The 57,671-nt window shown below is 43.7% G+C and carries 55 protein-coding genes, 5 pseudogenes and 2 CRISPR repeat arrays (2 of these 62 running past the window's edge); of the genes and pseudogenes, 40 read left to right on the top strand and 20 right to left on the bottom strand.

Annotated features, from left to right (window positions below):
- The 7 genes from MBEAL2_RS13385 to MBEAL2_RS13355 all read left to right on the top strand — a co-directional run.
- Positions 1–440 carry the 3' portion of a GntR family transcriptional regulator gene (locus tag MBEAL2_RS13385; protein ID WP_047152790.1) on the top strand. It extends 199 nt beyond the left edge of the window, so the window shows 440 of its 639 coding nt (coding positions 200–639); the start codon falls outside the window, past its left edge; the stop codon is at positions 438–440.
- Between the two features lie 26 nt (positions 441–466).
- Positions 467–1,756, top strand: coding sequence for an MFS transporter (locus MBEAL2_RS13380; protein ID WP_047152789.1), 1,290 nt, complete (start codon positions 467–469; stop codon positions 1,754–1,756).
- Positions 1,756–2,859, top strand: a complete 1,104-nt coding sequence (locus MBEAL2_RS13375; RefSeq protein ID WP_047152788.1) for an Ldh family oxidoreductase — start codon at positions 1,756–1,758, stop codon at positions 2,857–2,859. The genes MBEAL2_RS13380 and MBEAL2_RS13375 overlap by 1 nt, the downstream gene beginning before the upstream one ends.
- A gap of 27 nt (positions 2,860–2,886) precedes the next feature.
- On the top strand, positions 2,887–3,774 hold the full coding sequence (locus tag MBEAL2_RS13370; RefSeq protein WP_047152787.1) for a fumarylacetoacetate hydrolase family protein: 888 nt from the start codon (positions 2,887–2,889) through the stop codon (positions 3,772–3,774).
- A 71-nt stretch (positions 3,775–3,845) separates the two neighbouring features.
- Positions 3,846–4,601 (top strand): HpcH/HpaI aldolase family protein, encoded by a 756-nt coding sequence (locus tag MBEAL2_RS13365; RefSeq protein ID WP_047152786.1) that lies wholly within the window; start codon positions 3,846–3,848, stop codon positions 4,599–4,601.
- A gap of 168 nt (positions 4,602–4,769) precedes the next feature.
- Positions 4,770–5,693 carry a DMT family transporter gene (locus MBEAL2_RS13360; RefSeq protein ID WP_047152785.1) on the top strand — a complete coding sequence of 308 codons (924 nt, stop codon included), beginning with the start codon at positions 4,770–4,772 and terminating at the stop codon, positions 5,691–5,693.
- Positions 5,694–5,789: 96 nt separating this feature from the next.
- Positions 5,790–6,242: a hypothetical protein gene (locus MBEAL2_RS13355; RefSeq protein WP_047152784.1), complete on the top strand. Its 453-nt coding sequence runs from the start codon at positions 5,790–5,792 to the stop codon at positions 6,240–6,242.
- Positions 6,243–6,334: 92 nt separating this feature from the next.
- On the opposite strand, the gene MBEAL2_RS13350 is transcribed toward MBEAL2_RS13355, so the two are convergent.
- The 6 genes and pseudogenes from MBEAL2_RS13350 to MBEAL2_RS13325 form a co-directional block, all read right to left on the bottom strand.
- The gene (locus MBEAL2_RS13350; RefSeq protein WP_047152783.1) at positions 6,335–6,841 is read right to left on the bottom strand and encodes a DUF309 domain-containing protein; all 507 of its coding nucleotides are present in this window, start codon (positions 6,839–6,841) and stop codon (positions 6,335–6,337) included.
- Positions 6,842–6,922: 81 nt separating this feature from the next.
- Positions 6,923–7,477 (bottom strand): DUF3231 family protein, encoded by a 555-nt coding sequence (locus MBEAL2_RS13345; RefSeq protein WP_047152782.1) that lies wholly within the window; start codon positions 7,475–7,477, stop codon positions 6,923–6,925.
- 146 nt (positions 7,478–7,623) lie between these two features.
- Positions 7,624–8,413: pseudogene (locus MBEAL2_RS13340) on the bottom strand (SDR family NAD(P)-dependent oxidoreductase).
- A 55-nt stretch (positions 8,414–8,468) separates the two neighbouring features.
- Positions 8,469–9,422, bottom strand: coding sequence for a magnesium/cobalt transporter CorA (gene corA, locus MBEAL2_RS13335; RefSeq protein WP_047152781.1), 954 nt, complete (start codon positions 9,420–9,422; stop codon positions 8,469–8,471).
- Between the two features lie 101 nt (positions 9,423–9,523).
- Complete coding sequence (locus MBEAL2_RS13330; protein ID WP_047152780.1) at positions 9,524–10,105, bottom strand: TetR/AcrR family transcriptional regulator; 582 nt, start codon at positions 10,103–10,105, stop codon at positions 9,524–9,526.
- Between the two features lie 5 nt (positions 10,106–10,110).
- Positions 10,111–10,902 (bottom strand): alpha/beta fold hydrolase, encoded by a 792-nt coding sequence (locus tag MBEAL2_RS13325; protein WP_047152779.1) that lies wholly within the window; start codon positions 10,900–10,902, stop codon positions 10,111–10,113.
- A gap of 200 nt (positions 10,903–11,102) precedes the next feature.
- Between MBEAL2_RS13325 and MBEAL2_RS13320 the strand changes: the two genes are divergently transcribed.
- Together MBEAL2_RS13320 and MBEAL2_RS13315 are read left to right on the top strand one after the other, a co-directional pair.
- Entirely contained in the window at positions 11,103–12,044 is a 942-nt protein-coding gene (locus MBEAL2_RS13320; protein ID WP_047152778.1) for a PD-(D/E)XK nuclease family protein, read from the top strand.
- Positions 12,045–12,060: 16 nt separating this feature from the next.
- On the top strand, positions 12,061–12,834 hold the full coding sequence (locus tag MBEAL2_RS13315; protein WP_047152777.1) for an NRDE family protein: 774 nt from the start codon (positions 12,061–12,063) through the stop codon (positions 12,832–12,834).
- Here the strand turns inward: MBEAL2_RS13315 and mug are convergent.
- Entirely contained in the window at positions 12,831–13,349 is a 519-nt protein-coding gene (gene mug, locus MBEAL2_RS13310; protein WP_047152776.1) for a G/U mismatch-specific DNA glycosylase, read from the bottom strand. The two genes, MBEAL2_RS13315 and mug, sit on opposite strands and share 4 nt — an antisense overlap.
- Before the next feature lie 245 nt (positions 13,350–13,594).
- Here mug and MBEAL2_RS13305 point away from each other — a divergent pair, with 245 nt between their 5' ends.
- Positions 13,595–14,809 carry a serine-tRNA(Ala) deacylase AlaX gene (locus tag MBEAL2_RS13305; protein ID WP_047152775.1) on the top strand — a complete coding sequence of 405 codons (1,215 nt, stop codon included), beginning with the start codon at positions 13,595–13,597 and terminating at the stop codon, positions 14,807–14,809.
- Positions 14,810–14,923: 114 nt separating this feature from the next.
- Positions 14,924–15,793, top strand: coding sequence for a gamma-glutamylcyclotransferase family protein (locus MBEAL2_RS13300; RefSeq protein ID WP_047152774.1), 870 nt, complete (start codon positions 14,924–14,926; stop codon positions 15,791–15,793).
- On the opposite strand, the gene MBEAL2_RS30220 is transcribed toward MBEAL2_RS13300, so the two are convergent.
- The 4 genes and pseudogenes from MBEAL2_RS30220 to MBEAL2_RS13290 form a co-directional block, all read right to left on the bottom strand.
- Positions 15,771–15,926 carry an Mpo1-like protein gene (locus MBEAL2_RS30220; RefSeq protein WP_236692829.1) on the bottom strand — a complete coding sequence of 52 codons (156 nt, stop codon included), beginning with the start codon at positions 15,924–15,926 and terminating at the stop codon, positions 15,771–15,773. The genes MBEAL2_RS13300 and MBEAL2_RS30220 overlap by 23 nt on opposite strands.
- A pseudogene (locus tag MBEAL2_RS13295) lies at positions 15,923–16,360 on the bottom strand (glycosyl hydrolase family 18 protein); the annotation flags it as partial. The gene MBEAL2_RS30220 and the pseudogene MBEAL2_RS13295, both read right to left, overlap by 4 nt.
- Before the next feature lie 19 nt (positions 16,361–16,379).
- Positions 16,380–16,580 (bottom strand): hypothetical protein, encoded by a 201-nt coding sequence (locus MBEAL2_RS29270; RefSeq protein WP_052947708.1) that lies wholly within the window; start codon positions 16,578–16,580, stop codon positions 16,380–16,382.
- 44 nt (positions 16,581–16,624) lie between these two features.
- Entirely contained in the window at positions 16,625–17,848 is a 1,224-nt protein-coding gene (locus MBEAL2_RS13290) for a recombinase family protein (protein WP_052947707.1), read from the bottom strand.
- 248 nt (positions 17,849–18,096) lie between these two features.
- Here MBEAL2_RS13290 and MBEAL2_RS13285 point away from each other — a divergent pair, with 248 nt between their 5' ends.
- A complete protein-coding gene (locus MBEAL2_RS13285; protein ID WP_047152772.1) occupies positions 18,097–19,689 on the top strand; it encodes an S-layer homology domain-containing protein in 1,593 nt (530 codons plus the stop codon).
- Between the two features lie 129 nt (positions 19,690–19,818).
- Complete coding sequence (locus MBEAL2_RS31790; protein ID WP_161798212.1) at positions 19,819–19,965, top strand: hypothetical protein; 147 nt, start codon at positions 19,819–19,821, stop codon at positions 19,963–19,965.
- Positions 19,966–20,139: 174 nt separating this feature from the next.
- On the opposite strand, the pseudogene MBEAL2_RS13280 reads toward MBEAL2_RS31790, so the two are convergent.
- Positions 20,140–21,024: pseudogene (locus tag MBEAL2_RS13280) on the bottom strand (LysM peptidoglycan-binding domain-containing protein); the annotation flags it as partial.
- 199 nt (positions 21,025–21,223) lie between these two features.
- Here MBEAL2_RS13280 and MBEAL2_RS13275 point away from each other — a divergent pair.
- A complete protein-coding gene (locus MBEAL2_RS13275) occupies positions 21,224–21,499 on the top strand; it encodes a hypothetical protein (protein WP_047152771.1) in 276 nt (91 codons plus the stop codon).
- A 56-nt stretch (positions 21,500–21,555) separates the two neighbouring features.
- Here MBEAL2_RS13275 and MBEAL2_RS13270 read toward each other — a convergent pair whose 3' ends face one another.
- The gene (locus tag MBEAL2_RS13270; protein WP_047152770.1) at positions 21,556–22,215 is read right to left on the bottom strand and encodes a DNA-3-methyladenine glycosylase; all 660 of its coding nucleotides are present in this window, start codon (positions 22,213–22,215) and stop codon (positions 21,556–21,558) included.
- A 153-nt stretch (positions 22,216–22,368) separates the two neighbouring features.
- Between MBEAL2_RS13270 and MBEAL2_RS13265 the strand changes: the two genes are divergently transcribed.
- The 6 genes and pseudogenes from MBEAL2_RS13265 to MBEAL2_RS13240 all read left to right on the top strand — a co-directional run bounded on the left by MBEAL2_RS13265 (position 22,369) and on the right by MBEAL2_RS13240 (position 28,779).
- Positions 22,369–22,563: a hypothetical protein gene (locus MBEAL2_RS13265; RefSeq protein ID WP_047152769.1), complete on the top strand. Its 195-nt coding sequence runs from the start codon at positions 22,369–22,371 to the stop codon at positions 22,561–22,563.
- Positions 22,564–22,723: 160 nt separating this feature from the next.
- Positions 22,724–23,983, top strand: a complete 1,260-nt coding sequence (locus tag MBEAL2_RS13260; RefSeq protein ID WP_047152768.1) for an MFS transporter — start codon at positions 22,724–22,726, stop codon at positions 23,981–23,983.
- A gap of 116 nt (positions 23,984–24,099) precedes the next feature.
- Positions 24,100–24,798: a PAS domain-containing protein gene (locus tag MBEAL2_RS13255; protein WP_047152767.1), complete on the top strand. Its 699-nt coding sequence runs from the start codon at positions 24,100–24,102 to the stop codon at positions 24,796–24,798.
- A gap of 26 nt (positions 24,799–24,824) precedes the next feature.
- Entirely contained in the window at positions 24,825–26,186 is a 1,362-nt protein-coding gene (locus MBEAL2_RS13250) for a PAS domain-containing sensor histidine kinase (RefSeq protein ID WP_052947705.1), read from the top strand.
- A 251-nt stretch (positions 26,187–26,437) separates the two neighbouring features.
- A pseudogene (locus MBEAL2_RS13245) lies at positions 26,438–27,608 on the top strand (conserved virulence factor C family protein).
- Between the two features lie 175 nt (positions 27,609–27,783).
- A complete protein-coding gene (locus tag MBEAL2_RS13240; protein WP_047152766.1) occupies positions 27,784–28,779 on the top strand; it encodes a ketoacyl-ACP synthase III in 996 nt (331 codons plus the stop codon).
- 127 nt (positions 28,780–28,906) lie between these two features.
- Here MBEAL2_RS13240 and pdxR read toward each other — a convergent pair whose 3' ends face one another.
- The gene (gene pdxR, locus MBEAL2_RS13235) at positions 28,907–30,421 is read right to left on the bottom strand and encodes a MocR-like pyridoxine biosynthesis transcription factor PdxR (RefSeq protein ID WP_047152765.1); all 1,515 of its coding nucleotides are present in this window, start codon (positions 30,419–30,421) and stop codon (positions 28,907–28,909) included.
- 434 nt (positions 30,422–30,855) lie between these two features.
- On the opposite strand from pdxR, the gene MBEAL2_RS31785 reads away from it, so the two are divergent.
- The 3 genes from MBEAL2_RS31785 to MBEAL2_RS13230 are packed head-to-tail and all read left to right on the top strand — an operon-like array spanning position 30,856 to position 32,038.
- Complete coding sequence (locus tag MBEAL2_RS31785) at positions 30,856–30,996, top strand: hypothetical protein (protein WP_161798211.1); 141 nt, start codon at positions 30,856–30,858, stop codon at positions 30,994–30,996.
- Positions 30,997–31,028: 32 nt separating this feature from the next.
- A complete protein-coding gene (locus MBEAL2_RS33625) occupies positions 31,029–31,160 on the top strand; it encodes a hypothetical protein (protein ID WP_269082475.1) in 132 nt (43 codons plus the stop codon).
- Complete coding sequence (locus tag MBEAL2_RS13230; RefSeq protein WP_047152764.1) at positions 31,151–32,038, top strand: NAD(P)-dependent oxidoreductase; 888 nt, start codon at positions 31,151–31,153, stop codon at positions 32,036–32,038. Before MBEAL2_RS33625 ends, MBEAL2_RS13230 begins: the two co-directional genes overlap by 10 nt.
- A gap of 58 nt (positions 32,039–32,096) precedes the next feature.
- On the opposite strand, the gene pdxK is transcribed toward MBEAL2_RS13230, so the two are convergent.
- The gene (gene pdxK, locus MBEAL2_RS13225; protein ID WP_047152763.1) at positions 32,097–32,936 is read right to left on the bottom strand and encodes a pyridoxine/pyridoxal/pyridoxamine kinase; all 840 of its coding nucleotides are present in this window, start codon (positions 32,934–32,936) and stop codon (positions 32,097–32,099) included.
- A gap of 248 nt (positions 32,937–33,184) precedes the next feature.
- On the opposite strand from pdxK, the gene MBEAL2_RS13220 reads away from it, so the two are divergent.
- The 16 genes and pseudogenes from MBEAL2_RS13220 (at position 33,185) to MBEAL2_RS13150 (ending at position 53,748) form a co-directional block, all read left to right on the top strand.
- The gene (locus MBEAL2_RS13220) at positions 33,185–34,048 is read left to right on the top strand and encodes a DUF72 domain-containing protein (protein ID WP_047152762.1); all 864 of its coding nucleotides are present in this window, start codon (positions 33,185–33,187) and stop codon (positions 34,046–34,048) included.
- A 203-nt stretch (positions 34,049–34,251) separates the two neighbouring features.
- A pseudogene (locus MBEAL2_RS13215) lies at positions 34,252–35,609 on the top strand (IS4 family transposase).
- Positions 35,610–36,132: 523 nt separating this feature from the next.
- Positions 36,133–38,326: direct repeats of the CRISPR family, unit length 29 nt; unit sequence GTTTTATCTGAACGTAGTGGGATATAAAG.
- A gap of 662 nt (positions 38,327–38,988) precedes the next feature.
- Entirely contained in the window at positions 38,989–39,906 is a 918-nt protein-coding gene (locus MBEAL2_RS13210) for a COX15/CtaA family protein (protein WP_047152761.1), read from the top strand.
- 285 nt (positions 39,907–40,191) lie between these two features.
- Positions 40,192–40,650 (top strand): hypothetical protein, encoded by a 459-nt coding sequence (locus MBEAL2_RS13205; protein ID WP_052947704.1) that lies wholly within the window; start codon positions 40,192–40,194, stop codon positions 40,648–40,650.
- Between the two features lie 376 nt (positions 40,651–41,026).
- On the top strand, positions 41,027–41,758 hold the full coding sequence (gene cas6, locus MBEAL2_RS13200) for a CRISPR-associated endoribonuclease Cas6 (RefSeq protein ID WP_047152760.1): 732 nt from the start codon (positions 41,027–41,029) through the stop codon (positions 41,756–41,758).
- An 11-nt stretch (positions 41,759–41,769) separates the two neighbouring features.
- On the top strand, positions 41,770–43,446 hold the full coding sequence (cas8a1, locus tag MBEAL2_RS13195; protein WP_047152806.1) for a type I-B CRISPR-associated protein Cas8b1/Cst1: 1,677 nt from the start codon (positions 41,770–41,772) through the stop codon (positions 43,444–43,446).
- Positions 43,433–44,329 (top strand): type I-B CRISPR-associated protein Cas7/Cst2/DevR, encoded by an 897-nt coding sequence (gene cas7i / locus MBEAL2_RS13190; RefSeq protein ID WP_047152759.1) that lies wholly within the window; start codon positions 43,433–43,435, stop codon positions 44,327–44,329. Before cas8a1 ends, cas7i begins: the two co-directional genes overlap by 14 nt.
- Positions 44,326–45,030, top strand: coding sequence for a type I-B CRISPR-associated protein Cas5b (gene cas5b, locus MBEAL2_RS13185; RefSeq protein ID WP_047152758.1), 705 nt, complete (start codon positions 44,326–44,328; stop codon positions 45,028–45,030). Before cas7i ends, cas5b begins: the two co-directional genes overlap by 4 nt.
- Positions 45,031–45,095: 65 nt before the next feature.
- Positions 45,096–47,336 (top strand): CRISPR-associated helicase/endonuclease Cas3, encoded by a 2,241-nt coding sequence (locus tag MBEAL2_RS13180; RefSeq protein WP_047152757.1) that lies wholly within the window; start codon positions 45,096–45,098, stop codon positions 47,334–47,336.
- 18 nt (positions 47,337–47,354) lie between these two features.
- On the top strand, positions 47,355–47,861 hold the full coding sequence (gene cas4, locus MBEAL2_RS13175; RefSeq protein WP_047152756.1) for a CRISPR-associated protein Cas4: 507 nt from the start codon (positions 47,355–47,357) through the stop codon (positions 47,859–47,861).
- Positions 47,855–48,838, top strand: a complete 984-nt coding sequence (cas1b, locus tag MBEAL2_RS13170; RefSeq protein WP_047152755.1) for a type I-B CRISPR-associated endonuclease Cas1b — start codon at positions 47,855–47,857, stop codon at positions 48,836–48,838. Before cas4 ends, cas1b begins: the two co-directional genes overlap by 7 nt.
- Before the next feature lie 2 nt (positions 48,839–48,840).
- Positions 48,841–49,104, top strand: a complete 264-nt coding sequence (gene cas2 / locus MBEAL2_RS13165; protein ID WP_047152754.1) for a CRISPR-associated endonuclease Cas2 — start codon at positions 48,841–48,843, stop codon at positions 49,102–49,104.
- Between the two features lie 191 nt (positions 49,105–49,295).
- Positions 49,296–50,956: a CRISPR direct-repeat array (repeat unit 29 nt; unit sequence GTTTTATTTGAACGTAGTGGGATATAAAG).
- A 226-nt stretch (positions 50,957–51,182) separates the two neighbouring features.
- Positions 51,183–52,214: a hypothetical protein gene (locus MBEAL2_RS13160; protein WP_047152753.1), complete on the top strand. Its 1,032-nt coding sequence runs from the start codon at positions 51,183–51,185 to the stop codon at positions 52,212–52,214.
- A gap of 141 nt (positions 52,215–52,355) precedes the next feature.
- Positions 52,356–52,607: a hypothetical protein gene (locus MBEAL2_RS13155; RefSeq protein WP_047152752.1), complete on the top strand. Its 252-nt coding sequence runs from the start codon at positions 52,356–52,358 to the stop codon at positions 52,605–52,607.
- Between the two features lie 156 nt (positions 52,608–52,763).
- On the top strand, positions 52,764–52,940 hold the full coding sequence (locus tag MBEAL2_RS31780) for a hypothetical protein (protein WP_161798210.1): 177 nt from the start codon (positions 52,764–52,766) through the stop codon (positions 52,938–52,940).
- Between the two features lie 568 nt (positions 52,941–53,508).
- On the top strand, positions 53,509–53,748 hold the full coding sequence (locus MBEAL2_RS13150) for a DUF3951 domain-containing protein (RefSeq protein WP_047152751.1): 240 nt from the start codon (positions 53,509–53,511) through the stop codon (positions 53,746–53,748).
- 48 nt (positions 53,749–53,796) lie between these two features.
- Here MBEAL2_RS13150 and MBEAL2_RS13145 read toward each other — a convergent pair whose 3' ends face one another.
- The 5 genes from MBEAL2_RS13145 to MBEAL2_RS13125 form a co-directional block, all read right to left on the bottom strand.
- A complete protein-coding gene (locus MBEAL2_RS13145) occupies positions 53,797–54,414 on the bottom strand; it encodes a hypothetical protein (protein ID WP_047152750.1) in 618 nt (205 codons plus the stop codon).
- A gap of 14 nt (positions 54,415–54,428) precedes the next feature.
- Positions 54,429–54,962 carry a hypothetical protein gene (locus MBEAL2_RS13140; RefSeq protein WP_047152749.1) on the bottom strand — a complete coding sequence of 178 codons (534 nt, stop codon included), beginning with the start codon at positions 54,960–54,962 and terminating at the stop codon, positions 54,429–54,431.
- A 255-nt stretch (positions 54,963–55,217) separates the two neighbouring features.
- The gene (locus MBEAL2_RS32270) at positions 55,218–55,655 is read right to left on the bottom strand and encodes a hypothetical protein (RefSeq protein ID WP_047152748.1); all 438 of its coding nucleotides are present in this window, start codon (positions 55,653–55,655) and stop codon (positions 55,218–55,220) included.
- Between the two features lie 13 nt (positions 55,656–55,668).
- Positions 55,669–55,917 carry a hypothetical protein gene (locus MBEAL2_RS13130; RefSeq protein WP_047152747.1) on the bottom strand — a complete coding sequence of 83 codons (249 nt, stop codon included), beginning with the start codon at positions 55,915–55,917 and terminating at the stop codon, positions 55,669–55,671.
- A gap of 46 nt (positions 55,918–55,963) precedes the next feature.
- Positions 55,964–56,293, bottom strand: a complete 330-nt coding sequence (locus MBEAL2_RS13125) for a DUF2958 domain-containing protein (RefSeq protein ID WP_047152746.1) — start codon at positions 56,291–56,293, stop codon at positions 55,964–55,966.
- 916 nt (positions 56,294–57,209) lie between these two features.
- On the opposite strand from MBEAL2_RS13125, the gene MBEAL2_RS13120 reads away from it, so the two are divergent.
- A protein-coding gene (locus MBEAL2_RS13120; RefSeq protein ID WP_047152745.1) for a DedA family protein crosses the window boundary here: on the top strand, positions 57,210–57,671 show its 5' portion. 129 nt of this gene lie beyond the right edge of the window; the window shows 462 of its 591 coding nt (coding positions 1–462); it begins with the start codon at positions 57,210–57,212; its stop codon lies beyond the right edge, outside the window.

The following is a 57,671-nucleotide window of genomic DNA, read 5'->3' as shown; positions in this document are numbered from 1 at the left end:
CTTATAAAGGGACATACATAAGCCCAATTACTGCCCGTGATATGGAAGAGGTTTTCGAGTTGCGCGTAATGCTGGAGACATCAATTGTGGAGAAGATTTTATTAAACGTCAGTGAGGATAGCTTAAAAAGACTGGAACAGTTAATTTCGATTATGAAAACAAATCCTGCAGAACAGGATGACTATGAATTTATGGCGATTGATCATGATTTTCATAAAGTCATTTATGAATTAACAAACAACAAGAGAATTATTGGTGTATTTGAACAAACGTCAGATACCATTCGGCGGATTGGTGTACGGGTATTACACCGCAAAAATAGAAGGGAAGAAGTTATTTCAGAACATATGGAAATTGTGAAAGGTTTAAGAGACGGTACAGCTGGAAAGGCCTTACTTGAGCACTTAATGAAAACAAAATCATCTTTTAGTGATCTATAAACCATGTGAAAAAAGAGGTGAATTGCATGAAAAAAACAAATGGCAGATGGGGTGTCGTCATTTTGATTTTTTTGGCCACATCCATCAATTATTTGGACCGTTCGAATCTTGGCGTTGCCGGCCCGGCAATGATGAAAGAGCTTTCATTTTCAAAAGTTGAATTTGGCATTCTAGGCTCCGCTTTCTTCTGGACGTATACATTAATGCAAATTCCTGTAGGAGCTATCGTCGATAAACTGGGAGCACGAGTCACCTATGCAGTGGCGATTTTATGGTGGTCTATATTCGGAGCCTTAACGGCCACCGGACGCTCTCTTGGAGCGCTTATCGGAATCCGTGCTCTCATGGGAATTGGGGAGTCACCGGCTTTTCCAACCAACACCCGCGTTATCTCCGATTGGCTGCCAACTCATGAGCGCGGATTTGCAAACGGCTTATTTACAACGGGGATTGCTGTAGGAGCCGGGCTTACCACCCCACTCGTAGCATGGGTAGTTGAAAACTTCGGCTGGCGCGTATCCTTTATCATCACGGGTTCACTTGGTGTTATCTGGGTTTTCCTCTGGCTTTATTATTTTAAAAATCGTCCGAGTGAAAGCCGCATCGCTAATGAAGCAGAAGTTGCGTATATTGAAGCGGGGCAAACAGCGCCTGAAAAAACAGAAGAATCTAAAGTTAAGTGGTACCAGTTATTAAAACAACGAAATGTTTGGTGTATTTTATACGGGCTGTTTGCCCAGGACTACTTGCTTTATCTCATGCTCACCTGGCTGCCAACCTATTTGGTTGTTGAAAAACACATGACATTGATTAAAGCCGGTTTTAACTCAATTCTCCCATGGGTTGCCGCATCTGCAGGTGCTTTGCTCGGAGGCTATCTTTCAGACAGGCTCGTTAAGAGAGGTTGGGAACCAATCAAGGCTCGCAAAACAATTATGACGATAGGCATGCTCCTTTCCCTGTTTATCATTCCGGGGGCCTTTGTTGAAAGCGCTTCATCCGCTATCCTCCTCATTTCGCTCTCGATGGGGGGAATGATGTTTGCGAATGGCTCTTCCTGGGCGATCATTGCTGACATTGCACCTAAGGGCACAGAAGGGACCCTCGCTGGTATGCAGAACTTCATTGGTAATATAGCTGGATGGATTGCCCCAATTCTGACAGGTTTTCTGGCCGATCGTCTCCATAACTTCGTTGCAGCCCTTGTCATTGCTGGTGTTATTGGAGGAGTGGCAGCGCTCATTTATGGATTGTTTTTGAAAAAAGATAACAAGCCGCTTACACAAGAAAAAATAGCAACGGAGGTCGTTTCCTAATGAGTTCTTTCTATCGTATAAACCCGCAACCGCTTTCAGAGATTTGTTCACTCATTTTGCAGAACAATGGAGTGCCGGTTGAAGATGCAAAAACGGTGTCTGATTCCCTTGTCGATGCCGATTTAAGAGGTGTCAGCAGCCATGGCGTAATACGGATGTCGATCTATCTTAACCGGTTAGAGAAGGGAGTTATGGCTAAGCAAACAGAGGTTGTAACTATGAATGAAACGGAAAGCACAGCTGTCCTCGACGGCGGATACGGAATCGGCCAGGTTGTTTCACAGCGAGCGATTGACTTATTGCTGGAGAAGGCGAAAAACGCGAATCTCGCTGCCATTTCCGTGCGTAGAAGCAATCATTTCGGTGCGGCCGCCTATTGGGCTTCCCAATTGCTAGAACATAACATGATTGGTTTTGTTGTTAGCAATGTAGAGCCATTAATGCCACCTCCAGGAGGAGCCGCAGCAAAGGTAGGAAACAATCCGATTGCGATGGCCATCCCTGCCGGAGACGAGAAGCCGATCGTAGTAGATATGGCCACAAGCGTTGTTCCGCTCGGGAAAATCCTGGCTGCAAAAAGCAAAGGACAGGAAATCCCACTGGGCTGGGCAGTAGACCGGTCTGGCGAACCGACAACAAATCCCGATGACGTTGTTCAAGGCGGATTTTTATTCCCGGTAGGCGGACCGAAAGGATATGGCCTTGCCGTTCTCGTTGATATTCTTTCCGCAGTGCTAAGTAATGGAGCGATTGGCCCGGATATTCATTCCATGTATCAGGATTTTGAAAACCCGAATGACATTAGCCATTTCTTCATGGCTTTAAGGGTAGACGCATTTATGGATCCGACGCTGTTTAAAGCTTCCGTAGATCGGTACATCCAATATATGAAAGATACTCCTTTAACGGCAGGCGCAAAGGAAATTTATCTTCCAGGGGAGATCGAGGCAAACAACAAGGAGAAAAATTTAATAGAAGGAATTGTTCTGCCTAAATCAGTAGTGGAAGAATTGGAGAACTTCGCACGGGCGGCAGGGATTCAAGCTTCTTTAATAGAAGAATTAACAAACAATCCATATGAAGAAACAGTATCTAACATTTAGGGGAAATAAGAAAGGGGAAAAGAAGATATGAAATTGCTCCATTTTAAAAAAGGCGACCGACTCGGATTAGGAATTCAAACGGAACAGGGAATTATAGATGTAGAACAAGCAGGTGAGCAGCTAAATATAAGCCTGCCGAACACTGTGGATGCTCTTATCGCCAGTAGGGACGAGGGGATTCAAGCTCTTAAACAACTAGTAGACAATGCTCTATCGAGTGAAAATCCACAACAATTCCTCGTCAGCGAAGAGAATGTTGAATATGGCCCGTGCGTACAATCCCCGGAAAAAATTATTTGCGTAGGGCTTAACTATATTAACCATGCGGAAGAATCAAAAATGGCGGTTCCTACTTCACCTATTTTATTCAGCAAGTTTAACAATGCCCTGGCGGGCCATAAAGAGGTTGTGTATCTTCCAGAAGACGCGGAAAAATTCGATTATGAAGCGGAACTGCTCATTGTTATCGGGAAAACGGCAAAAAATGTGAGTGAAGAAGAAGCTCTCTCTTATGTGTTCGGATACAGTATTGGAAATGACTTATCCGCCCGGGACCTCCAATTCCGAACGGGGCAGTGGCTGCTTGGAAAAACGAGTGATGGGTTTGCCCCTGTTGGCCCTTACCTTGTGACAGCCGATGAAATTCCTAACCCAGGCAATCTCGAAGTGAAATGTGAGGTCAACGGAGAGCTGCGGCAGTCTGCAAATACAAAAGATATGATATTCTCCTGCGCAACCATTATTAGCTACGCCTCCCGCTATATGACGTTAAAGCCAGGAGACATCATTTTCTCGGGAACACCTGATGGGGTGATTCTGGGCTATCCGGAATCCGAGCAGCATTGGTTAAAGTCCGGAGATGAGATTACTGTTTCGATAGAGAAAATCGGTACACTGACAAATACACTTGAATAACTCTTGATAGAGGTCCTGCAGATTACTGCAGGCCTTCTTTTCAGTACACGAATGACTAGAGGAGGCATACAATGTTTAAATCTATAATTAAAAACGGAAAAGATGTCGTGGGGATTTGGCAAAGAATTCCTTCTCCCATTGTTTCTGAAGTTCTATCCCTAACCGGAGTCGATTTTGTTACGGTTGATATGGAACACGGTCCGGTGGATCTCTCTGATTTACGAGCCATCGTTCCGGTGTATAAAAAAGCCGGCATCCCTGTTATACTTCGCGTAGCTTCCGGCACCTCTATGTTCATTTCAAAGGTACTCGATTTAGGCGTGGATGGCGTGATGCTGCCGCAGGTAAATAACGTGCAAGAGGCAAGAGCTATCGTGGAAGCTTCAAAGTTCGGACCTCTTGGCAAACGGGGAGTGGGCGGAGCGTGTGCTGCCGATCATTATGGGGATATGAATATAAAGGACTTCGTCCAGAGTGAAAATGATAGAGTCATAACCATTGTACAAATTGAAACGGAACAAGCCATTAGAAATTTGGATGAAATCATCGGCGTGGAAGGGGTAGATTTATTTTACATAGGGCCGATGGATTTGTCCCAATCGCTTGGTTTAACAGGAATGCTCGATCATCCGGTTGTAATAGAAACGATTCAGAAAATCATAGATAAAGTAAAAGAGAGAGGCAAATCCATCGGCATGCATGGCACCAGCGTGGACTTTATCAACTTCTGGAGAGAGCGGGGCGTCCATTACTTTACGCACGGCATAGATAGCGTTTTTCTTAAACAGGGCGTACGTGACGCATACAAATCGGTCCGCTTACCTTAATTGTTTAACAAAACAAAGAGAAGGAGCATACCTTCGAATTCCTAAGGTTTTTGCCAGTGAAACCCTTTTCTTGTTCGGATATTGAACTTTATTAGCATTGCTTCTCCTGCGGGTAACGCAGTATACTGATGCATGCATCTACATTACAGAACGGTAGGGATACTGCATATGTTATCCAGTTATTTAGTACTTCTCATCCCCGTTATCATTTGGGGGAGCAATTTTGTTGTCGGCAGCTGGTTAGTCGGACAGTTCCATCCTCTTATCCTGGCAGCCATTCGTATTATCTTTACTTCATGCTTTCTTCTTGGCTTTGCATTTTTTACCCATCGATTCATTCGCATCAAAAAACGCCAATGGGTTTATCTGCTCGCTATCGCCTTTATAGGAACGCTGCTGAATCAGACCTTTTTCTTCCAGGCTTTAGGCTATACAAGCGCAACGGAAGCGGCGTTGATTATGTCCCTGGCTCCGATAGCAACAAGCATTATGGCATATTTCTTTCTTCGGGAGCCCTTGACTGTCCGGATGATTCTTGGCTCTTTAATTGCTGTATTCGGTGTTTACATGCTCGTTGCGGTTGGCAAACAGCACGTTGCCATTGGGTTAGGCGACTTGCTGGCCGGGGGAGCGATGCTTACCTTCTCCATTAGCCTGATACTCATCCGTAAGCTGACACAGACGTTTGAGTCCACTTCAGCGACCGTATATTCCACCATTTTAGGCGCTTGCATGTTCGTTCCTTTCGTCTATGTGAACGACCAGCACCCGATTGTCGCTCATTCTGTTTGGCCTTGGGTTCTTGCTGCTTTATCCGGTATTTTGTCCCAGGGAGTAGGCGGTTTAATATGGAACCGGGGAATTACCAAAGTAGGCGCTTCGAAGGCGTCCATCTTGCTCAATCTGCAGCCATTTGTCGCGATGATTGTGGGATATATTGCCTTAGGTTCACCCATTACGAAATCGCAGGTAATCGGCGGCACACTTATTGTGCTGGGAGTCGTTTTTGCGACAGTCAGGTTTCGGGCAATCAAGTGGCAAACGAAGAAAAACCCCGCTATATCTAATGAGATGTGCGCGGTGGAAAAGTAAACAAAAGACTAGGCTGCCTTTATTCCGGGGCAGCCTATTTATATGTCTAATTTTGATGGTATACTATGGTTAAATTTATGGAAGGGGCGCCCAGCAATGAAAAAACCCGCCTTTATCACCTTATTTTTTATTATCTTCTTTTTGTTATCCGGGTGTATGGAATCGAAATCCAAACAGGCCACCTATGGCTCCGCGCCGGAGTCATCACGCCCCGGACAAACCGGATATCTTACTGTATCACCGGTAAATTTGTTTGATGGCGATGCCGCAAAGTTTAGAGCCTTTCTTGGTTCTATGTCCGGTGCTGTTAAACTGAAATACAAAGGAAATAAACCAAGCAGCGAATTTGAGATTGAGAAAAATCCAAAGATGAATTCATCGGTCACGCTTCAGTTGAACGACGACCTCCAGGTTCCGGATTCTCGCGAAATCGCTATATGGGGAATGCAGGCGACAGACGAAAATAGCATTTCGGCAAGCGGTTCCATTGATGAAGCGTCAAAAAAAGCAAAGTGGGCTCTTATTTGTAGGGTTTCATTAGTAGAATAAAGGCTGCGTCTTTTTTAGGGTATGGACAGAAAAACCATCGTCTCTACAATAGGAAACGGTGGTTTTGGCGTTAAAAGGAGCGATAGTCCGCTTTATTTTCGCTCCTGTATTGCTTTTTCTCTTTCTGCGATTACATCCGTCCGGTCCCGCAGCTTATGCTTGTGAATAAGGTACTCATCCTGGGGATCCGTTGCTGACATCCAGGATACGCCGCGCCTTTCGCATACTTCCTCGCATGCCTGCAGCAAGGCAGCACTGCTTATCGGCAGCGATAGATCTGTGTACGGAGCCTGCTTTTGGACTTCCTCTTTTCTTGCTTCTATCTCTTTAAGCAGCCGGGGTCCATCTAAGCCAACTCCATTTAATTCCTCAGAAGTTAAACGCTGCAGCGCTCCACCAAGCATCTTGGCAGCACCCGCAAAATTTCCTCTCCGCTGGTGATACAAACCAACCGCGATTTGAATCAGGCCGACCCATAACCTGCTTCGTTCGGAAGGAGGAAGGCTTTTCCAATATTCTTCCAGCACTTCATGGCATTCGAAGTAATCCCTGTCTGCATGAAAATATACGAGATAGTCAATAAGTGCCTGTGGGTACATCCGCGATTCCTCACTTTATACTTTTCAGCAAGTATAGCACGGATTTGGCAGACAGCAGAGTAGGGAGAGCAGAAAATCTATCTACTCATTCTCGCGGGGGCGGCCAGGCGGATAGTAGTAGGGGGGAACTTTCAGCCAGCCTCTTTCTCTCATAAGAGACTTAAATACGGCTCCATACTTCATTAAGTGAACCTGGAATTGAAAAAAGAGGATACCTATATCATTTCGAACAGACTGAGCCATGGCTGAACCGCAAATTGTTATTACGGAAGCAATTTTGGCTGAAACCGCGTTAGCAAGCTCGTCATTGGTCAGCTTCACGCCAAGCGGAACAGCATCCGGGTTCGATTTCGGCTTATCCTCCGGTGCGGGCGGAAGAGGAACGCCTTCCTCTGTCATAAATTTCTTTAACCTATCAGTGTCTTGCCTGGAACCTATTTCTGCTTTTTCGAGCGCGTGCCGCAGCTCGCTGTCTGTTGTCGTATTTAAACCGGATATATACATCGTGTGGGCCTCCTGGAAAATCGCCAGCAGTATCCAGCAATTCATCACTTCTCCCACATGAAGAGGCGGCTTTGGTTCTTCATCTATCAAAGAATTAACAACGGTTGTTACGGCCTCGACTATACTGGTCATTACATACCCTCCTTTTTCCTTAGTTTGCTGCCGATTCCCCTCATTATTCCAATTCGCCAAGAAAAATCGAATCGGGCGGAACATCAAATTTTAGGAGAGGAGAAGACTGATACCGAATCTTCTCCAACATAAGAGTTTCTCAAATCTTAAAAAGCCCGGAGAGAGCCGCCGTTCACCGTATACTCGGCACCCGTTACGAAAGCCGCCTGATCCGATGCCAGGAAGAGGACAACCGATGCTACTTCTTCCGGGCGGCCAATCCTGCCGAGCGGCAGCTGCCGCACCTCTTTCGCGAAATGCTCGATCGCCTGCTCCTTCTCCATGCCGAATTGCTCGGCCAGACTGTCCGCAAATCCACCTGGATTATCCCAGAGCGGGGTTCGTGTCGGTCCCGGCGATACGGCATTGACTCGGATGCTGCGGGCCGAATTCATTTGACAGCGCTTTGGATACGCTGAGCATCGCCGCTTTTAGCGCACTGTAATCAATCAAAATCGTATCCGGCTGCCTTCCGCTTTCCGACGCAATGTTGATAATGGAGCCATTCTGCTGCTTAATCATATAGGGGAGTGCAGCGCGGCTGGCGCGAACCATACTCATCAAGTTCGTTTCAAACATTTGCGTCCAATCCTCGTCGCCCGTTTGCAAAAAACCTTCTCTCGCCGGTGCAATGCCTACGTTATTGACCAGTACGTCAATTTTACCGAACGCATCGACAGCCTTTTGAATGAGAGTATCCGGACCTTTCGGCTGGCTCAAATCGACAGCTACCGGCACGAGCTGTTTATCGTATCCAAGTTCACGCAGTGTATCCGTCGTGCGGCTGCCGCCCACGACTCTGGCGCCTTCTTCTAAAAAGCTGCGAGTAATCGCCAGACCAATTCCTGCGCTTGCTCCTGTAACAACAACGACCTTATTTTCCAAACCCAGATTCATAAGTGTTTCCTCCTCTTGTCATATAAGTTGTAAGGTAGTCTACCGCTAACACGCTTTAAGAGTTAAACCAGCCTTTTCTCCGGAACCAGAGAAACATCCCAAAGCCAATGACAAACATGCCGCCCAGCACATCGTAATAACCGTAACGCCACTTTAGTTCCGGCATGTATTCGAAATTCATCCCATAAATGCCTGCAATAAACGTAAGCGGGATGAAGATGGAAGAAATAATGGTGAGTGTCATCATGATTGAATTCATACGATTGGAGTTTAGAGAAATATAGTTATCCCTCATATCCGCAGTCATTTCACGGCTTGAGTCTACGATTTCCGAGAGCCGAAGCAGGTGGTCATAAATATCCGCAAAATAAATCCGGTGTTCTTTAAACCCTTCCAATCGTTCCGAATTTAATACCCTGTAAAATAAATCCCTCATTGAGACGATCGTGCGCCGAAGCTTAAGCAGGTCAGCCCGCAGCTCAAACATTTGGTCCATGAGAACACGCCCGGGAAGACCTTTTGTATTCTCGTCCAAATCTTCCAGATCGTCCTCCATCTTATAGGCAGCCGGAAAATAGTTATCGACGAGCTTATCCATAATCAGGTAAGCGATATAGACAGGCCCATTCTTCCAGGCCTTTCCTTTCTCACACACTTTCCCCCATGCTTCTTCCATTTCCTTCGGCTCGGTTTGGTGAAAAGAAACGATATAATTGCTTCCGACAAAGAGGTCTACTTCGTCAGGAATAAGTGTTTCCTGGTTCAGTGCGTGCAGGACAAAGAAGCTGTATCCGTCGTAATAATCCAATTTCGGCCGCTGTAGAAAATGCAGGCAATCTTCAATCGCCAGCGGATGGAAATGGAAGTGTGTTTCAAGCAGTGTAACTTCATCAATATCAGGGGCACTAAAATCGACCCAATACCAGGCAATATTCGGCAAAGCAAGCTGTTCAAGGGATAAATTATGTATAAGTTCTGATTCATTTGTTACGGCCAGCGTCCGGATCAACGAAATCCTCCTTACTAAACATAATGGGTAGATTCTTCTTCTTCATTATTATACCTAAAGGCAAGGGAAAGGATAAAGTATGACGAAAAATCCCGGCGGCATTACGTACCAACCCCATGCCATAGGAGGGAAACGAGGTACCTGGCTTCTTTACCCGGGTCAACGTACTCGTCCTTCATCAACAGCTCACCCGCTCTTTGCCCAACGATGGCTTGAAAGAGAAAGCCGGCGTCCATAGGCCGAATCCCGGGTCGAAGTTCACCGGAAGCTATGCCTTCCTCCGCAATGACGAGAACCTGGTGGAAAAATTTCTCCCTCCATTCGAGTAGTCTCTTCGACACTTCCCCGGAGAACACAGGAGCCTCCTGGAAAAGGATTCGATACAAGGAAGAATGATGTTGAATCCTTTCCAGGTAATCGGCTGCGAGATTTTCAAATCGCTGGCAGGCTGTCCTGCCGGAGGGCTGAACGGCGCGGGCTTCATCCGCGATTTGCTCTGCGAGCGTCAGTAAAATCCCTTCTTTATTAGAGAAGTATTCGTATAGAGTAGTTCGCGCTATCCCGCATTTTTGTGCGATATGGTCCATTGTCACATTCCGATATCCATCCTGCTTAAACAATGCGAGAGCGTTCGTTACGATTTCCTGTTTTCGTTCAGCCGCCGTTTTACGATTTCGCGCCATTCATTTCACCATCCAATTTCTTTGAGAAAGTCCGCCACCAGCCGATCATAAATTTCCCGCTGGCACAGATTTGTGGGGTCAAACGAGTTTGGAACGATTTCCAATTTAGAATTCGGAATGGCATCCATTGCCCTCTGCATGTAGCGCACGCCTACCTTTGTGAAGTTACCAACAAGGCCCAATGCAGGACAATGTACTTGCCCCAGGTTACGGGTATGATTGGCGGCATTAATGGCAAGGCGCTGTAAAACATGCTCATGGTTTCGCATATGTGAAACAATCCGCACCAGGTGTTTCTGTGCCAGCGGCCAATGCCGGTACTGGTGTTTAACGGCCGGGATGAGCCAACTTCTAGGAAGATATATCGACCATAAAGCTCCGTATTGGGAAAGCATAAGCAGCGCTTCCGTAATCCCGACAATCTGAGTATCCCCAAAGGAATCTGTGATAACCAGGGCTTTTACACGTTCCGGATAGCGTAGAACGAAATGAAAGCAAAAAACACCACCATACGACGTACCCGCAAATACAGCTTTTTCAATTCCGAGCTTATCGAGCAGCAGGGCGATATCGTCGCATTGCCGGTCCAATACAGTACGAATCGGTCCCGTCAGCTTGCCCGATTGGCCGTTTCCGCGTATATCAGGGCAAATGACACGGTGTGATTTCGAAAAGGTTTCAACCTGCGGTTCAAACATTTCGTGGGTAGCCCCTAAACCGTGTATAAACACGATCGGATTTCCTTTCCCTTCGTCCAAATAGAAGATTTCAGTACCATTAAGGAGTGCAGTCGGCATAAAGATTCCCCTCTTTAATATGTTTCCGACAATGCGTCGGTTTATACTTATCATAACCGACACAACGTCGGTAATCAAGAGAAACTGCAGCCTTAAAGAAAAACTGAGACAAAAGAACGTTTTCCTTCCTGCTATAAAGGAAATACATAGAAAAAAGTAGAAATAATACATAAACCTTATCTAGCGAAAGGGGAAGGCATATGACCTACCTGGCACCGCCTTATCCTGAATGGTCCTGGTCTCTGTCACGTGACCAGATGTTTCATGCGTGCAAACGCCAATATTATTTTCACTATTATGCTTCTCACGGCGGTTGGCTTCTGACTTCAAATGAAGAGGCGAAGACCGCCTACCGGCTTAAGCAGCTTAAAAATCTTTACCTCGCATTCGGCGAAGCGGTTCACCAGGCCGCACAGGATTTGCTTCAGCTGCGAGAACAGCAAGGTTCTTATCCTGAACCAGGGTCCATTGCCGCCTACTTGCGCAGGATGATGAATGATACATATAAAAGCTCCAAAAATCTGGATGAATGGTGGGTACGCCCCAGACAATCCGGGATGCTGCATGAGATATACTACGAGGGCGGGCTTCCCCCCACGCGAACCGCCACAATAAGCGAGCGCATTGCCGCGTGTGCGGAAAACCTTCTGCAAAGTGAAAGCTGGAAAGAGCTTTGCAATGAACCGGAGGCAAAGCTGCTTGAAGTGGAGAAGCTCAGTTATTTTACGTTGCACGAAGACAAGCTGTATGTAAAACTCGATGCCTTATACCGCCGCGATGACGGAATGTGGGTCATTGTCGACTGGAAAACGGGGCGCAAAGATGAAAAAAACAAAGAACAGATGGCATTATATGCCCTCTACGTACATGAATGCTACGGGGTGCCGCTCGACCACATTGAGGTGAGAACCGAATATTTGCTGGCCGGCCGCTGTGAGCGGGTCGTGCTGCCGGAAGAGGAACTCATTCACTTAAAAAGGAAAATTGCATACAGCCTGGACAGTATGAAGACGTACCTGGCCGATGATTATTATAACCGGCCGCTCCCTGTGGAGAAGTTCCTGCCAGCAGCAGATCGTACGGTATGCCGCTGGTGCAGCTTCCAGCAGCTGTGCCCGGAAAAACAGCTTGAAGAGGTGTAACGAAGGAGGAGTTCTTTTGTGTTTGATTCTTTTCGCCTATAAGGCCCACCCGGACTACCCGCTCATTGTCGCGGCCAACCGGGACGAGTTCTACAACCGCCCGACTGCGCCCGCCGCATTCTGGGAGGATTATCCTTTCATTCTTGCCGGAAGGGATCTGGAGAAGATGGGGACGTGGATGGGGGTTACAAAAACCGGCCGTTTTGCGGCCATTACGAATTACCGGGATCCGCTGGATGTACGTGATGATGTGAAATCTCGCGGGGAATTGGTAAGTGACTATCTTTCTTCAGATATTGCTCCGGAGCAATACTTATGTAAAGTGAAAGAGCACCACAGGGATTACAATAGGTTTAACCTGCTCGTCGGCGACACAACATCCCTGTTCTATTACTCTACTCTGGAAAACATTGTGAGTGAAATTGAGCCGGGTATACATGGGCTGAGCAATCATGTACTCGATACTTCATGGCCAAAGGTCTCGATTGGCAAAGAGAGGCTGGCGCATTTGCTTAAGGAAAAAGGAAGGCTGGATACAAAGCCGCTATTTGACATTCTTTCCGATGAGAAGAGGGCGCCTGATACGGATCTGCCGAATACAGGGGTTGGAATCGAGTGGGAAAGAATGCTGTCTCCGCTGTTTATTAGAAGCGGTGGGTATGGCACCCGCTCATCGACGGTCGTCCTATTCAATAATAAAAACCGCATCCTGTTTGAGGAGCGGTTTTACCAGCCGGATTCGCTAGTTCAGGAGCAGTCTGTATATGAATTTGATGCCACTTACGCTTAATCATCCTTGACCTGATCAAGCAACTCCTTCAATTCCCGGTATATAGCCACCACATCCTCCAGCTTCATGCGAACGAGGCCGCTGGAGGAAGGGGCAACAAACTCGATGACATTTTTCACAACCGATTCCGCCTGGACGCCCCAGTCTGCTTTTCGGCGTCCGCTGTATTCCTGATATACGTCTTTGCCGACAAAGCAGACAACCTTGGGAAGATAGCGGGCGATTTTTTTTCTAAGGATTTCTCTGCCTTCTCTATATTCTTCCTTCGTAATTTCAGCGGCAGTGCGGGTCGGCCTGGCTACAATATTCGTAAACCCGTATCCGTATTCAAGTAATTGGTCGCCTTCTTCTGACTGGTATTTTCGCGGAGTTAAACCTGAACGGTAGAGAATGGTCCAGAAACGGTTATTCGGGTTTGCATAATGGTGCCCGACTTTACTTGAACGCAGGCTGGGATTGTAGCCGACAAACAAAAGATCCAGGTTTTCTTGAATATGATCCGGGATAGGGTCCATACTGACATCCTCCGCTCCATTGAATGATTCTATTCCTTTTATATACCTGTAAAGGGACAAATAAACAGGAACAAAACAAAAAAAAGTCCTTCTGCACGCAGCAGAAGGCAAGTAGGGAGTAAAAAGGGAATTACTAAATGCTATTAGGTTAGTCGTGTTGAAAAGGGAGTATGCTTATTTATTCCCCCTCCGGCTGACATTGAAACAATCGTGAGAAGAAAATTTACACGCAAAGGGGAAAAACGATGAAAGATAAACTTTATTATGAAGATCCGTATAAGAAAGAGTTTACTGCATCCATCCTTCGCCAGGGGACAGAAAGGGATGGCACTCCGTTTGTTGTGCTTACGCAAACCGCCTTCTATCCGACCGGGGGCGGGCAGCCATGCGATCTGGGAACCCTTAGTGGAATTGACGTGATAGATGTAGAAGAAATAGAAGGAGAAATCCGCCATCGCCTCCGAGGGGCGCTCCCAGAAGACAAAAGTGAAATTGCAGGGAAAATAGACTGGCAGCGCAGATTCGATCATATGCAGCAGCACACAGGACAGCACATTCTGTCTGCAGCTTTTGAACAATTGTACGATGCGGCCACCGTCGGTTTTCACCTGGGCCGGGAAACGGTGACCGTCGATATTGCACTGCCGGAACTGAGCCGGGAGCAGGCAGAAGCTGTGGAACAGCTCGCCAATTCTATCGTATTTGAAAATCGGGACATCATTGCCCGCTTCGTTGAACCGCAGGAGCTGGCTCAGCTTCCTCTGCGCAAGCCGCCGTCTGTCAGCGAAAATGTCCGGATTGTTATGATTGCGGATTTTGATTACAGCCCCTGCGGCGGAACGCACCCCTCACGGACAGGGGAGGTCGGCCCCATTAAAATCCTTACCTGGGAACGGTACAAAAATAACAACCGTATCGAGTTTGTGTGCGGAGCGCGTACCATACGGGAAATGAACAAAAAACAAATGATTCTCCGCGATGCAAGCCGCCTGCTCACGAGCGGAGAGGCGGAGCTGGCGGACAATGTTACACGCCTGTTAACTGAACGCAAAGAGCTGGAACGTTCGCTGCTGGAAGCGAGGGGAAAGCTGTTTGAATACGAGGCGGGGGAACTGGTGGAAGCGGCGCCGCTGAACGCCGGCATTCATCTGGTAACGAAAACCTTTACCGACCGAACCATGCAGGATTTACAAAAGCTTGCAAATCACGTAACGTCGATAAAGCCAAATACAGTCGCCCTATTTGCTGGTTACGGGGACAAGACACAGCTTGTTTTTGCACGCGGTTCTGCGGTTCCTATTGCCATGAACAACCTGCTAAAGGAAACACTTCCGCTTATTGACGGAAAAGGCGGAGGGAACCCCAATGTTGCCCAGGGCGGCGGAAATATGAGCGTTTCGGCGGGGGATGTAGTTGCCTATGCAGAAAGGATACTCAAAGAGAGCCTTTCTAGTAATTAAAAGAACCGGACGAAAATACCGCATACAAAATAGCAGGCACTACTAAGATAAGAATAGCACCATCTTAACTATCTTCTTTTTGTATATAACAACTTAACAAAAGGGGGAACTCCAGTGCCAGAACAGAAAGTATACGTGTTTGTTTACGGGACCTTAAGAAAAAACGAACCAAACCATTCATTGCTGTCGTCAGCCAAGATGATTTCAAGACAGTGCTGGATGTATGGCGCTTTGTACGATACTGGTTTAGGGTACCCGGTCATGCTTCGGAGCAGCGATGAAAAGGTGTACGGGGAATGCTACCAGATACCCAAAAAGCAGCTTCATACACTTGATGAGTTAGAAGGCTACAAAGGAGAAGATGAAGAAAACCTCTATACCAGGGAAATACACCTGGTCCACATGGATTCAGGCATTGTTGAAGCCTATGTTTATATCAATCCGTCGTTTAACATACATTCCTTGAAAAAAATTCCCCATGGAGATTGGAAAATTTACCGCCTTGTTTCCCAGCTTTCTTTGTCTTATTTCGCTTACGGTTCCTGTATGGACGACGAAAGATTTAAAAAATCGAAAGTTGAGCATTTGTTTCAAGACTTGATAGGGCGGGGTGTTTTATCGAATTATTCGTTAAGGTATACGCGGGTTGCGCCGGATGGGGGAAGAGCCGATATTGTTGAAGGCGGCAGCCATGTTGAAGGAAAAGTATACCGGATTGGCCACCAGGCGGTTACTTATTTGTACCGGCGGGAAGGAGTGGACAACCGTATGTACAGGCCAACCGTCGTAGATATCAAAACAGAATCAGGAACACTCTCTGATGTGCTCACCTTTGTTGTAGTAGATAAACAAAAAGAAACCGCGCCGCCCGAGTGGTATGCACGCGAAATCATACGAGGGGGCAGCGGGACACTAAACAAGGCCTATATTTCCCGGCTTTGTGCCGAATTGCAGACGAAATTCAATATGATGATACGGCCATGACGAATGAAGTGCCGATAAAATGCCAAACCCGCGTCGCCGCTTTGCTGTGCTGCCGGACATAAAACGGCCAGAATTCTTCATAATATAAGGCAGCAAAAGCCGGGAAGAAGAAATTCCTCCCGGCTTTTCTCATTGTCCACGCTTGACGACATCGAAATTATCGCTGATCAGAAGCCAGTTTTGGGGGAAAGAAAGCCCTAGCTTCCAGTAGCTAATCCCGCGGATCTCCAGTTCTTTTATCAGATTAAATTTTGCCTGAATGGAACGGGCATCCTCAAACCAAACAGTATGGTTTTTCCCCTGATCATCTACATAATCAAAGTGGGGAGCCTGAGCCGTCTCGTCGTAAAGAATCGAAACCTCATTCACTCTCGCCAGTTCAATCGCTTCCTGCGGACTCACCGCTTTCGCGTACTTCCCGCCGGGTACGTAGGGGAGTGTCCAATCGTATCCATATAAATTCTGGCCCATCATAATTTTAGAAGCCGGCATCTCGCTTATCGCATATTCCAGCACCCGCCTCACCGGGGTGATCGGCGATACGGGCATTGGCGGACCTCCACCGTATACGATACGCACTCTTTCATTAGTGAAATTCAAGTTCACGCACAATAATTTCTTTTCTTACTCTATTTTTTCTCTGTTCGTCAGGTAAATCGACAACCATTTTTTTTACTAGAATATAGACCATCTGCTTTTTTTCTTCTATACTCGCCTGATGCCAGATTTTTCTTGTCTCCAGCAGGGTGCGAAAGAGATCCTCCCCGGATAAAGCCTCGCCTTTCAAAGCGTTCCTTTGTGCATTTTCCCTGGCATCTTTCTCCTGCCCGCTCAGTTCAGCCAGCCGTTCCCGCAGTTCTTCAAGCTCAATAACCCTTCGGCAAATGCCAGCTGAAAACGCATGCGCTTTTTCTGTATTTTTTCGAGTTCCCTTGCCGGGGAAGGGTGTTCGCCTGGATTCTCTCTTTTTCCTTTCTTCCGAACCGCCTTCGCAATATCGCTGTACATGTGGATAATCCGGGCAAGCTCTCCAACAAACGCTTCTTCTACCAGCCGATCCGTAAGGGAAGGGGCATCGCACGTTTTCAACCGGGCGTTACTGCAAATGTAACGCTGAAGCCGGTATTCGCTCTCTTTTTTCGTCATGGTATGGCCGGTCATCGCTCCGCCGCAGCGGTTGCAGCGCAGGAGCCCGGAAAAAATGTAGACAGATGCCAGCTGGCGCGGGTGTTTGCCGCTTCTGCGTTCCATAGCTTGCCGGGCAAGCTCAAACGTCTCCTTGTCAACGATAGCAGGGTACACGTTTTCAATAACAATCCACTGCTCCGGCTCATTTACTTTTCCATTCGCGGCATCGCGGTAGTTCCAGCGCAGAGCACCGTAATAGCATGGATTCTTTAAAATGCTATGAATGGTCGCACGCGTGAACCCAGCACCTTTCTTAGAACGGTAACCGAGCCGGTTGCACTCGATCGCAATTTTGTTCATGCCAGCGCCATTTATGTAACGATCGAAAATATGGCGGACAACAGTTTCTTCTTCCCTATTAATTACGAGCATTTGATTTTCGAGGTTATAGCCGAAGGGGGGAGGGGCACCGGGCCGCTGTTTCTGATACACCATTTGTTCCATACCGAAGCGTACCCGTTCAGCAAGGTTTTCCCGCTCCCACTGGGCAAGCGCAGCCACCAGCGTTAGAAATAAGCGGCCAATTGCACTCGTCGTATCGTACACTTCAGTAGCTGACTTAAATTTCACATTGTATCTTTCAAACTCATCCAGCAATTGGTAGAGATCCACAACCGAACGAGTCAGGCGGTCCAGGCGGTAAACAAGCACAACGTCAACTTTCCCGCTGCGAACAGCCTCCATCATGCGCCTGAGTTCGGGCCGGTTCATATCTTTTGCTGAAAAGCCTTCTTCAAGATAATAGTCATAAATGCTCCAATCCTGGGAGCGGACAAACTGTTTTAGCCTTTCTTTCTGCGCTGGGATGGAGTAGCCTTCTTTCGCCTGTTCATCGGTAGAGACTCGAATATAGATAGCCGCCCTCATCTTATACCAGCCTCCTGTTTCTACTACCTGGGGACCAGAGAAATAACATTATATTTCTATTCATTCTCCTCGCTATATACAACTGGAAAAAATAAGAGTATGGACAAAGATCTATCAACTATGTTTTCCTATAGTTACTTTGTGGTATTACCGCAGTAGAAATGTGGAGCAGATTTACATACTAATTTCCCCTCTGGAAAGGGGTTCTTTTTGCTCCGCTATTTTAGGAAAACAAGGAGGAAAACTACATGAAAAAAGAAAATAAGAATCGTTTCATCAAAGGATTGGCAACGACAACGGCGCTCTCTATGATTCTTGCATCCGCTCCTGTATTTGCCGAAACAACAACGGGTACAGCAGGTTCTACTTCGAGCACTGCCGGAACGACGGCTGCTACCGGTACAACCGGAACAGATTCCTTCCGGGATATTGATACAGCCGGACCTTGGGCAAAAGAAGCAATCACGCAGGCCAGCGCTCAGGGATTGATGAACGGGGATACCCATGGAAACTTCAATCCGCTTGATACAATTACCCGCGAACAAATGGCTGCAGCCCTTGTAAAAATTATGCGTCTCAACGAAACAAAAGGAAGCACCTCATCCTACAGTGACGTGCCTGCCGGCTGGAGCCGTGACGCTATCGAAGCGGTAACCATGGCTGGTTATATGCACGGTGTAGGCAAGGATGTTGCAGGTAAAAACAAATTTAATCCAACAGCTAACATTACACGCGAAGAATTAGCCGGAATTATCACAAATGTATTAAGCATTGAATTAAAAGGCAAAGGTGATAAAATCCAGGCAGCAGATAAAAACACTGTTAGTGACTGGGCGAGGCCTGCTGTCCAGGCTGTAATGGAGAAAGGACTTCTTAATGGGGATGGAACAAACTTCTTCCCGAAAAAGACAGCCCAGCGCCAGGAAATTGCAGCGATGGCGCTCAGAATTAACAGCAGCCTCAGCACGCCAACACTCAAAGCCGATGATATTACCGTTACAAACAATCCAACAACTCCGGATACCGTTGCTGTGAAAAACTTAAGAGCCGGTGATACCGTTAAAGTGTACAGCGCTCTAACAGGCGGAAATCAACTTGGGTCCGCTACCGCTACTAATAATGGTACGGCAACAGTTAACATACCTCAATTAGGCGAAACAACAGGCAACGTATATGTAACAGTAACCTACGCGGGCAGAAAAGAAAGCACACCGCGCATCGAAAAAGCATACACAGCAGAACAGCCGCTGACAACAACAGCTGCACCGTCCGCCAGCAATATTACTGTAACAAACAACGCTACGACATCCGATACGATTACGGTTACAGGACTCAAAGCAGACGACATTGTAAAAGTATATGACGCGGCAAAAGACGGAAAACTGCTTGGTGAAATCGCCAAAGCCCAGCCTGACGGCTCCGGTAGCTATTCAGCGACGGTTACAGTAGAGCAGTTGAGCAATACATTAGGCGGCACGATTTATGTGACAGTAACGAGTGCCGGCAGTGCAGAAAGTACACGCGTTGCAAAAGGATATCCTGCAGAACCTACAGCTTCAAATGCACCTGCCGTTGGGGATATTTCCATCACAAACAATGACGCAACAACGGCCGATACAATCACAGTAAACAACCTGGCATCCGGTGATGTAGTTAAAGTATATGATGCGGCTGCAGGTGGAAATTTGCTGGGATCGGCTACCGCTACTGCACCTGCCGGATCAACCAGCTACTCAGCAACAGTGAATGTAGGCCAGTTAAGCACAGTTTCCAACCGTGTCTTTGTTACAGTAACAAGCAATAGCAGAGTAGAAAGCACCCGCGTAGAAAAAACATACTAAAATAACGTGAATCAAAAAATAAAGAGCTAACCCCATTATTTGTGGTTAGCTCTTTTTATTATATCAACAAAATGATAGGGCAGTCCGCATGATTTCTTCCCATACGCTATAACGAGGGAGGAGGATGTGATGAAAGATAAGACGCCTATTACTAAAATGCCGAGTGATGAGGCAATGCGGCGGTATTTTGAATTTATTATTAACGCCGGTATCCCGGAACGAGTCGCTCAAAACGAACAAGGGGAAGAACAAGCGAATGGGCAGGATGGCGATTGAGCTTTCTTCTGCGGAGCCATATTGCTGGAAGTATGTAAAAAGCGGCTACGTATCAAACATAGCCTGAAAAGAAAATCTCAACCGAAACCAAATTATAGCATTATTGCTTATTGATGACAAGCCTTATGAAGCAACGGGAAGCGAATATTGTCCATAGTCTGGCTTCTTTTTTATGCTTACTGTAAATAATGGCCCCCCGCTGTAGCCCCACTCATACGTCATAATAACTACAAAATCCACAATCGCGCCAATCGCAGCGTAATCGTGCGCCTCATACCATTTCCCTTTCTGCGTGGCACTCGTTTTTGGAGCCAACGCCGCTGACATCAGGAAACCGGCATCGCTGATTCGGCTTTTCGCTCTGCGAAGGAAACGCGCATAAGCTTCCCGATCCTCAGGGCGCAGGAACTCCATATCGAAGTGGATATCGCGGAAATTCAATCGCCGCGCCGTTGCCATAATGGTATCCAGCAACTGATTCTGAATCTGCTGATCATTGAGCACAATCCGTCCCAGTTCCGCGCTGAACTGTCCTTCTTCCAAATTCGTGACAACCATCATGAGTGTTACATTATTTCTTCTCGCAATATCAGGCAAATTCCCCAATGGCGGCTCTTTTAATGAACCGTCCCTTTGAATTTGAAAACTGAACGGAGCCAAATAGGTAAGATAAGGCGCGGCTTCTCTCGCGGAGCTTTCTAACGCCGGGCTTACCTGGGTGCCCCTTGGTTCGATGTACGCGTTCACTTCCGTCCTCCGCTTTGGAGCCGGCGGAATGTAAAGCCGCGTTCCGACAGCGAGGGCTGCGGTTGGTGAAATCCGGTTCACCCGTGCAATGGTCTGGTAGGGAATACCATACATCTGACCGATTGAGTACAAACTTTCACCAGGCTGGACCCAGTGAAAACGGCCTGCGATAGGAATGACCAGTGTCTGCCCAACAACCAGATTGGCCGGGTCGGGCGGCTCGTTCGTACGGATAATCGCTTCTACCGTTGTATCGTATGCGGCAGCGATTCCCCCTAACGTTTGCCCCCTTTGTACGACGTGTATTTGCATGTGTGCCTCCTTATAGAAAATAAATTTACTCTAACAGCCTATGAAACGAAGAGGGAATAGGTACGTATGTTTAAAATCATTTGCCCGGGTCATTTTGTGTGAGAATTGTTTAAAAATTCCTGTTAAAAAACGGGAAGCTGCTTCATATGTTAAATGAAAAGGGCTGATTTTCACTATGAGGCGGAGGGGGTAACGGATTATGTGTTTAAATACAGAAGATCAAATTTTACTGGAGATTTATGATGATTATGAGCGGGGCATTCCGAATTTACGACGCATTTACCACAGGTACAGTCGTGCCGGAAAAGCAAAGACGCTGTATTCATTCGTTGTTCGTTTAGAGAAAGAAGGGCTGCTCGATGCCACAGCGGGAGCGATTGTGTATGAATACAAGGACTTAGTGGCCGATGAGATTAAAGTGAACCGATACGGCATCGATCGTGCAAGGGGATTACTTGCATTACGAGGCGAATAAAGTTTTAAACGATCGTTTAAAACTTAACGCTTATGATGCAAAAAGGCCAGAAAAGCTTACAAGCGCTCCTGGCCCCTCTTTGGTTTTACCGCATTGATTTTTTTCACAAACGGATTCCCCGCAATGTAGAATCGCCACGGGTAATGAATGGCTTCTTCCGCATAATGAATGTTTATGCGCGGTCCCGCTTCAATCTGAAACGCCTCTTCGTTCGCGGTGCCCGGAGAGAAATCGGATGTAATAAACAGTTCATCGCCGCATAAATCCATTCCATTATGCTTCCGGTCAATCGCAAGCCCGCGGCATATTTTACCCGGCCCATTCAATAAATTGATGTATTCACGACGGCTTACCGGCCCGGTCTTTCCGTAGCGCGCTTCCACGATTTGTTCGATGCCATCTGTCGGTTCCAGGGCGCGGAGCAACACAGCCTCCGGTTTGCCTTCCGCGTTCGTCACGACATTCACACAGTGATACATTCCGTATATAAAGTACACATAGACATGTCCGGGCGGTCCGTACATCGCTTCATTGCGCTCGGTTCGCCGTCCGTTATATGTATGGGATGCTTTATCCTCAGGTCCGATATACGCCTCCACTTCCACGATTTTTCCGCCCCGTTCCACGCCGTCAATGACATGGACGAGCCGCTTGCCTAACAGTTCGCGCGCCACCGTTAGCGTATCGCGGTTATAAAATTCTCTTGTAAGCTTCAATTGCGTCGGCTCCTTCGTTTCGATATGGTTATCTTATTCATACCACTTCCTTGCTAAACGTATTCCTATCATGGTAATCCTGCTATTTTCTGTTTTTTCCTTTAAATGAAAGGGTAGTAAGTACATAAGCTATTTTATTAGGAGGGATGAAGAATGAAAGAGAACAACAAGATAGATGAACTCCTGCAAGCAAAAAAGGAAGCCGAAAAAAGAAACGAGCAGTTTACGAACTACGCAAAGAATGTTCAGGAACATACCGAGAGCAGCGGCACCGATGAGATAGAAACAAATAGCAGGCTGGCAGATCAGCAAAACAGGCTAAAAGATAAAGAGAATTTAAGAAAATAAAAAATACACGCGTAACGGCAAAAGCCACTTCTTTATATGAGAGATAAAGAAGTGGTTTTTTATGTTTGACAAAAGTCAAACGCCGATATAAAGTGTCTATGTAGAAAACAAACACATAGACATGTTGTCCAATGTGTAAGGGAAACAGGGAGTGAAAAAGATGTCAGCAGCACCGCCTGCAAAAGCAAGTTTTTTTCGCAACAGATTCGTTCAAGCGATTATGTTGTCAGGGATCCTTCTGCAAATCGGGATCTGGGTTCGTAATTTTGCGATTCTTTTATTTGTCATGGACAAAACGAACAATGATCCATTTTCTGTTTCATTAATCTCGGTTGTCGAATTCGCCCCCATCTTTCTGTTTTCATTTATCGGCGGAACGTTTGCCGATAGATGGCGTCCGAAACAAACGATGGTGTGGTGCGATGTATTAAGTGCGCTTTCCGTATTTGCCGTGCTTTTAACCTTAATTTATGGCACGTGGGAGGCTGTTTTCTTTGTTACCCTTGTTTCGGCCATTCTTTCGCAGTTTTCCCAGCCTTCAGCTATGAAGCTTTTTAAAATCCACGTTCCAGCCGAGCAGCTGCAGATGGGAATGGCGATGTTTCAAACCTTGATGGCTATTTTTATGATTATTGGCCCGATTATCGGCACCTTCGTTTATCAAACGTTTGGCATTTACACTGCCATTGGCGTAATGGGCGTCTCTTTTCTTCTTTCAGCCGCTGTTCTTGTCTTTCTGCCTGCGGATCGCAAGGCGGAAGAAGAGAATGGAGAAACAGGCCTCTGGCAGGAGATGAAAGACGGTTTCAGCTATGTGCTTTCGAAAACAGTATTAAAATCGCTTGGGGGCGCCTTCGTTTTCGCCGGTCTTGCAGTAGGGATTATTCAGCCGCTTGGTGTTTTCATCGTGATGGAGCGGCTCGGGCTGCCGAAAGAGAGCGTACAGTGGCTGCTGATGATTAACGGAGCGGCCATGCTTATCGGCGGAGGACTTGTAATGGGAGTAGCGAAGAAAGTCGCCCCACAGAAGCTGGTTGCTGCCGGGTTTCTTGTCAGCGCCATTTCGATTATCGCGGTTGGTTTATCAACCAACCTGCCATTAACATTGACGGTGCAGTTTTTCAACGGCCTTTTCTTCCCCTGCATTCATATCGGGATTAGCACCATGATTTTGCAAGCGACAGAAGAGGCGTTTGTCGGCCGGGTAAACGGGGTGTTAAACCCGCTGTTTATGGGGATGATGGTACTCACCATGAGCCTTGCCGGCTGGCTGAAAGCACAATTTTCACTCGTTGTCGTCTATGAGGCGGCAGGCGTTCTTTTCCTGATTGGTATGGTGATTATCCTGCCGCTCTTTAAAATCAACCTTACACCTAAAGAAGAGCAGGGAGCAGCCGAACTAAACGAGGGAGCGCAATAAATCGAGCCCCCAACCAAATAGAAAGATATCAACCCGCTATATTAGTATGGCGGGTTTTTCTTATAAATGTTACGATTTGATTGTTATTATTACTTAATTAGCCATGAGGTGGTTCCATGAAGCATCAAACAGAGAGAAGTCATCCTGAAATAAAATGGAGCTCTTCGAAACTTCCGTTTCTGTTTGCTTTTTTTTCGTCAATTTATGTTCTCCTATCTGACAACTATTTGGCTTCCGCTTTTAAATATCCAACAGTTGTGTTATACGCGAATATAGGAAAAGCGATTATCTTTATTATCCTGTCAGCGTTCCTGCTCGATTTCGTTATCCGGCGGGACCGGAAACAAATTATAGATTCTCAACGGCAGCTACAGGAGAATGAAAGGGCTCTCCATACGTTAATTAACAGTTTGCCGGATGCAATCTATTTAAAGGATGGGGAAGGGCGGTGGATGCAGGCCAACCAGGCAGCCCTACAATTCTTCGGAATCAAAGATTTCTCCTATCGCGGGAAAAATGACGCTGAATTATATAAAGAAAACGGAACAGGTGATAGTTTATCTATTTGTCACGTCTCGGATGAATACGCCTGGAGCACAGGGAAAGTATTCCGGCATGAAGAATCCTTCGAAAAAGAGGACGGGTCCGTCTGCACGTATGATGTAATCAAAACCCCAGTTTTCGATTCAAAGGGAAATCCTAAATTCCTTGCGGTTACGGCACGCAATATTACAGAGCGAAAGAAAATTGAAACAGAACTCATGAAAAGCAAACAGAGGTACCAGGGACTTTATAACGCCATATCCGGGGGGTAGTTCTGCAGGATAGCGATGGCACCGTCGTGCACGCGAACGACGTGGCATGCAAAATTATGGGGATTTCTGAGCATGAGATTGTCGGTCCTTCTTCCCTGGAAATGGAATGGGAGTTCGTTAATGAGGACGGATCTCCGCTTCCCTGGGAAGAGCAGTCCTTTATGCTCACACTGCAGACAGGCAAGCCTGTCCGAAATAAAGTGATCGGTATACAGCATGACAGCTTGCCGGCACGCCGCTGGGTACTCGGTAACTCCGAGCCTGTTTTCGATTTGAATGGGGAAAAACTGACTCAGGTTGTTTCCACTTTTGTCGACATTACCCAGCTCAAGCAAACAGAAGAATGTTTGAGGGAAAGCGAAGAAAGGTACCGGCTGCTGGTTGAACATTTTCCTGATATGATTGCCGCCGGGCATGACGGATTTTGCTCCTATATGAATAGAGGTGGTGCAAGACTCCTGGGTTCCGATGATGCATCCGGTTTTATTGGAGAGGATATTTTCCGTTACATCCCAAAAGAAGAACATAAATTAATACTAGATATGATTGACAGCGTTCAAAATAAAGGGGGTATCATTAAACCAATTGAACACAAAATGGTGAAAATTAACGGGGATACAGTAGATGTTGAAACGACGGTCATGCCCATTCATTACAATGGAAAACCAGCGACGATGAACGTTACGCGGGAAATAACAGAAAGAAAAAGAACAGAGGAAGCCCTCCGCAAAGCCGATACGCTTTCCATCGCTGGAAAGCTGGCAGCCGGCGTGGCGCATGAAGTACGCAATCCGCTGACTGTTCTTAAAGGATTTCTCCAGCTGTATAAAGAGAAAGAAAAGGATGGAGCGGCTTATTTGGATATTATGTTATCCGAGGTGGACCGCATTGAATTCATTATTACTGAATTTTTAATGCTGGCAAAACCGCATTTGATTACATTTAAACAGAATTCCATTCAGGAAATTGTCCAGCGCACAATTACATTATTTGAAACGCAGGCGATTATGGAGAGGGTAGAAATTGTCTCCCATTTTGCTTCGGATTTGCCTCTCATCGAATGCGAGGAAAATCAATTAAAGCAAGTGTTTATTAATATTTTGAAAAACGCTTTAGAGTCGATGAAGGAGGGTGGAAGAATCCTCGTCGAAGTAGAAAAACCGGATGCAAGCAGCGTCCTCATACGCTTTACGGATGAGGGGTGCGGCATACCGGAAGAGAAACTGGTGAAACTGGGGGAACCTTTCTATACAACGAAGGAAAAAGGAACGGGACTTGGTTTGATGGTCAGCTACAACATTATTAAAAATCACAAGGGAAAAATAAATGTGAAAAGCAAAATGGAGAAGGGAACATGCTTCGAGGTTATTCTGCCGGTTGTAAATTAATAAAAAAAGCAAACGATAATCGCGCACCGTGTTTACATAATTATAATTATGTAAACACGGTGCGCTTTATTGTATATTATGAAACAACCGCATCTATAAAGTGTTAACTAATGGTCACGACTAGTTATTACTATAAACAAATATGTTATAGTTATATTCGAAAAAGAAACGGCAAGACTTCACTCCCCCTCGTTGTGTTAGCGGGGAATAGAAGATGGATAAACTGCATAATAGGAAAGGAGACAGTACTCATGAAAATTGTTTCAATTGAACCTACACCAAGCCCAAATTCAATGAAGCTGAATTTGGATGAGAGCCTTCCGGCTGGTGTAAGCAGAAATTATACAAAAGAGAATGTGGAAAACGCTCCGGACTACATAAAAAAAAATGCTGGAAGTGCCCGGGGTAAAAGGGGTTTTTCATGTTGTGGATTTCATAGCCGTAGAACGCATTGCCAGCGTTGACTGGCAAAGCATTCTTTCAAAGGTGCGCGAAATTTTTGGTAATGCATCCTCTGCCTCTCATTCCTTGAATGAGGAAACAGAAAACACAGCGCAGCCCGCTTTAGATACGTTTGGCGAGGTTCAGGTCCAGGTGCAGATGTTCCGAGGAATTCCAATGCAAATTAAACTCCTGGCCGGGGAGCAGCAGGTACGTGTCGGCCTCCCGGAACGATTTGCTAAGGCGGCCCTTCAAGCACAAGCTTCTTCTTCCAACCTTGTCATGGAGCGAAAATGGGAGGAGCGGGGCGTCCGCTATGGGGAGATGAGTGAAATCGGGAAGCAAGTGGCAGATGAGCTTGCTGCGGCTTACGACCAGGAGCGGCTCGACACGCTGGTTAAGCAGGCGTTTGAGGTGAACGAAAACGGAAAACCCCCGGTTAAGAAAAGCCTCTCATCAGAAGAAATAGCCGCCATGTTTCAAGAGCCTGACTGGGAAACACGGTATGCGGCACTTGAACAAATGAATCCCACGAAAGCGGATATCAAACTTCTCGGCAGGGCGCTGGAGGATCCGAAAACATCGATTCGCCGGCTGGCCGTCGTGTACCTGGGGATGATTGAAGGAAAAGAAGTATTACCGTACCTGTTCAAAGCGCTGCGTGATAAATCGGCTGTTGTGCGGCGGACGGCGGGCGATACGCTGTCTGATCTCGGCGACACGGATGCTATGGGCCCGATGATGGAGGCGCTAAGGGACAAAAACAAGCTCGTTCGCTGGCGTGCCGCCCGTTTTCTTTATGAAGTGGGGGATGAAACGGCAATCCCGGCCCTGCGCGCAGCACAGGATGACCCGGAATTTGAGGTTAGCCTGCAGATTCGCCTTGCGCTCGAACGGATTGAAGGCGGGGAAGAGGCAGCCGGGACGGTATGGCAGCAAATGACCCGCAGCCGTACGAAAGAAGGAGACTCTGAGCAATAAATACAATAATAAGAGAGAAGCAGCCTGTCCCGCCAGCCGGGACGGGTTGCTTTTTTATATACTAATATTTCAACACAAAAAATAGCTGAATAAAATTCATCTCGCTTAAATTTAGTACCTGGTATTAGTAGTTAGTGATATAATGAGGATACTATTTAATTGTGGAGGGATTTAGATGCAAAGTACTTTATCTAAAGCAAGAATCACAGCCCTCGGAACTTATGTTCCTGAGCGTGTCCTGACGAATTTTGATTTAGAAAAAATGGTGGATACGAATGATGAATGGATTTTTAGCCGAACCGGCATTAGAGAAAGACGTATAGCTGGCCCTGAGGAATTCACGACAGATTTGTGCGTAGCAGCCGTTGAAAATTTAATAAAACGATATGGGAAGCCCATACAAGACGTGGATTTAGTTCTCGTCGCAACAACAACATCAGATTATGCTTTCCCAAGTACAGCCAGCCAAATTCAAGCAAGACTGGGGTTGGAGAATGCCGGTGCACTCGATTTAAACGCAACATGCGCTGGTTTTGTGTACGGGTTACACATGGCAAATGGTTTAATCACTTCGGGCTTGCACAAAAAGATACTCGTTATCGGTGCCGAAACGTTATCGAAGGTTACAGATTACAGCGACCGGGCTACCTGTATCTTATTTGGAGACGGAGCCGGTGCTGTGCTTGTTGAGTATGATGAAGAAAACCCAAGTTTCTTATCTTCCTACATGACCTCAAAAGGTGAAGGCGGGGTTCATTTATACCGGACAGGATTATCTAAACAAATGAATAAACAGGAGCTGCAAAACCCTGGCTTTATGGTGCAAAACGGACGGGAAGTCTACAAGTGGGCCGTCACGACTGTTCCTCTAGGAATGAAACGGCTAATGGAAAACAGTGATTTTACATTAGAAGAGGTTGACTGGTTTGTGCCCCATAGCGCAAATCTTAGAATGATTGAATCCATATGTGAAAAGAGCGGGTTTCCTCTCGAAAAAACGTTATGGAGCCTGGAGCACTTTGGCAATACATCATCCGCTACCATTCCTTTAGCCTTAGAGAAGGGACTTAGAGAAGGCAAGCTGAAGTCAGGAGACAAAGTAATGCTCTATGGATTTGGCGGGGGGCTTGTTCAAGCAGGGTTATTAATGAACTGGACTCTGGCAGGATAACGATAAAGAAAAAGCCTTGTTTTGCGACAAGGCTTTTTCTGCTGGATAAGAAAGGAGTATATGTTGCTTTAAAGTAGTCTTCCTCACGGAAGGGAAAGGCAAGTGGAATGAACTTCCTTTTTTCTTGTTAAAGGTTACGCATAGAGGAGCCTGGAAAATAAGAACGGGAATGCAAAGCAGACGCAAGCAGTTTACAAAGCGTTTTAATTCCGCGCTCCAATTCGTCTTTGGGCACATGCGAAAAGCTAATCCGAAGGTGATGGTACTCCGGCTCAGCAGGATAACAGGTAGAGCCGGGCAGAAACGTAACGCCATGGCGCTGTCCCTCCATCAGCAGCATATCCGTATTCATCCATGGCGGCAGGGTTAGCCATATATTGAAACCGCCGTTTGGTACGATCCAGCGTACACCGGACGGAGCATTCTTCCTTAGTAGATCGATCGCCATATCTCTTCGCTCACGCAGCACTAAATTAAGTTTGCTTTTATGCTTGGTGAAGCGGCCAGACTTAAAAAACGACAGGACGGCTTTCTGCATTAGAATCGGACTGCCGGGATCGGCAATCGCTTTTGTGCCGGCGAGGCGGCTTAAAAACGTACCCGAAGCAAGTATCGCAGTCATTTTGCAAGCGGAAGGAAGCATTTCACTAAAGTCTTTCAAATAAATAACACGCCCGTCTTCATCACTATTTTTTAGCGCAGGGAAAGAGGAATCACCCAAATAATTATTTCCCAGCGTATCATCTTCAACTGTTATACTGTTATAATCACAAGCGATACGCAGCAATTGAGCCCTGCGTTCGGAACTCATGGTGACCCCGGTTGGATTATGGCAGGAGGGCATTGTGTAAATGACTTTTGGGGGGCGTGTATGGCAGAATGATGCCAGTACATCCACCCGCATTCCATCTTCATCTACCGGAATTGGGATAATCACAGCTCCTCTGGCGCGAAAAATATCGATCGCACCTGCATATGTAGGAGATTCCATGGCCACAACGTCTCCCGGACCGACAAAAGTGCGGGCAACAAGGTCGATCGCCTGCTGAATTCCGCTTGTAATAAGCACCTCCCCGGAAGAAACTGCTGGCTTCTTTTCTTCCTCAAGAAGATAGTCAGCAATGACGTCCCGCAGTTCCTCATCCCCCTGGATTCCGCCGCTCTCTGCCAATATCGCGGGCTCTCTGCGGATAAGTTCCTGAATTCCTTTTGCAAGTTCCTCTACAGGCAGGAGGGTCTGATCGATAGCGGAAACAGACAGGCCGACGCCATGAAGAGGAAGGGAGGACCGGTGCTGATGCTGGCGCCAAAATGCAGTCCCTGGTACATAATCAACAACGGACTGCTGCCATTCGGTTGCACCGTCTGTTTCTGATTCAGGAAACTCTTGCTCCTCTATGAACACCTCTTCCTTTACATACGTTCCTTTCCCTTGGATCCGCGTAATAAGACCTTCTTTTTCTAACAATTCATACGCCTGAACAGCGGTTACAAAGCTGACGCTTGCCATATCAGAAAGCTTTCGGACAGAAGGAAGTTTGCTTCCTTTAGTAATGGCACCTGAGCGAATTTGTGCGGCGATAGCCTGGCTAACCTGTTCGGCAAGGGGGATGCCGGAATTTCTTTCTATATCAATATCCATAACAGTTCTCCTTGGTGTTATAAATGATATTTTATGTTTATGTGTTATTAACCACTGTTATAAAATCCATGTGTACTGTTATTATAAAAGAGATAACAGTTGGGAGTTCAATAACACCATTGTATCACCCATTCCGGCGTATCATAACACTAATTCCTTTTGTTATTCCTTTTGATTTTTAAAATTACGTATAGTTCTTCTTCCTGTTAGGAAAATGGATAGGCTGGGGAGGGGAGCCGCTGAAATGGAATTCTCTTTCATCCACACTGGTTAACGTTGGATATTTTGGGCTCGCTGTTATACAATTTGCAGTAGGAGAAAAAGCCGTCCCATATGCTGCCGCGGTTGCACTCGCTTTTAATCTGTACATGGCTGTGTTCGGTTTTTCCCAGACGGGCACAAGTAAAAATGTGAGGGAGTGCTAGCGTTTACTTGTGGGGAATCCTTACCAGTATGCCATCCTCGTAAGCCTGTTCTGGAAATGGGCGGGTATTCAGATGCCTGAGATGATTAATGGTTTTATCGATTTGGCCGTAAAAACCAGGCTGCCCATTACGCTTTTTGGATTTATGTAATTACTGTCCGTTACATAAGGAGTGCCTGGTCAATGGAGTCGATGGAATTATTGCAAACTTTACAATCTTTCGGCTTAACCCAGTACGAAGCAAAGACGTTTTTGAAGCAGCAAAGACAAAGCACAAGAAACAAGCAAAAAGGAGAGTGGACACGATGGCGTTAACAAAGGATAACACAACAATCGGTTTTATCGGTACAGGGGTTATGGGCAAAAGCATGGCAGGGCATCTGTTGAAGGCCGGCTATCCGGTTCTTGTGTATAACCGCACAAAATCAAGGGCAGAAGAACTTATCCAGCAGGGGGCGCAGTGGAAGGATACGGTAGCCGAGCTGGCGGCAGAGGCAAACATAATTATCACAATGGTCGGCTATCCAAAAGATGTTGAAGAAGTCTACTTAGGGGAAAGCGGCATTCTGCCGCACGCCAAACAAGGTACATATGTTATTGATATGACGACGTCAACACCTTCACTCGCGCGCACGATTTATGAAGAGGCGAAGGGAAGAGGAATGCATTCACTTGACGCACCGGTTTCCGGCGGGGATATTGGAGCGCGGGAAGCAAGGTTGGCTATTATGGTCGGCGGAGATCAGGAAGTGTTTGATGTGCTGCTGCCTATCTTTAACCTAATAGGGCAAAACATTATCCTTCAGGGAGGCGCAGGAGCCGGACAACATACGAAGATGTGCAATCAAATTGCAATTGCTTCCAATATGATTGGTGTTTGCGAAGCGATGGTATACGCGAAAAGAGCAGGCCTTGATCCGGAGCGCGTTCTAAAGAGCATCGCAACCGGGGCCGCCGGCAGCTTCTCGCTGAGCAACCTGGCGCCGCGCATGATTTCAGGCGACTTCGAACCCGGATTTTATATTAAGCATTTTATAAAGGATATGGGTATCGCTCTCGGTGCGGCAAAGGAAATGGGCTTGATGACGCCAGGCCTTGAGCTGGCCAAATCATTATACGAGGAACTGGCGGATAAAGGGGAAGAAAATAGCGGGACACAGGCTCTGTACAAATTAATCGATCAGCAGTTATAAGAAGTATGAAAAAGCAGCCGATGTCACATCCGGCTGCTTTTATGGTTCATTGTATTAATTATGCCTGGCTCGTGCTGGGAGCTTTTCCGGCACCGGAGTTTCGGTATGCCGCATGGTTTGTAGGACCAACATACTCGTTTAACGGGAAGGAATGGCGAATCGCTTCCGTAATAAACGCCTTGGCCGTTTGGATGGCTTCTTTTACCGGCTTGCCTTTGGCTAGCTCGGCGGTAATGGCCGCCGAATATGTGCAGCCTGCACCGTGTGTGTACGTTGTGCTGATTCTTTCGGACTCGAGAATATCGAATGTTTCCCCATCATACAGCAAGTCGATCGCTTTTTCGTGCTCCAGCTTTCCGCCGCCCTTAATGAGCACATATTTTGCTCCAAGGGAATGGATTTTTACCGCAGCTTCCTTCATTTGTTCTACTGTTTTGATAGGGGGCAATCCGCTAAGCTGCGATGCTTCAAACAGATTCGGTGTGACAACGAGCGCTTTTGGAACGAGCACATCGCGCAGGCTTTCATTCGTTTCCGGGTGAAGGGCTTCGTCGGCGCCTTTGCAAACCATAACCGGATCGATTACAACGTTTTTCAAGCCGTGCGCTTCGATTTTGCGAGCTGTAAGTTCAATAATTTCGATCGAACCGAGCATGCCTGTTTTTAAAGCGTCAACACCAATGCCGGTGATTATTGTTTCCAGTGATGCTTCTACTGTTTCGATGGGCTGGGGAAACACGTTGTGTGCCCAGTTGTTGTGCGGGTCCATCGCAACGATCGTTGTAATAGCGGTCATTCCATACACACCAAGCTCCTGGAATGTTTTCAGGTCAGCCTGCAGGCCGGCGCCGCCGCTGCTGTCGGAACCTGCGATTGTTAATGCTTTATAGATAGCCATAATGATGTCCTCCTTGCAACCGTATGAAATCTGATAAAACAACTTTCTATCAATTATAGCAATCCTAGCAGAGTACAATTAAAATCACAAGATACCGCTTGTTCCAAAAAAGCTTCTTTCGGGAACATTTAAATAACACTTGTGTAGTTTCAAAAAAGCAATATTGTGAAAGAATAGAGAGCGAGCTTAAATGATTATCTGCCTTCTAACCTAGTAAAATAATAGAAATGTATTGTGAGGGACAAGCGATGATTAAAATCGGGCTTACTGGCTGGGGTGATCATGACTTGTATCGATTACCTAACAGTGCAAAAAATAAACTGCAAACTTATAGCAAATACTTCTCAATCGTAGAGGTTGATAGCAACTTCTATGCGATTCCATCAGCTAAAACTTTTTCTAAGTGGGTTAGTGACACCCCAAATGACTTTGGATTTGTTGTGAAAGCGTTTCAGGCAATGACGGGGCACGATAGAGGAACAAATCCCTATGAAGACACCAAGAGCATGTTCGAACGTTTTATAGAGGCAATTAAGCCGGCGATGGATGCGGGGAAATTGAAGGCCGTGCTTTTTCAATATCCACCATGGTTTGATTGTACTAGCAAGAATGTAGGCATTCTCCGCTATACGAAGGAAAAAATGAAGGGGATTCCCTGTGCGCTTGAGTTTAGAAATCAGACCTGGTTTTCCCCGGCGATGCGGGATAACACGCTTGCTTTTATGCAGCGGGAGGGATGGATACACAGTATTGTGGACGAACCTCAGGTAGGGGTGGGTTCAGCACCTACCGTTCTGGAACCAACTCATACGGATATGACGATTGTTCGGCTTCATGGACGCAATGCTGCCGGATGGAACAAATCTAAACAGGCAAATTGGCGGGAAGTTCGGTATCTCTATAAGTATAATCAAAATGAATTGAAAGAGTGGGCTGTCCATCTTAACGATTTGTTAAAAAAATCAAAGGAAGTATGTGTAGTGTTTAATAATAATTCCGGTGGGGATGCATTGCCGAATGCAATAGAGCTAATGAAGATTTTAGGGATTGAAACGAAGATTACAGCGCCGGTAGAGGTGGAACAGTTAAACCTTTTTGATTTAATGGAATAAGTTACTTGCTAAGTAATGTTAATGACTCAACTTTCGCAGAGCGATAAGCCATGGGGATCTTTACTGTATAAGGCCTGATAGCCATTCAGAAACATAGATGGACAACATCGCTGAAAAGTGCGCTGAAAATAGAAAAACACCGCTCCGTTTGGTAAAGTAATTGTGCTGAGCAATCACTACCACACGGAAGAGGTGTCCTCCATATGATAGAACAAAAACAACAGAAAAATCAACTTCCTAAAGAAATTCAGTCCGCTTTTACGCAGCTAAAAGTGCTACAACACTTGAAAACCGTAAGTTTTAAAAAGCGATTTGGCTTTTCTCCCTCCTATCTATTTCAACTTGTCTTTGTGCTCTTGTTTCATCATAAGAACTGGTTTCGGATGCTGGAAAGTCACCGGGGAGAATCCCTCCCTGGCAAAGATGTAGTCTATCGATTTTTGAACCATGCCGGATATCCATGGCGCCGTTTTCTGACTTTGTTAAGTACCACTGCGGTCGAGAAGGTTCGCCCTTTAACTTCAACCCGGTGCGTAACGGCTTTCATAGTCGATGATTCGATGTTTGAACGGAATCGAAGCACAAGGCGGTCGAACTGCTTGTGCGGTTCAAAGATCATGCGACAGGCTGTTATTACAGGGGATATCGGATGCTCACACTCGGTTGGTCAGACGGTCATACCTTCATTCTTGTGGATTTCTCTTTGCTTAGCTCCCTCAAATCGCAAATCAATGGCATCACCGAAGGGATGGATAAGCGGACATCCGGCTATAAGCGGCGAATCGAAGCCTTGCGGCCCGCCCCACATTTGATCCCTGAGATGCTGGATCGTGCGAGGGATGCAGGCGTGACGGCTTCCTATGTACTCATGGACAGTTGGTTTACGCATGCTCCCCTCGTGAAGGAAGTCGTCGGAAGAGGACTCCATGCCATCGGCATGGTCAAAGCGGACAATAAACATTATCAGGTAGGAGTGCAACGTTTGTCATTGCAGGAACTTTACTACGCTGCAACGCCGATGAAAAGAAAAAACAAAGGCGTTTTACGTTCTATCCGCACTGAATTAGCAGGCATTCCCATTACCATGGTCTTTGTACGTCACCGGTCGAAGAAAAAGGAATGGCTGGCCATTTTGTGTACCGATCTGTCCTTAACGGAAGAAGAAATCATTCAAACCTACGGGATCCGCTGGGATATCGAGGTCTTTTTCAAATGTACGAAATCCTTGTTGCGTCTGCAAAAAGAGTTCCAAGGCCGTTCTTATGACCTGCTGATTAGTCATACGACCATTGTGTTTTCTCGCTATATTGTATTGGTCTGGCAGCATCGGCAAAGTACGTACGAACGTTCGCTGGGCGGTTTATTTCTTGCGCTTTGCGATGAAGTTAGCGAACTGGATTGGGCGATTGCATTACATCAACTCTTCGAGTTGATCACGGATATTGCGAAAAAAACCAGCAAGAAAATCTCAACATTCATTCAAAATCAACTCCAGCGATGGATTTCTGGTTTGCCCAGCTACATCAAGGCTTACCTGCCGAATGTATACTGCGAAAGTTGAGTTAATGATAACCAATAGAAAACGAGGGTGAAATAAAGACCTTTTCTATAAATCGTAAAGGAAGATGAAGAGAGAAAGCAGCCGATCAGTTACGAAGAATGGCTGCTTTGTTATGTCGGATAATCCAGCGGGATACAAAAGGAAAGATATTTAAAATCCGTGTGCAGATTAAACGTCAATACATAAGGGATTTTTCACATCCACAGAACATTACCTTTTCTCACTATAACGTTTAAGGAAGGAGAGACAGGCGATAGGGAGATTAATGCTGTTTCATCATAGAACAGGGTAGCTTCTCCAGCTGTAAAAAAGGAATCCTCCTGTTTATTTCAATAGAGGAATGATTTGATTTTGCAGTGCATCCGAAAAGGGAAAGCAACAAGTGAAATACTTGATATTACTGGCTCAAAATGTGTTTTTGAAAACAAATTTGAAAAGTAACGTCCGACGTGCTGCAACCAATCGGAATCAATGATAGACTAAATACAGGTATATCAAGGGTTTTCTCTGTTAAAATATAGGGGTTTTATCTGAACGTAGTGGGATATAAAGGAAGTTCAGCCGCTATGGAAACTAATGACCTGGCGAGTTTTATCTGAACGTAGTGGGATATAAAGTTGGTATACTGTTTCCCTCCACGAGATAAAGGTTTGGTTTTATCTGAACGTAGTGGGATATAAAGACGTCTGAAGAACTTTCCATCCGATTCATCTGTTCAGTTTTATCTGAACGTAGTGGGATATAAAGGAACGTTACGGTCATGAGTTTATCGAGTTGAGGAAAAGTTTTATCTGAACGTAGTGGGATATAAAGTTGGAAAGAGGATGAGGATTGACCTGTTTCTCCCTAAGTTTTATCTGAACGTAGTGGGATATAAAGACAGAAAATCTCATTGTCATTGACCGGACGCAGGAAGTTTTATCTGAACGTAGTGGGATATAAAGTACAAAAAAGAAACCTTACCGATGCAGCAGCAGAATTGTTTTATCTGAACGTAGTGGGATATAAAGGTTTACATCCGGCTTGCAATGCGAATTTAATCGGCGTTTTATCTGAACGTAGTGGGATATAAAGGGATACTTGATTTTCAGCCTATTTATAAACTCGTTGTAGTTTTATCTGAACGTAGTGGGATATAAAGTTAATTGAACCGGGTCAACATTGTCCGGAACAAATATGTTTTATCTGAACGTAGTGGGATATAAAGAAAGGATGAGAACAAGCAGATCTAATGCATAAAAATTAGTTTTATCTGAACGTAGTGGGATATAAAGTAGAACATTGGTGTTCTTTTCTAACTTCAAAGTAAGCGTTTTATCTGAACGTAGTGGGATATAAAGAAATATGTTCGTGGAGCTATTGAACAATCCATGAGTGGTTTTATCTGAACGTAGTGGGATATAAAGTTGTTAACATTTCGGCTGACCGCGCTCCAAAAGTCTCAGTTTTATCTGAACGTAGTGGGATATAAAGATGCTCCATTCCTTGCAGCTAGGTTATCCTTCGGAAGTTTTATCTGAACGTAGTGGGATATAAAGGAAAGACCACCCAAACCCCTCGAAACGCAATGCTGAGGTTTTATCTGAACGTAGTGGGATATAAAGGTAATAACAAGGCTTTCCCCCTCACCGATCGAAAGTTAGTTTTATCTGAACGTAGTGGGATATAAAGTTGTAAGAAGCCGGGAGTTTAGATTCTAATTCATAAAGTTTTATCTGAACGTAGTGGGATATAAAGTTTGTTTTATGTTCCTGGATAGAGTCATCTATATTCTCGTTTTATCTGAACGTAGTGGGATATAAAGTTATTTCACGTTCGTCATTATCTTCTACAACAGCTTTGTTTTATCTGAACGTAGTGGGATATAAAGGCATGCCGAAGGATGTGGCAAAGCTCGTGGTAGAAGTTTTATCTGAACGTAGTGGGATATAAAGAGACAGCGATTCGATCAAGGCAAAAACAGGAAACAAGTTTTATCTGAACGTAGTGGGATATAAAGTATTAAATCGTTAAATAATGTTTTGCATCCTTGCGTTTTATCTGAACGTAGTGGGATATAAAGGTAGGGCTTCACTTCTGCTGTCTCGTAATCCTCTCCCGTTTTATCTGAACGTAGTGGGATATAAAGTAATAAGGTTCATGATAATATTCCGGATTGTTAATCAGTTTTATCTGAACGTAGTGGGATATAAAGTCGTCTGCGTTAGGGACAGCTCATACGTATCCTATCAAGTTTTATCTGAACGTAGTGGGATATAAAGTATAAACATGATTCGTTATATCTTTGTTGCATCGTGTTTTATCTGAACGTAGTGGGATATAAAGGTACATTTCCTGGCGCAAGCTTTCTATTGTTATTTCCGTTTTATCTGAACGTAGTGGGATATAAAGTGAATCGTTTGCCAAAAAGGCAACGTGAACTTATAGAGTTTTATCTGAACGTAGTGGGATATAAAGATCCACAAACCAGGACATAGCGATTCTATCCCCGTGTTTTATCTGAACGTAGTGGGATATAAAGTTCAATCTCATAGTCACAGGAACATATTGGCGAACAAGTTTTATCTGAACGTAGTGGGACATAAAGTAAATTTGTTCGTTTTGTTAATCATGTTCAATATTCGTTTTATCTGAACATAGTGGGATATAAAGACTGCAAAAAGTGTGCGTATTATACATTCTGTTATGGTTTTATCTGAACGTAGCGGGATACAAAGAGATATGAAGCGCCAGCCATTCCAACGCTGCTGTTGGGATTTTATCTGAATCTAGTGGAGTACTAGGTATAAAAAAGTAAAACTTAATTCGTAAATCAGGTAGGCTTGTTCCTACATAGTTAAATATGAGCGTCTTTTTTATATGCCATGCTTATACTAATTGATAAAGACTGCTTAAAACCGATGCAAGCGCGAAGAACAAAAATAGCGGAAAACCGGATAAAATCAAAACTTATAAATAACCAACTGGTTAATAAGTGGGTATTTTTTACAATTAGTCCATACTACAATAAAGATGTGGATATGAAAAATCATCTCCACATTTAATTATGCCGATAAAATTGGGCGGAATTACACATAATGTTTATATCAGTGAGTTGTATCAATCTTGCCCCTAGATGTTATACCTACAAGGCAGCTTAATGAGCACGATTTAATGAGCACGATTTAATGTGCATGATATTTTAGTCATCAATTATTCGAAATTAAACCGTTTTTATCATAGAAAACAAGTTTATACTTGAAATATAAATGCCATGTTGCATAAACATAGCCAGGGAACAGGGGAGAGCACTGCGACTAAACCATTTTACAGGCTTCTATTGTTGAAGAAATATATAGAAAAGAACGAGAGAGACAATATATTGGAGGAGAAATCGACTATGGAACGGTCATTAAAATTATTTGCTGTTTTTACTGCAGTATTAATGTTCATCCTTATGATCGCTGGCGCGCTCGTAACAAACACCGGGTCGGCGCAAGGATGTGGAAACGACTGGCCTTTATGTAACGGAAAGTTCATTCCCACCTATACTCTGGAAACACTAATCGAATACACGCACCGGCTTATCACCGGAGCGGCAGGGATTATCGTGTTCATTTTTGCGATATGGACGTGGAGGCGCTACCGAGGAAACAGCGAGGTTAGGAGCTTAGCCATTATCAGTATCCTATTTATTATCGTTGAATCCCTTCTTGGAGCCTCGGCTGTTATTTGGCCGCAGTCACCTCCTGCGCTGGCTTTGCATTTCGGTTTTTCCCTGCTGGCTTTTACAGGCGTCTTTTTACTTTCCATTTTTGTTTTGCAGCGGGATAAATCTGCTGCTATGATTGGTCAGTCAGTATCCAGGGGATTTCGTTTCTTCGCCTGGATTACGGTAATTTATACGTACATGGTTATTTATCTTGGTGCCTATGTGCGGCACTCCGGTGCAAGTCTGGCTTATCCGGCATGGCCACTGCTCGGAAACGGTACCTGGTTTCCGGAGCTGCCTGCGCTTGCTGCCATTCAACTGGCGCACCGATTCGCAGCCTTCCTTCTCTTTTTTATGATTGTTGGAATGGCAGTGTACAGTTTCCGTCACTATAGGCGGCGTCGGCGTGACCTCTACGGAGCCAGCATGATTGCCCTGTTACTGGTTATCGCCCAGATTTTCAGCGGTATTTATGTTATTGTAGCTAAATTGAGTGTTTATGGAACGCTTCTCCATTCAGCTATTATTACGGGTTTATTTGGAATACTGTGTTATTTGTGTTTGCAAACTTTGAAGCCCTTTAAAAATTCAGGGAAGCAAGTGTAAATAAAATAAGAAGAAAAGGTTGATTTAGTACCAATCAGAAAAAGCTGGAACCGGTTATGTAATGATAAGAAATAGCATGCGAATCTTGAATGGATTCGCATGCTATTTTTTTTATGACAAAGATGCTGACAATTAAACTGGCTTTGTCTCTTGAGCTCGACTGTTTGGCTTACGGCGAACAAAAAAATATGTCATTCGAGTTTACGCTTAAAGAAAAGGGGAAGAATAGTTACCGTTCAATTATCTGGAGGGAAAAGAAGAAATACCATATGAAGGAGGCTAAATATGAAAACAAGTCATATATGCATTCTCTTACTGGCAGTCGGAACCCTAATATCTGTTACAGCTTGCAATGGTTTGAATGAAACACAGCAGCAGATCCAGACTAAACAGGATCAAACCAGGGTTCGGGAAGAAGCAAAACCGGTAAGCGCATCGCAATCTCCTGCTATAAATGCAGGGGTAAAAGGAGTCATTCAGCTTATAGGAGAGCTAGAAAGACAACTGCAGAATAATCCTAAGCCAAGTGTTGTTAACGAAATTGGTAAAAAAATGGCCGAGAAATGGGATTTAGTTGAGAAGGAAGTTGAGAAACGCTATCCTGATGACTATAAGAAAATAGAAGAAAGCCTCTATCCTCTCATCGCGGAAGCGGGAAAACAACAGTTGGACGTAAGCAAAATAAAAGCATTAAATATTGAAGCAAGACAGAAACTAGAAAAATTTTTAGATAAAGCTCAATAATGAATTGTATTCATATTATAAAAGGCTACCGCTAGACGAGTTTCTAGCGGTCATTCTTGTGTTATTTTACTGTGCACTTTGTGCTCGGGGTTCTTCCTCGATTGTTTCCTAAAAAGCTTTGACTAAGATCCCATTAACGCAAAATAGAATGTATGATATAGTATCGTTATCTTTATTTGCACGCAGTGGGATATAAAATTTAGCTTATTATTAAATATTCATTCTTTATCTGAACATAGCGGGAAAAGACAATCGATTTATCGGTTGTCTTTTTTTTCTAATTTGTTCAAAAAAGTACTTGATATATACCTTTTGTACTGGTAATATTTTCTTATAAATATCAATATATAAAAATAAGCTAAATGGAGGTGAAAAAGTGAAAATACGTTTAACATTTGAGATGGGAAGGCTGCCTATTTCTTATCGTCTTCCGATTCTCTCCATTATTAAAGGTTGTATACGGCGTTCCTCTGAAAATTTTTATAAAAATCTTTTTGACGTGAACAAGTCGGAAATCAAGCCATTTACATTTTCAACCTATTTTAAAAAGATGGACATCGCAGAAGAACATATTTATGCTGAAAAACTAGACGTGACAATCAGCAGTTCATCTTACGAGTTCATTATGCATGTATTTAACGGTAGCCAGTTTCAGAAGTCGTTTACATACAAGGACTACCAGTTGATATTAATTGGTTTTCAAATGTTGAAAGACACCAAATTGAGTCCTGCAACATCTGCTGTACTCCTTCGTTTTCAATCACCTATGCTAATTGAGAATAAACAAAATAAACCCGTGCTTGTATCCTCTCCTCATTTCGAGGAAGAATTGAATTACATCTGTGAACTGACCATCAAGAAGCTTTTGGGTCGTTCTTTACGACAGCCGATTCGAGTGCGCTCAACACAACTCGTAAAGCAAGTGATAAAAGAATCCTTACATCTGGATGATTCTCATAAAAAACCACTGTATTTTACAGCCCAAAAAGGATGGATGTGTCTTGAAGGGTACTATGAGGATTTACAATGCTTGTACGATTGCGGGATTGGACACCGCACGCAATTAGGGTTTGGATTAGCTGAAATAGAGGAGGTGATTACAGGGTGATTCCGTTACATATGGGAGAATGGCATATATCCCAGGGCTTAGTGGGATATTATCGCATTATGAAACATGCCAATCAAAAAGTCGAGGCGCGGAATGATGGGTTACAGATTTCAATTGCCGACTTAGAAATACTTCCAGAATCCTACTTTCAGTTCTTCCTAGATAAGTATAGTATCCAGAAACGTGATTCTTATCGTTTACAGCAAGCACTTGGACGATTTCGTTCAGGAAAAAAGGAAGCAAAGAAAGCCGTGGATGATATCGTAAAGTCATTAAACGACAAGGTCGGCAAGTATTTTCCTGAAACAATGGAAGGGAAACAGATACTCGCCTTAGGTGACCGTATTCGCATGAACAAAGAATACACAGCGGATTTAGAGGAAGACACTTTGCAGTATTGCCAATTGGTTGGGACGAAAAAGATTCACGATAAATTGACCTTGAACTATTTTAAAGCGGTTATACTTGGACCTTACTTTGGACAGGTTAGCTTTTTAAATGTTGTGAAAAACGAGCTAACGATTGCAGAACAGGTAGAACTGTTTCGAAAAGATTACATCGTTCCGGTCATTGAAGAATATCAGTTTACTAAACTTTTAAACACAGCCAAAACAGAACAGGAAATTCTGGAATGCCTGGAAGGATGCACACATGAGCATTTAACAAAGCTAAAACGCCCCTTCAAAAAACTAACTATCGATGAAATGAGAGAATATATAACAACCCGTGTAAATCGCTGCAGTTTCTTCGAAGGTTTTTATGCATTTGAAGAGTATAATGAAGGCAACTTTTCTCCACTGGCATTAAGTGCAAAAAAAGCAATTAATTTTTCCTGGGAGGGTAGAGGAAGCCTAACGATTCCTATGAGCGCAATGGCCAAGTTGATTTTGTTTTGTGCGCCAGCAGGAGCAACAATCTCGGGTAAAAAATCATTATTTGTCCAATTAGATGGCTCATTTGATAAGTTGTTGCATGCGAACGAAAGCTATGCCGTTGCAAAAGAAAACAACAAAGCGTTTGATGAAATTATTTTTGATATCATCCGAGAAACACAACAAAAATCACATGACACACTTAACCACTATCTGCTCCTGGAATACGAGTCGGACTACTCCTCTAAGAAAACACTCCTGGACTACTTAATGCTAACGCCGGCTCTATGCCAGCTTTTCATGCAGCACCACTCATTGTTTCAAAAACTATCCTTTACATTACGTAATGCACTTGTACATGAACTCCTTCAACATCGAGATCCAAAGCCTCTTTTGTTTACACATTTCCGCAATAATATTAATTCCAAATTTATTTCTTCTGAAATTCTACATGCCGTTTTGATTCGACACTTCTATCAAAAATACCAAAAGGGAGGGGAAAGTGTGGCTGTTCATTCAAAAAAGGAAAGTGCTTATGTTTGGGTCCTTTACAAAAGTGCATTTGCGGTTCAAGAGAAGATAGGGGAAACAAAGGCCAAACAAGTTGCGTACCGCCTGCTTAATGCATCAAGAGCAGGAGACAAACAACTCTTTATGGACACAGTGATGCGCTTGTATATTTCAGTAGACGAGAAAATGCCGGACCTTCTATTGAATGTGCTTCATGAAGAAAAACTAGATTTCGCTTCTGTTGCCAACGCTTGGATTGCTGGCCTCATTTCGAAAAAGGAGGAAAAGAACGATGAACAACAATAAGGCTCTTACTATGACAATTGTGTTTCGTGCCAGTTCGCTAAACTACGGGGAGGGAACAGCGAATATTTCAGAGCTAAAGAAATTTCATCGCGGCAATGGTGACGTCCACTCGTTTGCTTCGCGTCAAAGTATTCGTTATGACATGGTGCGTCTTGGTAATCAATTTTATGATTGGAATTTGAATGTAGTGGATAAAACGAAGGGTGTTGTTCAATTTAAAGAAGATTGTACCATTCGAGATTCCGTTGAAATGGATTTATTCGGATATATGAAAACTAAAGCGAAAGAGGGAGCGGATAAGCGTTCTGCTGTTTGTCGCCTGAGTCACGCTGTGTCTCTTGAGCCATATAAGAGCGACCTCGAATTTTTAAATAATATGGGTCTTGCATCCCGAATCGATGATAATCCGAACCTGGCGACGCTTGAACAACATACAAGCTTGTATACATACACCATTACACTTGACTTGGGCCGGGTTGGATTGGACGGGAAGATTGAATTATCTTCTCAGGAAAAAGCAGAGAGGATAACCCAGCTGCTTGAGGTGACAAAGTTTTTAAATCGAGAAATCCGTGGCCGGCAGGAAAATCTTGCTCCTCTATTTGTTATTGGAGGCGTGTACCCGATTCCAAATCCATTTTTCCTCGGAAGAGTCGAGCTAATGGATAACAATTATACCCGGATTAATATAGCACCACTAGAAGAAACAATCCAGCAAACGGTATTTGGCCACTCCATTCGCGAACAAACCTTTATTGGTTATGTAAAAGGCATGTTTAAGAACGAAGAAAGCTTTAGGGATTTGGCTTCAACTGGATCTGTTGAACAATTCTATCAGCACGTGCAGGAACAAGTGAAAGGGTACTACGGAGTCGAGATATGAACCTATTGCGCTTAACATTATATCAAGAAACCGTGTGTTACACGAAGCCGTTTGCCAATAAAGTAGCAGAAACCTATCCGCTTCCGCCGTATTCCACAGTGAAAGGACTGATTCATGAAGTACTGCAAGCCAAAACACTCGTGCCATTTTCTCTTAGCATACAGGGGAAATATGAATCGAAAATGATTGACTATCGTAAAACCTATATGGTAAAGAAAAAGGCATTTGCGATGCCTGTCATTTTAGATGGCTTGGATGCAGCGGTCCCATCCGACAGCCAGGTAATGACTTCTATGCCGCTTTATACGCACATGCTGTATAACGTTCAACTTGTAGTGCATATCAAGGCGGAGGCACCGATTTTACAAAGTATCTACCGCTCTTTTCAATCATACAATCAATGCCTTTCGCTAGGGAGACATGAGGATGTAGTCAGAGTCGACGGCGTGGAATTTGTTACGTTAACGTCGAAAGAAGAAATGGACTTGCCTTGCTCCGTTTACATTCCAAAATCATGGATTGCCGAGGGTGTTTCAGGGATACCCTATCAGTTAAACTGGACGTACACCATCAAAAACGGAATAAGAGAATGGGAGAAGATCCCGGTTCTTTACGTTATGGCTAAAACAGGACTCGATAGTGAACAGTTTGCGTCGCCTCTATACACCGATGGAAACTATCCTGTGTTCTGGAATGAATAACTCAATAAAAAAGGTTACGCTCTGTCTGGAGCGTGACCTTTTCCTAAATTGGGAGGGGATACAATATGGAGCTTATAAAAACGGAATTTATTGCAAAATCCAAACCAGTAGAAACAATTCGCCAGCATACAGACGAATTACGTAACCGGTATGAGGTGCTAGAAGAGCATTATCGGAATCGACTCTCGAACGAACGTATGTGGGATTTGCTGAAGCTGGCAGTCGATTACCACGATGCAGGGAAAATTTACGGAAGGTTTCAATCCGATATCAAAAAGGCAATAGGGATACCCGGTCCTTCGAGCATGCTTCCTCCTATTCCCCATAACTATTTATCACCGCTTTTAGTACCGCTCGATGAACTATCCTTAACAAAAGAAGAACGTAAAGTTTTGATTCAAGCAATTACATACCACCACGAACGTGATCATGCATTAAATAAAGAGGAGTTAGTCCAGGCATTCCAGCAGGATTTACTTCATTATATAGACGATGGTGCGTCTCATTTAAACATTCCTTTCAATAGGGAATTGCCCTCTATAAACCGACTCTTTCGGTATATGAGCCAGCGGATTGATTCGTTAGAAGAGAAAGCGCTATATAACCAATATGTTCTCGTGAAAGGACTGCTACATCGGCTGGACCATGCGGCTTCAGCTCATGTGGAAATTGAGTGCGATACGAAAGCAAATTTAGCAGGCTATGCGGAAGCCTATCTTGGACAGCTTGCTGTTGATAAAACAAACAGTACGTCTATCTTACGGCCCTTACAGCAATTTGCGAAAGAACATCACAATATGAATTTAATTCTGGTTGCTCAAACAGGTATGGGAAAAACCGAAGCGGCCTTGCTGTGGGCAGAAAAAAAGAAAACCTTTTTCACGCTACCTCTTCGTGTCAGTATCAATGCTTTGTTTTCACGTGTTCAGAAGAAAATGAGATTCTTTGGAGCGGGTCTGCTTCATTCTTCCAGTGCAAATTACTTAGATGAACAGGGGATAGAAAACTGGGAAATTATCCGGGACCAATCTAAACATTTATCTTCTAAATTGTTATTCACGACGATTGATCAAATTTTAAAGTTCCCTTTTAAATACAAAGGATACGAAAAACACTATGCAACAATGGCATATTCTGCGGTTGTCATTGACGAAATCCAGGCGTATGAACCAAAAATTGCAGCGGTTCTTATTAAAGCACTGGAGATGATTCATGAAATCGGCGGAAGTTTCCTCGTCATGACCGCCACGCTGCCACAGCTTTATTTAGAGACATTAGAAGCACGTGAAATCCTAACCTCATCCGATTTTATACAAAAACAATTTGTTAATGAATCAAAACGCCATCGGATTCAAGTAGTAAACGAAAAAATAGAAGATGATTTGGAACGTATCTATGCGTCTGCTGAAATAAAGAAAGTACTTGTAATCGTGAACACCGTAAAAAAAGCGGTACAGGTGTACGAACAATTAGCGGAAAAAACGAAAAAAGTTCGGTTGCTTCATTCAATGTTTGTTCAAAAGCACCGTGCATCCTTAGAAGAAGAACTCTTAGACTTTGATCTAAACACGGAAGGTACAGGAATCTGGGTGACAACACAACTTGTGGAAGCATCCATCGATATTGATTTCGATGAGCTTTATACTGAGGCTGCGACCCTGGACAGTTTATGCCAGCGCTTCGGCCGCTGCTACCGAAGAAGAGAACTCGAACATCAAAACCCGAATGTTTTTATTTATACTGAATCTCCTTCTGGAAAAGGCTCAATTTATGATGAAGAGATTGTGAATCGAACGGTAGACATATTATTAAACTATCAGGGTGAAATTTTAAATGAAAAGGAAAAAGTAGAATTAGTAAAAGAGCTATATAAACGAGAGAATTTAAAAGAAACAAAATTCTTAACTGAGTTTGAACAAGCATTACGGGAAATTGATGCTATTCGGGATTCAACATTGACAGACAAAGAGGCTCAAAAGCTACTGAGAAACATTCAAGCAGAACTTGTTATTCCAAGAGTATTATATGATGAACATATCGAATTGTTTGAACAATTAGAGGAAGAAACAAATCCAGAAGAACGAGCTAAAATTAGAAGAATCATTGAAACGTATACACTTTCTGTTCGCAAATCGTTAACGGCAGGTCTTATAAGTCCGGTGCAATGTAACGGAAAACGAAAAGATGGAACCAGATATTCACTGCTGCCCTATATTTCAATTATTGATTTAGACTATGACTTTGATAAGAAATGTAATACGGGAAAAGGTCTTTCTATCCAGCCAGCCACAGCTTCTTTAATTTAGAGTGAAGGAGAAGAGTAAATGGTCAATGGTATTGAGATACAATATTTTAATGTATGTAAACGGAAATTGTGGCTATATTCAAAGCAAATCACAATGGAAGTCGAAAATGACCGAGTGATGGAAGGAAAAATATTGCATGAGCGTTCCTATCAACGTCTGGAACAGCGTGAGATGCTGATTGATAATCAGTTTAAAATTGATGCGGTGGATGGAGAGTATATCCGTGAAGTCAAGATTTCAAGCAAAATGGCTGAAGCAGACAAATGGCAGCTTCTCTTTTATTTATACGAACTGAAACTGCGCGGAGTAAACAAGAAAGGATTAATCAGTTATACAAAAGAGAAAAAAACGGAAGAAGTCATCTTAGATATTGAAAAAGAACATAAGCTGGAAAACATGATAAAAGAAATACAGATAATACGTAACCAGGACTACCCACCAACGCTAAAAAAACTTCCTTATTGTTCCAAATGCGCGTATTTTGATTTTTGTTTCTCGGATGTGGAGGAGGATATATCATGCTAAAAGACTATTATATTTTTTCAAATGGCCGCATGAAGCGAAAAGATAACACCTTTTTCTTTGTTGACCATGAAGAAAAAAAGAAATCACTTCCTGTTGAACGAATTGATAATATTTATGTGTTTGGCGAAGTAGACTTGAACAGCTCTTTTTTAAATTTAATGAATCAACACGACGTGCGGGTTCATTTCTTCAATTATTATGGTTTTTATTCAGGAACTTTCTATCCTCGCTCGAAAAAAATTTCCGGCTTTACAGTTGTACAACAAAGTGCCCACTATTTAGACCTAGATAAAAGGCTGTTTATCGCTAAATCATTTGTCCAGTCAGCTAGTTTTCATATGCTGCGTAATTTAAGGCATTATAAAGAAAAGGTTCAGGAACATATTGACTCTATCCTTACTTATACAAAACTTATTGACAAAACAGTGAAAGTTCAAGAACTCATGGGTGTCGAGGGTATGATAAGACAGACATACTACGAATCTTTGAATCAATTTTTACCGGAAGAATTTGCATTTGATAAACGCTCAAAAAGACCGCCAAATGATCCATTGAATGCACTTATTTCGTTTGGAAATAGTCTTTGTTATACTGCTGTTTTATCTGAAATTTATAAAACACACTTGGATCCAACTATAAGTTTCCTGCATGAACCTTCTTCAAAACGTTTCTCTCTAAGTTTAGACTTAGCGGAAATATTTAAACCGCTACTGGTCGATACGGTCATTTTTACGGTATTAAACAAGAAAGTGATTAATAAGCGTGATTTTGATTATTTAGAGAATATGGTAGTGTTAAATGAACAGGGGAGAAAAAAGTTTGTGCAGGAATGGGATAAAAAATTAGCCACTACAGTTAAACATCGCAAGTTAGCACGAAATGTATCCTATCGCTATTTTATACGACTTGAGTGCTACAAATTGATTAAACATTTTGTCGGTGATACACCATATAAGCCATTGAAAGCGTGGTGGTAAGCATGTTTGTTATGATTACATATGATGTTGGTGAGAAAAGGGTAGGAAAGGTATGTAAAAAACTAAAACAATATTTGGTATGGACACAAAACTCAGTGTTTGAGGGTGAGATTACGAAAGGGAAACTAACAAAGTGCCTTCACGAATTAGAGTTAATCATGAACGATAGGGAAGACTCCATTTATGTATATGAGGTGCAAAATCCCAAAAATATAATAAAGAAGGTTGTGGGTGTTGAGAAAAACTACGAAGACTTCTTTTTATAAATCAACTGGCTGATTGATTTTGCAGTGCATCGGACAGTGTGGAATAATGGGCGAAATCCTTGATGTTATTGGCTTGAGTCCTATTTTTGAAAGAAAAAGTGAAAATGAATGTCTGATGTACTGCAATCAAAGGTGATCAATGATACACTAAATGCAGGTATATCAAGGGTTGAATGCGCAAAAATTTAGGGGTTTTATTTGAACGTAGTGGGATATAAAGATTAAAGAAACGCTAACAGCCTACAACCGCAGCCGGAAAGTTTTATTTGAACGTAGTGGGATATAAAGGCGGGACCGCACAGACGGTAAACGTTGAGATTATCCGTTTTATTTGAACGTAGTGGGATATAAAGGGAATACAGCTAGGCAATCATTGGTTATTAAATATGTTTTATTTGAACGTAGTGGGATATAAAGGAATTAGTACCCACATAAAGACGAAGAGTAGTTGAGTTTTATTTGAACGTAGTGGGATATAAAGGGGAGATCACGGAATTGACTTAAAGCTATTTAAAGGTTTTATTTGAACGTAGTGGGATATAAAGTCGATGATTCCGCTGATTTCACCCGTCTCCAAATCAGTTTTATTTGAACGTAGTGGGATATAAAGCGGTCATTTCTTTTTCTACGTAGGTTCCATTTTCAGTTTTATTTGAACGTAGTGGGATATAAAGGACGGTACGTATGCAGGTGAAACAAGGAGCGTGACATGTTTTATTTGAACGTAGTGGGATATAAAGTGTATTATCATCAATTGAAGGTAAATGTTTATTCAACGTTTTATTTGAACGTAGTGGGATATAAAGCCGATTTTGAAGCCTCTAACATATTCGCAACCGTACTGTTTTATTTGAACGTAGTGGGATATAAAGTGTTTTATAAGTTTCTACGCCTTCGCTATGGATTACAGTTTTATTTGAACGTAGTGGGATATAAAGATGGGACAATGCCGGTAAGCGTTGGGAATGGAACAGGTTTTATTTGAACGTAGTGGGATATAAAGTATGTCAGGGGATGGTACGTTTAAGAAAGTACAACGTTTTATTTGAACGTAGTGGGATATAAAGGTGCAATAAAAAGCGTTTCTTGTGCTGGTCCGACGTCGTTTTATTTGAACGTAGTGGGATATAAAGAAAATGGCTGGACCGTAAAGTAAGAAAAATCGTGGATGTTTTATTTGAACGTAGTGGGATATAAAGACCTTTGCTTTTGGTTTTTCTTTTTCCGGTGAGTGCGTTTTATTTGAACGTAGTGGGATATAAAGGTAAAGCATAACGGTGCTCTAAATCGTGGTACTTATCGTTTTATTTGAACGTAGTGGGATATAAAGAAGTGATAACTAGCATTTGTGCTGATTTAACTGCCAGTTTTATTTGAACGTAGTGGGATATAAAGGTATAAATATATTCAATAAAGGCAATACTACAAATAGTTTTATTTGAACGTAGTGGGATATAAAGTATGAAAATCCGATCTAGTTGGTGTATTCTAGCGTTGTTTTATTTGAACGTAGTGGGATATAAAGGGGATATGATCCGGACGCAGCACATCTTTGTGAAGCGTTTTATTTGAACGTAGTGGGATATAAAGTTAGTAATAAGGGATTCCGTCAAAATAATTGGTTCAGTTTTATTTGAACGTAGTGGGATATAAAGGCGTATTGAAAGACAGCAGCCGGCCGCAGAATCCATCGTTTTATTTGAACGTAGTGGGATATAAAGTAGGGGTTAGTTCTTCTGCTTGGACGGATTCTTTTGTTTTATTTGAACGTAGTGGGATATAAAGAGATAAATGGATGAAACATATCGAATCGGAGTTACAAAGTTTTATTTGAACGTGGTGGGATATAAAGCTTTATTTACGCACCTGAATGTAAAAATTTCTGTTAAAATTTGCTCATACATAGCACAAAGCCCTGCTCAGGTCGCCAAACTAGCGCAGGGCTTTTCGATAAGGTATTGCTACATGTTTTTTGTTGAATATTGAATTTATCATTATTCTAACACGGAAAAAATATGTATGCAAGTACCTCTGTTCAGCTATGTTCAAAAAACATAAGTCGAGTCGGAGGTTTTTTTATGGCAACGGAAATATTTAAGCACGCAAGAAAAAGAGGGCAGAGTATTGTCGAGAACGCTTTTCTTGATGATAGTAACGTAACTGGAATGGCGAAGTATCTTCTCATCCAATTCTGTTCACACCGAGAGGGAACGTGGACGATAAATATGAAGGACATTATTAAACGTTCCAAAGACGGACGAGACAAGCACTATAAAGTGGTCAATGAACTCATACATAATAATTATATCGCTAGAATTAAAGTTTTAGAAAAAGGCATACATCGGAAGCAAATTTATATTTACGGACACAAAGCCGATGTCGCCGATATGCTACAAGAAACAATCGCAGAAATCGAAGCAGAAGGGATTTATACCACTCGGGTAGAGTACGGAGAACCGCTTCCTGAAAGTCAGGAAACGGATAAGGAAGAAAATAAAAAACCGCTTCCTGAAAACACGGATACGGTTAAAACGGATGCGGAAAAATCGGGTGCGGTGGATCAGTACAATAGAAATAACCAATCTTTAGAAAATACCAATATAGAAAAAACCAAAGAAGAAAAAAGCAATAAAAATCCGTCTATCAGTCATACTGATCAGTATGCAACAGATCCTAGTGCTCAAAAAGAGAAGTTAAGAAAAGAATACACCGCTGCCATAGACAAGTTTGTTACAGAAGGTGAAGTGCCTACGTCTGTACTTAAGGTGCTATCCATACATACAGACAGACTGATTGATCACGGTATCCATCCCTATGAAGTTGAAATCTTTTACAAATCGAGTGACAACTCGGTTAGTCGTGTTGACTTCCCACAAATCCTTACAAATGTTCTCACGAAAACAAAAGGGAAAATCGACAGCTTCCATGCGGTGATGAAAAAAGCGATAGCAAACTGGTCGAGTGATTTCACAGGCACCTATAAGACAGTCCAAGACGAAGAAGGAGAACTGTCCACCTACAACGAATCACTAGAAGAAGATATGCCACACCCGCCTTACAAATCATCGGGAAAGTTCCCGTTTTATAATTGGCTTGAAGAAACCGACTAGGTAATACATATGCGAGAAGGGACCATCTTATGCATACACAAGACAAATATTCACCGGATCCGGCATCGACAGCTGGGCAGTTATTCTCGAACTTTTTTGCTTGGCCAGAAAAATTTTATTCGGAGTAGGGGAGAGGTATCCATGACAGTCGTAGAACAACTTAGCGATAAAATTATGATTAACCATCAGAAGGGCGAGGGTGATCGGTTTGCATATATGCCTGAATCTATCGCTTTTATGCGGATGGAAGTGGGCGGAATCCACCGTTTCTGGACAATAATGGACGTCACGGCGGAGCAGGTGGAAGCTTTCTTCCGTGCGCTCCTGGAAACGGACTATGCGAAGAAACACGGACTGACGAGAGAAAAATTAGATTTTGGAACGTGGGAGTAACCGAGCGAGAGGGAGTTTCATACGCTAAAGTACGCCAGCCACATTCATAACACATCTCCCGCTTGTTGAGTTGAAGTCGTGTCTTGGGGCGGTCGGACGTGCCGTCCCATCTACATAAAACGCTCGGAAACAGAAAAAACATAGGGGGAAGGGAAAATGTGTGAATGGTGCGGGAACAAGATTCCTACGCTCGATTATGCGGATGAGCGACGGGGCGGTTTGATTGTGTCTCTATGCGGGACATGCTATGAGGAAAGTGGCTTACAAGATGACTTGATAGAACTTGATCCACGTCAATGTGTGGTTGTTCCCGAAGAAAGAGAGAAGCAATAAAACTTCTGGAAACAATAAGATAAACATCGCAGGCAAGCCCGCTCGTCCTTTCCCTTCATGGAAGCGAAGCGGCCGCTTCGTGACACGTCGAGCGGACCGGCAAAACATCTGGGTAGCTCGAGGATGGAGACAATTGCCGGTCTGGTTCGCCCTCTGTGCCACACGCTCCACAAGGGGAAAGAAAAGAGCGTTCATCGCCCCGCAATATTTTTCTGCAACTTGGGACCGTACGGTCCCGGTATAATAAAACTTTCTCTGTGGTGTGAATAAAGAGAAAAGGATTTCACGGTCCTCTTCCGAATTTAATACTTTAAAGCGATATATAAACTCTTATACGAAAAAAAAAGACTCCCCAGGGAGGGAGCCGTTGCTCAATAGGTTGGGGTCTTGTTCTGGCTTGAGAATAAATCGTTGCGTCATCCTCCAATCAGTAACGTATTTTTGTAGGTTTCTGTAATTAATTACCGTAATTTCTTTCTTTGCCCTTGTTACTGTGATAAAATAAAATCATGTAATGGGAACCGCTTGAAAAGCTAACAGCAGGAGTGTAGTAAGGGGAGGTACAAGGTTGGGATACTTACTTTATATTGTTTTTGGTTTGATAGCAGTAGTTTATATTGTGAAAATCATACGAAAAAAGGAAATGCCAAAAGGAAGTAACTACACACCATTTGACGATATTATGCTAGGGAGAACGCAATCCACTCAGCCTATCCAAAAGGTTACGGAGAATACCGAGGATACAAAACACACGCCTAAGTATGGAGAAGAGCTCCGACTTAAAAAGAGTGGAAAGGAAAATCGATAAAAAGAAGCGTACCCACAGCTATGCAGGAACGCTTCTTTTTGTTCAATGTTACTGGTTCTGATTTTTAAAGGGATTTTCCTTTTTCAAATTGTTTACAAATGCTTGCCACTTCTCAGCTTTTTTCTGCGGGTCAGTTTCGTCCTTTGTGACGTCCCCTTGCAGAGCAGCGATGGAATTTATCTTTTGATAGTTCTTTACTACGTATTTTGTCCAGTATTCTTCCTCGGAAATTCCAAGACCTTCAATGACTTTTTTTATGCTTGTTTCCACTTCATCCGCATTTTGAGATTTATTATTTTCTAGGATATCCCGTTGTGTTTTTGCGAATGCTAACGCATCGTCCCATGAAACATCTACATGCCTATCTTTTGCTTCTTTATACACTAACGCTTCCGTATAAGCTTCATCGATTGCTTGCTTGGACGCCTCGGTAGGGTCTATTTTCTGTACACTCGTTAGGAAGTCCTCTTTGTTTTTAATATCAGTAGATAATACAGGTTCCCCCTTCGCAGTTCCCACAACTTTTGCTGCCTTTTCATTTTGAGCAAATTTTTCACCGAGTTGCTTATCCTGATCAGGAGTCCATGTACCGTATGCCGTGCCCGCTACAATACTAGCAACCAAAGCGGATGACAAAATCAGACCACCTATTACTTTCTTTTTCACGTGTACCACCCTCCCTATAATTTAAATGTGAACGTAGGACTGAAAATACGCGGATAGAACCCGGTACCAAGATCAAGAGAATCCACATGTTCCACTGTTTTGTTCGTTGAGTTCAACGCTAGTTTTGCTTGGGTATTGTTGATTAGATTCCAGTAAGCAGAGTCAGCAGCTACAAGAACACTCTCCGAAGATGGGACAAATTGTCTTAGTGTTCCTCGTAAAACGCCGTCTGAATAATAATTTGTGTAGGAACTTTCCGTAAATGGACCGCCAAAAGGATATGCTAATCCATGATAAAACTCCACATATGCCTTTTTTACATTAAAGTACATGGCGTTTACCGAGGCATCTTGTGTAACACTTTCGGAATACGTGCTATAAATATTAAAGGTGAGTGGCGTATTTCCACCTTTATTCGTGCTATACAACCATGTGTTCTTATTTGAAATCGCAGCGGATGCGGGTGCTGCGTTCATCAATAAAAGAGGGGTAAGCGCAAGTGAAGATAGAAGAACTGCAACTCCCTTTTTCAAGCTTTTTCTTTTCATATCTCAATCCTCCTATGTATGTTCTAGATGTAGTCTTTTCTAGTAAATTATAACATTTGTATAGATTAATTCAATAGGAAATATTTTAAATTGTAGAAGTTTGTTTCTTAATTTCCTAAATAAGTAATATATAGAACTATTTTATCAATAAAAAAAGACAGCTTATCGCCGTCCCTACTTTTTTCTTTTCAAGATACTCAGGATAAAAACCGATGCCAGCCCTGAGTTCAAGCATACCAAGCAAACTAAAAACAGTTATCGGCGTGAACGAGCGTAAATGCCATCTACTGACACGTCCGTTCCAAGAGTAGTGATGTAGTCACCCGCATGTTCTACACGGGAGAGAAGCCACATGGAGCCTCCATAGTAATCTATCGTTTCAGGACGCTCATCCAGGAACTCAATCGTGTTGCCTGATGTGAAATAATCTCCGTTTGGGAGTTCATATCGCCCCTGGCTGTTCTTGCGAAGCAAACCTTCACACTCAATGTCTTTTTTTAGATACTGGATGCGCGAAAATGCCCATGAGAGCCTGTCCCCCACTTCGTAAAAAGTACGGGCAAGTCCCTTTTCGCTTGGGTCAGATTCAGAAAACGAATAATCACCGACATTTTTTAATGCGTTCACGGCTTTTTCAAGGTGCCATTCTACATCAAATACGGCTTTTTTTACGTCGGAAAACTCTTTCGGCATATAGACACTCTCCCTATTGGTTTACGATGATTTTTTTAAGCAGCTTTACATCCTGCTCGATGTCGTTCAGTCTTGACGCTTCTTCCGTATTTAAAGCGGCTTGATTGCGAATCGCATCCACTTTACGCTCGATGGTATCCACTTTTTCCTCCAAGGAATCGAAACGCTGATCCATTTCGTCGAAGCGTTTGTTGAGCTTTTCAAATTGATGATCCAATGTCGATAATGCCGTTAGCACTTGATGAAGAATGTTGTCGTCCATTTTCCTTCACACTCCCTTTGTTAAATTATACAAGAGAAGGGCAGGCTTAAGCCAGACCCAACTCTTTTACTGTTTTTGGTGTAAAATGCTCATCACGTTCGACAAGCGGCAGCTGCCCGTTCATAGCGGTAACACTCTCGAGCTCCTCCAAGGAGAAATAGCCCGCTTCCCGATACTGACCGTCTACAATGCCCCAAAAGAGGTAGTAATCCTCATGCTCTTGGCGGCCTTCAATGACATACCACGTAAAATGGCTATAGGGAGAAAAATACTTCGCCAGGACCAGTTTTTCCGCATAGGTAACCTCCTCGGTGGCGTAGAGTTCCGGAAGCTTTTCAGCGATATCAGCAGGTAATTGTAGTTGTTTGTTTTTCATGGTTGTTAGCCCTCCAATAGTTGATAAATGGTTGTGTCTTTAGAAACAGGAAGACCGGCCATATCTGCGCCGGTCATATGGTATATGTATTCATAGAAGTCTTAAATTTTGTTTTATTTGAACGTAGTGGGATATAAAGTATTTTCTGCTGATTTTCTCGTAGTGAATCATAAAGTTTTATTTGAACGTAGTGGGATATAAAGCTCTTCACGAAAAACGAAGACGGAACCGTGGGAATTGTTTTATTTGACCGTAGTGGGATATAAAGTGTTTATCTTAACAGTGGACAAGGGCCGCGGCTGTTGTGTTTTATCTGAACATAGTGGAAGTTCCGGCGGTGCTGTTTGCGTCATGACCTGCGTTTTATCTGAGCGTAGTGGGATATAAAGACTTCAACGCGCAAAGTATTAAACACACGACCGTTACCATTTTATCTGAACGTAGTGGAATATAAAGTTGAAATATGGTTAGAGGAGCGCCGGAGCGTCTCGGTTTTATCTGAACACAGTAGGGTATTAAGTATAAAAAAGAAAAGCTCCGTGTGAAGATGGATCCAGCTTTATCTCATGTAATAGCATATAAGGGTCTTATAACCTTGTTTTTGTGTATCATGTTTGTGCCTATGCATAAAGGCTGCTTAAAACTCATCGAAACAATAAAGAATAAAAATAGCAGAAAATTCAACAAAGTCAAGACTCATAGCTACTCAGTCAATTTAAAGAATGGATATTTTTTACAGGCAACCTGTGCTACAAGTAAATATAGATATGAAAAAATCATTTCTATATTTTTGTTTTGCCCAATAAAGTTGGGGCTAAATAGGGCATAATGCTTGTATTAGTATGTTTAATCAATTTCGCCTGGAAACATTGTATCTATAACACGTATTACACAATACATTCATTGGTGGTTACGTATGGAACATCAATTGCATTCTCTGCTTACACACTACGGCTATTTTGGGATTATTCTCGCACTAATCGGAGGAATCGTCGGCCTGCCCCTGCCTGACGAAATACTGCTTACATATGTAGGTTACCTCGTTTATCATGGGGACATGTCTTATCCTCTTGCTCTACTCAGCGCCGCGGTTGGCGCACTTGCCGGAATCACAGTAAGCTACTTTCTGGGACACCTTCTTGGATTAGCATTCTTAAAAAAGATTGGCCCCTGGCTTCATATATCAGAGGAGAAAATTGAGCGTACGCAAAAACTTTTCAATAAGTTTGGCCCTTTCCTCCTTTTCATCGGCTATTTTATTCCCGGGGTCAGGCACATCACTGCTTACCTGGCGGGAATCTCACGCTTTAATTACCACAAGTTCGCTCTCTACGCTTATAGTGGGGGTATCGTGTGGATTCTTGTTTTTATAACAATC

It is taken from the genome of Aneurinibacillus tyrosinisolvens, from assembly GCF_001015055.1.
Taxonomy (GTDB): domain Bacteria; phylum Bacillota; class Bacilli; order Aneurinibacillales; family Aneurinibacillaceae; genus Aneurinibacillus_A; species Aneurinibacillus_A tyrosinisolvens.
Note: the sequence above shows the minus strand (reverse complement) of the source record. Positions and strands in the feature narration are given on the sequence as shown.

Coding starts and splice junctions, on each gene's coding strand:
- MBEAL2_RS13275 (WP_047152771.1), top strand. CDS start 21,224: ATGTGTTTAAATACAGAAGATCAAATTTTACTGGAGATTTATGATGAT.
- MBEAL2_RS13180 (WP_047152757.1), top strand. CDS start 45,096: ATGGAGCTTATAAAAACGGAATTTATTGCAAAATCCAAACCAGTAGAA.
- MBEAL2_RS31780 (WP_161798210.1), top strand. CDS start 52,764: ATGTGTGAATGGTGCGGGAACAAGATTCCTACGCTCGATTATGCGGAT.
- MBEAL2_RS13240 (WP_047152766.1), top strand. CDS start 27,784: ATGCAAAGTACTTTATCTAAAGCAAGAATCACAGCCCTCGGAACTTAT.
- mug (WP_047152776.1), bottom strand. CDS start 13,349: ATGGACCCTATCCCGGATCATATTCAAGAAAACCTGGATCTTTTGTTT.
- MBEAL2_RS13330 (WP_047152780.1), bottom strand. CDS start 10,105: ATGGCGCGAAATCGTAAAACGGCGGCTGAACGAAAACAGGAAATCGTA.
- MBEAL2_RS13285 (WP_047152772.1), top strand. CDS start 18,097: ATGAAAAAAGAAAATAAGAATCGTTTCATCAAAGGATTGGCAACGACA.
- pdxK (WP_047152763.1), bottom strand. CDS start 32,936: ATGGCTATCTATAAAGCATTAACAATCGCAGGTTCCGACAGCAGCGGC.
- cas4 (WP_047152756.1), top strand. CDS start 47,355: ATGGTCAATGGTATTGAGATACAATATTTTAATGTATGTAAACGGAAA.
- MBEAL2_RS13290 (WP_052947707.1), bottom strand. CDS start 17,848: ATGAGGGCGGCTATCTATATTCGAGTCTCTACCGATGAACAGGCGAAA.
- MBEAL2_RS13345 (WP_047152782.1), bottom strand. CDS start 7,477: ATGACCAGTATAGTCGAGGCCGTAACAACCGTTGTTAATTCTTTGATA.
- MBEAL2_RS32270 (WP_047152748.1), bottom strand. CDS start 55,655: ATGCCGAAAGAGTTTTCCGACGTAAAAAAAGCCGTATTTGATGTAGAA.
- cas2 (WP_047152754.1), top strand. CDS start 48,841: ATGTTTGTTATGATTACATATGATGTTGGTGAGAAAAGGGTAGGAAAG.
- MBEAL2_RS13255 (WP_047152767.1), top strand. CDS start 24,100: ATGAAGCATCAAACAGAGAGAAGTCATCCTGAAATAAAATGGAGCTCT.
- MBEAL2_RS13325 (WP_047152779.1), bottom strand. CDS start 10,902: ATGCCGACTGCACTCCTTAATGGTACTGAAATCTTCTATTTGGACGAA.
- MBEAL2_RS13320 (WP_047152778.1), top strand. CDS start 11,103: ATGACCTACCTGGCACCGCCTTATCCTGAATGGTCCTGGTCTCTGTCA.
- MBEAL2_RS13130 (WP_047152747.1), bottom strand. CDS start 55,917: ATGGACGACAACATTCTTCATCAAGTGCTAACGGCATTATCGACATTG.
- MBEAL2_RS13210 (WP_047152761.1), top strand. CDS start 38,989: ATGGAACGGTCATTAAAATTATTTGCTGTTTTTACTGCAGTATTAATG.
- cas5b (WP_047152758.1), top strand. CDS start 44,326: ATGAACCTATTGCGCTTAACATTATATCAAGAAACCGTGTGTTACACG.
- MBEAL2_RS13265 (WP_047152769.1), top strand. CDS start 22,369: ATGAAAGAGAACAACAAGATAGATGAACTCCTGCAAGCAAAAAAGGAA.
- MBEAL2_RS13355 (WP_047152784.1), top strand. CDS start 5,790: ATGAAAAAACCCGCCTTTATCACCTTATTTTTTATTATCTTCTTTTTG.
- MBEAL2_RS13375 (WP_047152788.1), top strand. CDS start 1,756: ATGAGTTCTTTCTATCGTATAAACCCGCAACCGCTTTCAGAGATTTGT.
- MBEAL2_RS13220 (WP_047152762.1), top strand. CDS start 33,185: ATGATTAAAATCGGGCTTACTGGCTGGGGTGATCATGACTTGTATCGA.
- MBEAL2_RS13365 (WP_047152786.1), top strand. CDS start 3,846: ATGTTTAAATCTATAATTAAAAACGGAAAAGATGTCGTGGGGATTTGG.
- MBEAL2_RS13160 (WP_047152753.1), top strand. CDS start 51,183: ATGGCAACGGAAATATTTAAGCACGCAAGAAAAAGAGGGCAGAGTATT.
- MBEAL2_RS13230 (WP_047152764.1), top strand. CDS start 31,151: ATGGCGTTAACAAAGGATAACACAACAATCGGTTTTATCGGTACAGGG.
- MBEAL2_RS13370 (WP_047152787.1), top strand. CDS start 2,887: ATGAAATTGCTCCATTTTAAAAAAGGCGACCGACTCGGATTAGGAATT.
- MBEAL2_RS13205 (WP_052947704.1), top strand. CDS start 40,192: ATGAAAACAAGTCATATATGCATTCTCTTACTGGCAGTCGGAACCCTA.
- MBEAL2_RS31790 (WP_161798212.1), top strand. CDS start 19,819: ATGAAAGATAAGACGCCTATTACTAAAATGCCGAGTGATGAGGCAATG.
- MBEAL2_RS13125 (WP_047152746.1), bottom strand. CDS start 56,293: ATGAAAAACAAACAACTACAATTACCTGCTGATATCGCTGAAAAGCTT.
- MBEAL2_RS13155 (WP_047152752.1), top strand. CDS start 52,356: ATGACAGTCGTAGAACAACTTAGCGATAAAATTATGATTAACCATCAG.
- MBEAL2_RS13350 (WP_047152783.1), bottom strand. CDS start 6,841: ATGTACCCACAGGCACTTATTGACTATCTCGTATATTTTCATGCAGAC.
- MBEAL2_RS13380 (WP_047152789.1), top strand. CDS start 467: ATGAAAAAAACAAATGGCAGATGGGGTGTCGTCATTTTGATTTTTTTG.
- MBEAL2_RS30220 (WP_236692829.1), bottom strand. CDS start 15,926: ATGAGAAAAGCCGGGAGGAATTTCTTCTTCCCGGCTTTTGCTGCCTTA.
- MBEAL2_RS33625 (WP_269082475.1), top strand. CDS start 31,029: ATGGAGTCGATGGAATTATTGCAAACTTTACAATCTTTCGGCTTAACC.
- MBEAL2_RS13260 (WP_047152768.1), top strand. CDS start 22,724: ATGTCAGCAGCACCGCCTGCAAAAGCAAGTTTTTTTCGCAACAGATTC.
- cas1b (WP_047152755.1), top strand. CDS start 47,855: ATGCTAAAAGACTATTATATTTTTTCAAATGGCCGCATGAAGCGAAAA.
- pdxR (WP_047152765.1), bottom strand. CDS start 30,421: ATGGATATTGATATAGAAAGAAATTCCGGCATCCCCCTTGCCGAACAG.
- cas8a1 (WP_047152806.1), top strand. CDS start 41,770: ATGGGAGAATGGCATATATCCCAGGGCTTAGTGGGATATTATCGCATT.
- MBEAL2_RS13360 (WP_047152785.1), top strand. CDS start 4,770: ATGTTATCCAGTTATTTAGTACTTCTCATCCCCGTTATCATTTGGGGG.
- MBEAL2_RS13140 (WP_047152749.1), bottom strand. CDS start 54,962: ATGAAAAGAAAAAGCTTGAAAAAGGGAGTTGCAGTTCTTCTATCTTCA.
- MBEAL2_RS13305 (WP_047152775.1), top strand. CDS start 13,595: ATGAAAGATAAACTTTATTATGAAGATCCGTATAAGAAAGAGTTTACT.
- cas7i (WP_047152759.1), top strand. CDS start 43,433: ATGAACAACAATAAGGCTCTTACTATGACAATTGTGTTTCGTGCCAGT.